This window comes from Parabacteroides hominis (assembly GCF_014287585.1).
GTDB lineage: Bacteria > Bacteroidota > Bacteroidia > Bacteroidales > Tannerellaceae > Parabacteroides > Parabacteroides hominis.
Genome location: NZ_JACOOJ010000017.1, coordinates 1 through 57,671, shown reverse-complemented (window position 1 = coordinate 57,671; position 57,671 = coordinate 1). Strand labels below are relative to the sequence as shown.

At 44.6% G+C, this 57,671-nt stretch carries 41 protein-coding genes and 3 tRNA genes (1 of these 44 running past the window's edge); 24 read left to right on the top strand and 20 right to left on the bottom strand.

Annotated features, from left to right (window positions below):
* The 6 genes from H8S65_RS10830 to H8S65_RS10805 all read right to left on the bottom strand — a co-directional run.
* Window positions 1-1,239: the start of a SusC/RagA family TonB-linked outer membrane protein gene (locus H8S65_RS10830; RefSeq protein WP_186929995.1), read on the bottom strand. It extends 1,962 nt beyond the left edge of the window; 1,239 of the gene's 3,201 nt are visible here — the first part of the coding sequence; the start codon lies at window positions 1,237-1,239; its stop codon lies beyond the left edge, outside the window.
* Between the two features lie 278 nt (window positions 1,240-1,517).
* Window positions 1,518-4,289 (bottom strand): glycoside hydrolase family 2 protein, encoded by a 2,772-nt coding sequence (locus tag H8S65_RS10825; protein WP_255489171.1) that lies wholly within the window; start codon window positions 4,287-4,289, stop codon window positions 1,518-1,520.
* 631 nt (window positions 4,290-4,920) lie between these two features.
* Entirely contained in the window at window positions 4,921-6,393 is a 1,473-nt protein-coding gene (locus H8S65_RS10820; RefSeq protein WP_186929994.1) for a RagB/SusD family nutrient uptake outer membrane protein, read from the bottom strand.
* A 20-nt stretch (window positions 6,394-6,413) separates the two neighbouring features.
* Window positions 6,414-9,779: a TonB-dependent receptor gene (locus H8S65_RS10815; protein WP_186929993.1), complete on the bottom strand. Its 3,366-nt coding sequence runs from the start codon at window positions 9,777-9,779 to the stop codon at window positions 6,414-6,416.
* Window positions 9,780-9,894: 115 nt separating this feature from the next.
* Complete coding sequence (locus H8S65_RS10810; RefSeq protein ID WP_186929992.1) at window positions 9,895-11,106, bottom strand: FecR family protein; 1,212 nt, start codon at window positions 11,104-11,106, stop codon at window positions 9,895-9,897.
* A 77-nt stretch (window positions 11,107-11,183) separates the two neighbouring features.
* Window positions 11,184-11,768, bottom strand: a complete 585-nt coding sequence (locus H8S65_RS10805) for an RNA polymerase sigma factor (RefSeq protein WP_186929991.1) — start codon at window positions 11,766-11,768, stop codon at window positions 11,184-11,186.
* Window positions 11,769-12,198: 430 nt separating this feature from the next.
* Between H8S65_RS10805 and H8S65_RS10800 the strand changes: the two genes are divergently transcribed.
* The 6 genes from H8S65_RS10800 to H8S65_RS10775 all read left to right on the top strand — a co-directional run bounded on the left by H8S65_RS10800 (window position 12,199) and on the right by H8S65_RS10775 (window position 23,265).
* Window positions 12,199-13,146 carry a FecR family protein gene (locus tag H8S65_RS10800; RefSeq protein ID WP_186929990.1) on the top strand — a complete coding sequence of 316 codons (948 nt, stop codon included), beginning with the start codon at window positions 12,199-12,201 and terminating at the stop codon, window positions 13,144-13,146.
* Window positions 13,147-13,405: 259 nt separating this feature from the next.
* The gene (locus H8S65_RS10795) at window positions 13,406-16,696 is read left to right on the top strand and encodes a TonB-dependent receptor (RefSeq protein ID WP_186929989.1); all 3,291 of its coding nucleotides are present in this window, start codon (window positions 13,406-13,408) and stop codon (window positions 16,694-16,696) included.
* A 13-nt stretch (window positions 16,697-16,709) separates the two neighbouring features.
* Window positions 16,710-18,260 carry a RagB/SusD family nutrient uptake outer membrane protein gene (locus H8S65_RS10790; RefSeq protein WP_186929988.1) on the top strand — a complete coding sequence of 517 codons (1,551 nt, stop codon included), beginning with the start codon at window positions 16,710-16,712 and terminating at the stop codon, window positions 18,258-18,260.
* A 262-nt stretch (window positions 18,261-18,522) separates the two neighbouring features.
* On the top strand, window positions 18,523-21,177 hold the full coding sequence (locus tag H8S65_RS10785; protein WP_436277879.1) for a glycoside hydrolase family 2 protein: 2,655 nt from the start codon (window positions 18,523-18,525) through the stop codon (window positions 21,175-21,177).
* A gap of 95 nt (window positions 21,178-21,272) precedes the next feature.
* Window positions 21,273-22,466, top strand: coding sequence for a DUF4934 domain-containing protein (locus H8S65_RS10780; protein WP_186929986.1), 1,194 nt, complete (start codon window positions 21,273-21,275; stop codon window positions 22,464-22,466).
* Window positions 22,467-22,473: 7 nt separating this feature from the next.
* Window positions 22,474-23,265: a glycoside hydrolase family 16 protein gene (locus H8S65_RS10775; RefSeq protein ID WP_186929985.1), complete on the top strand. Its 792-nt coding sequence runs from the start codon at window positions 22,474-22,476 to the stop codon at window positions 23,263-23,265.
* A 10-nt stretch (window positions 23,266-23,275) separates the two neighbouring features.
* On the opposite strand, the gene H8S65_RS10770 is transcribed toward H8S65_RS10775, so the two are convergent.
* Entirely contained in the window at window positions 23,276-23,611 is a 336-nt protein-coding gene (locus H8S65_RS10770; RefSeq protein ID WP_366497731.1) for a HepT-like ribonuclease domain-containing protein, read from the bottom strand.
* A 208-nt stretch (window positions 23,612-23,819) separates the two neighbouring features.
* Here H8S65_RS10770 and H8S65_RS10765 point away from each other — a divergent pair, with 208 nt between their 5' ends.
* The 5 genes from H8S65_RS10765 to rnhB are packed head-to-tail and all read left to right on the top strand — an operon-like array spanning window position 23,820 to window position 26,692.
* Entirely contained in the window at window positions 23,820-25,034 is a 1,215-nt protein-coding gene (locus tag H8S65_RS10765; RefSeq protein WP_186929984.1) for an aminotransferase class V-fold PLP-dependent enzyme, read from the top strand.
* 23 nt (window positions 25,035-25,057) lie between these two features.
* Window positions 25,058-25,462: a VanZ family protein gene (locus H8S65_RS10760; protein WP_186929983.1), complete on the top strand. Its 405-nt coding sequence runs from the start codon at window positions 25,058-25,060 to the stop codon at window positions 25,460-25,462.
* Window positions 25,463-25,515: 53 nt separating this feature from the next.
* Entirely contained in the window at window positions 25,516-25,773 is a 258-nt protein-coding gene (locus H8S65_RS10755) for a hypothetical protein (RefSeq protein ID WP_186929982.1), read from the top strand.
* Window positions 25,773-26,090: a type II toxin-antitoxin system RelE/ParE family toxin gene (locus tag H8S65_RS10750; RefSeq protein WP_186929981.1), complete on the top strand. Its 318-nt coding sequence runs from the start codon at window positions 25,773-25,775 to the stop codon at window positions 26,088-26,090. Before H8S65_RS10755 ends, H8S65_RS10750 begins: the two co-directional genes overlap by 1 nt.
* A 2-nt stretch (window positions 26,091-26,092) precedes the next feature.
* Window positions 26,093-26,692: a ribonuclease HII gene (gene rnhB / locus H8S65_RS10745; protein WP_186929980.1), complete on the top strand. Its 600-nt coding sequence runs from the start codon at window positions 26,093-26,095 to the stop codon at window positions 26,690-26,692.
* A 13-nt stretch (window positions 26,693-26,705) separates the two neighbouring features.
* Here the strand turns inward: rnhB and H8S65_RS10740 are convergent, their stop codons facing one another.
* From H8S65_RS10740 to H8S65_RS10695, 10 genes are all read right to left on the bottom strand, one after another.
* Window positions 26,706-27,869: a DUF4934 domain-containing protein gene (locus H8S65_RS10740; RefSeq protein ID WP_186929979.1), complete on the bottom strand. Its 1,164-nt coding sequence runs from the start codon at window positions 27,867-27,869 to the stop codon at window positions 26,706-26,708.
* 162 nt (window positions 27,870-28,031) lie between these two features.
* On the bottom strand, window positions 28,032-29,195 hold the full coding sequence (locus tag H8S65_RS10735) for a DUF4934 domain-containing protein (protein WP_186929978.1): 1,164 nt from the start codon (window positions 29,193-29,195) through the stop codon (window positions 28,032-28,034).
* Window positions 29,196-29,707: 512 nt separating this feature from the next.
* Window positions 29,708-30,133 (bottom strand): SufE family protein, encoded by a 426-nt coding sequence (locus H8S65_RS10730; protein WP_186929977.1) that lies wholly within the window; start codon window positions 30,131-30,133, stop codon window positions 29,708-29,710.
* Between the two features lie 13 nt (window positions 30,134-30,146).
* Complete coding sequence (locus tag H8S65_RS10725) at window positions 30,147-31,145, bottom strand: M28 family peptidase (RefSeq protein ID WP_186929976.1); 999 nt, start codon at window positions 31,143-31,145, stop codon at window positions 30,147-30,149.
* Window positions 31,146-31,155: 10 nt separating this feature from the next.
* Window positions 31,156-32,934: a gamma-glutamyl-gamma-aminobutyrate hydrolase family protein gene (locus H8S65_RS10720; RefSeq protein WP_186929975.1), complete on the bottom strand. Its 1,779-nt coding sequence runs from the start codon at window positions 32,932-32,934 to the stop codon at window positions 31,156-31,158.
* A 35-nt stretch (window positions 32,935-32,969) separates the two neighbouring features.
* Window positions 32,970-34,925: a DNA topoisomerase (ATP-hydrolyzing) subunit B gene (gyrB, locus tag H8S65_RS10715; RefSeq protein ID WP_186929974.1), complete on the bottom strand. Its 1,956-nt coding sequence runs from the start codon at window positions 34,923-34,925 to the stop codon at window positions 32,970-32,972.
* A gap of 162 nt (window positions 34,926-35,087) precedes the next feature.
* Window positions 35,088-35,159: transfer RNA gene (locus H8S65_RS10710), tRNA-Glu, on the bottom strand.
* A 60-nt stretch (window positions 35,160-35,219) separates the two neighbouring features.
* Window positions 35,220-35,477, bottom strand: a complete 258-nt coding sequence (gene rpsT, locus H8S65_RS10705; RefSeq protein WP_005637528.1) for a 30S ribosomal protein S20 — start codon at window positions 35,475-35,477, stop codon at window positions 35,220-35,222.
* A 43-nt stretch (window positions 35,478-35,520) separates the two neighbouring features.
* Window positions 35,521-35,592, bottom strand: a tRNA-Glu gene (locus tag H8S65_RS10700).
* Between the two features lie 132 nt (window positions 35,593-35,724).
* Window positions 35,725-36,120, bottom strand: a complete 396-nt coding sequence (locus tag H8S65_RS10695; RefSeq protein ID WP_186929973.1) for a DUF2721 domain-containing protein — start codon at window positions 36,118-36,120, stop codon at window positions 35,725-35,727.
* A gap of 94 nt (window positions 36,121-36,214) precedes the next feature.
* Between H8S65_RS10695 and recO the strand changes: the two genes are divergently transcribed.
* On the top strand, window positions 36,215-36,940 hold the full coding sequence (gene recO, locus H8S65_RS10690; RefSeq protein WP_186929972.1) for a DNA repair protein RecO: 726 nt from the start codon (window positions 36,215-36,217) through the stop codon (window positions 36,938-36,940).
* 71 nt (window positions 36,941-37,011) lie between these two features.
* Window positions 37,012-37,083 (top strand) — tRNA-Arg (locus H8S65_RS10685).
* Between the two features lie 36 nt (window positions 37,084-37,119).
* Here H8S65_RS10685 and H8S65_RS10680 read toward each other — a convergent pair.
* A complete protein-coding gene (locus tag H8S65_RS10680) occupies window positions 37,120-37,530 on the bottom strand; it encodes a hypothetical protein (RefSeq protein ID WP_186929971.1) in 411 nt (136 codons plus the stop codon).
* 94 nt (window positions 37,531-37,624) lie between these two features.
* On the bottom strand, window positions 37,625-38,371 hold the full coding sequence (locus H8S65_RS10675; RefSeq protein WP_186929970.1) for an IclR family transcriptional regulator: 747 nt from the start codon (window positions 38,369-38,371) through the stop codon (window positions 37,625-37,627).
* A 503-nt stretch (window positions 38,372-38,874) separates the two neighbouring features.
* On the opposite strand from H8S65_RS10675, the gene H8S65_RS10670 reads away from it, so the two are divergent.
* The 10 genes from H8S65_RS10670 (at window position 38,875) to H8S65_RS10625 (ending at window position 54,578) form a co-directional block, all read left to right on the top strand.
* On the top strand, window positions 38,875-41,865 hold the full coding sequence (locus tag H8S65_RS10670) for a SusC/RagA family TonB-linked outer membrane protein (protein ID WP_186929969.1): 2,991 nt from the start codon (window positions 38,875-38,877) through the stop codon (window positions 41,863-41,865).
* Between the two features lie 24 nt (window positions 41,866-41,889).
* A complete protein-coding gene (locus H8S65_RS10665; protein ID WP_186929968.1) occupies window positions 41,890-43,347 on the top strand; it encodes a RagB/SusD family nutrient uptake outer membrane protein in 1,458 nt (485 codons plus the stop codon).
* 54 nt (window positions 43,348-43,401) lie between these two features.
* The gene (locus H8S65_RS10660; protein WP_186929967.1) at window positions 43,402-44,631 is read left to right on the top strand and encodes an MFS transporter; all 1,230 of its coding nucleotides are present in this window, start codon (window positions 43,402-43,404) and stop codon (window positions 44,629-44,631) included.
* 25 nt (window positions 44,632-44,656) lie between these two features.
* The gene (locus H8S65_RS10655) at window positions 44,657-45,958 is read left to right on the top strand and encodes an endo-1,4-beta-xylanase (protein WP_186929966.1); all 1,302 of its coding nucleotides are present in this window, start codon (window positions 44,657-44,659) and stop codon (window positions 45,956-45,958) included.
* An 18-nt stretch (window positions 45,959-45,976) separates the two neighbouring features.
* Window positions 45,977-47,527 carry an endo-1,4-beta-xylanase gene (locus H8S65_RS10650; RefSeq protein ID WP_186929965.1) on the top strand — a complete coding sequence of 517 codons (1,551 nt, stop codon included), beginning with the start codon at window positions 45,977-45,979 and terminating at the stop codon, window positions 47,525-47,527.
* 10 nt (window positions 47,528-47,537) lie between these two features.
* Window positions 47,538-48,728: an enolase C-terminal domain-like protein gene (locus H8S65_RS10645; RefSeq protein WP_186929964.1), complete on the top strand. Its 1,191-nt coding sequence runs from the start codon at window positions 47,538-47,540 to the stop codon at window positions 48,726-48,728.
* Window positions 48,729-48,740: 12 nt separating this feature from the next.
* Window positions 48,741-49,514 carry an SDR family NAD(P)-dependent oxidoreductase gene (locus H8S65_RS10640; protein ID WP_186929963.1) on the top strand — a complete coding sequence of 258 codons (774 nt, stop codon included), beginning with the start codon at window positions 48,741-48,743 and terminating at the stop codon, window positions 49,512-49,514.
* A gap of 21 nt (window positions 49,515-49,535) precedes the next feature.
* A complete protein-coding gene (locus H8S65_RS10635; protein WP_186929962.1) occupies window positions 49,536-50,279 on the top strand; it encodes an RraA family protein in 744 nt (247 codons plus the stop codon).
* Window positions 50,280-50,289: 10 nt separating this feature from the next.
* On the top strand, window positions 50,290-51,723 hold the full coding sequence (locus tag H8S65_RS10630; RefSeq protein WP_222616276.1) for a cellulase family glycosylhydrolase: 1,434 nt from the start codon (window positions 50,290-50,292) through the stop codon (window positions 51,721-51,723).
* Between the two features lie 92 nt (window positions 51,724-51,815).
* Window positions 51,816-54,578 (top strand): glycoside hydrolase family 2 protein, encoded by a 2,763-nt coding sequence (locus H8S65_RS10625; RefSeq protein ID WP_222616275.1) that lies wholly within the window; start codon window positions 51,816-51,818, stop codon window positions 54,576-54,578.
* Window positions 54,579-54,701: 123 nt separating this feature from the next.
* Here the strand turns inward: H8S65_RS10625 and H8S65_RS10620 are convergent, their stop codons facing one another.
* Window positions 54,702-55,661, bottom strand: coding sequence for a FimB/Mfa2 family fimbrial subunit (locus H8S65_RS10620; protein ID WP_186929960.1), 960 nt, complete (start codon window positions 55,659-55,661; stop codon window positions 54,702-54,704).
* Window positions 55,662-55,804: 143 nt separating this feature from the next.
* On the opposite strand from H8S65_RS10620, the gene H8S65_RS10615 reads away from it, so the two are divergent.
* Window positions 55,805-56,794: a sugar phosphate isomerase/epimerase family protein gene (locus H8S65_RS10615; protein WP_186929959.1), complete on the top strand. Its 990-nt coding sequence runs from the start codon at window positions 55,805-55,807 to the stop codon at window positions 56,792-56,794.
* Window positions 56,795-57,671: the final 877 nt, after the last annotated feature.

The following is a 57,671-nucleotide window of genomic DNA, read 5'->3' as shown; positions in this document are numbered from 1 at the left end:
ATAGGTCGGAGCCAGGTTGATACCCATCTTCAGCCAACTGTTCAGCTCGCTGTCGATTTTGGCTCTTGCCGAGAACCGTTCGTAGTCGCTGTTGATAACGACACCCTGCTGGTTGAAATAGCCGGCGGAAAACATGTATTTGGTCTTTTCGTCGCCACCCGTTACTGTCAACTGATAGTTTTGTACCGGTGAAGTGCGGAAAATCTCATCCTGCCAATCCGTTCCGGCTCCTAAAGAGGCGATATAGGCGGCATCGTCGTAGATCGCCGGATAACGATAACGGTTTCCGGACGGACGCATACTCAGCGGATCGCTGGCGGATGCTCCCGGAACTTTGCTGATGTAGTTGTTATTGAAGGCTTCCCGGCTGAATTCGACAAATTCCTGTGCGTTCATCAGGTCCATCTTCTTTGTTACGTTCTGGAAACCTGCATAGATATCCAAGCTCACGCTGACCTTGCCGGTCTTTCCCGACTTGGTTGTGACCAATACGACGCCGTTGGCTGCACGCGAACCGTAGATGGCGGCTGCCGAAGCATCTTTCAATACTTCGATGGATTCGATATCGTTCGGGTTGATCGCATTCAGGTTTTGTTCACCCAGCGGATATCCGTCGACCACATACAACGGGGCGCTGGATGCCGTGATAGAGCCGGACCCGCGCACGCGGATTGTGGCCGCCTGTCCCGGTTGACCTCCGACCTGCTGTACCTGTACACCGGCCAGTTTTCCGGCCATCGCTTCTGTCGGGTGCGACACTTTGAGGTCTTTCATCGAGCCGCTGTTCAACTGCGCAACGGCGCCTGTCAAGTCTTTTTTCTTCATGACACCGTAGCCGACTACTATTACTTCGTCCAGTGCTTCGGAATCTTCCTGGAGAGTAATGTTAAAAGTGGTCTGATTTCCTACGCGTATTTCCTGTGGAGTAAATCCGATGTAGGAGATAACGAGGGTAGCGTTTGCGGGCACATTCTCAAGCGTGAATTTACCGTCCATGTCCGTAATGTTCCCGTTTGTCGTTCCTTTTACGATAATGTTGGCCCCGGCTATAGGACCGAGTGCGTCTTGTACGACTCCTGTGATGGTCTTTCCGTTTTGTTGCAAACGTGCAGGAGCTGCCGAGTCCGATTTTCCCCGCAGGCTCGTTGCAGGATCCGTGATGTAGTTCTCACTTGCCAGAAGACTGATGCTGGGCAAAAGAGAAAGCAGGCAAATTTTTGCCATTTTGTTATTTTTCATGTTCACGTGGTGATTTAAGTTACTACTCAATAAGTTAACTAAATGAATATTGAGAATAGCCGTAGTTATTCTCTTCATACAAAGATTTTTTTACTTCAGGGTCCCATTGGATAACTGATTTAAGTTTATATTTATAAAACACAATTTATTTACGTTCTCTGATCTCATTGAAGATTCTGCAAATATAGATAAAGTTATCATTCAACAAAAAAAATTAACAGTTATTCCGGGGTATCCCAGATATAACTGTTAATCTCTTTTAATTGTATTTGCTTCTGTCAGAAGCGGAAATATAATTTTCCGCTGATATTATTTTCCGGTCCGTTCCCTCTTGCCCGATGCGGTTGAGATTGGGGACCGAAGTCTTCCGCTTTTCCGAATTTGGTTCCGGTTGCCGGGATCGCATTCATGAAAGAGATGTTTCCTTCCGGATAGTCGACAATCGTATGGTTGCGTTTCGGATCGTATTGTTCTTGTACGGCCGGGGTAAAGAGGTGCAAGGTGACATCTTCTTTCCCGCTGTAGACTTCGAATGGAGTAGGACAATCGAGCTTCATCCCGTAGAACAAAGAATAGTATCCTTTAAATTCCGGATAGTCCCAGCTTTCACCGGTGATAGTGTTGTTATACTTCTTTTCCCAGATATCCAGCGAACCGCCTTTCATGCGGTTGTTATATACGCGATATGGCCCGTTGGCGAGCAAAGTGGCTCCGGCAATCTCCTTTTCAGGGAAATCGAACGTGATACCAGCCATCTTGACCATGTCCTGGGGGCGGTAATTGTAATCCAGTTCTACGATGCCGGAAGGAAGCATGGTCCAGGTGAATGTATAGACTGTGTTTTTCCCGTTCCGGGACGTATAGGTGGCAATCAGTTGAGGTTTTTCTCCTGTTTGCTCATATTCGACTGATTTACAAATAAGCTCCTGGTCGGATATCAGCACCGGCCCGTTGTTCAACGGGATTGCCTTGCCACCGGAAGTGACTGACCGGAGCAGGCCGTTTTGTTTGTCGAACGATACCTCCGTTCCGGCGGCTGAAAAACTCCAGCTATCGGTGTTTTCTTTTACTGCCGGTGCGCTGCCTTCCTGTGGCAGCAGGCGGTTGGCAAGACGGCCGGGTGTGCCGATCTCGTAGCTCCAGGCAAATAACTCCTGATTGTAACGGTCTTTTACCGTAACATATAGAAAGTCGTAGTCCTGCCATCCGGCGGGAAGTTCGAGCTGCAAATATCCTCTTTCTCCTGGGCGGATATCAGGGGCTTCGATCTTGCCGGAAACAGCTTGTATGGCCTTTTCCGGAAGCGAGTTGATTTTAGCCAGCCGGTATGTGTAACCACAAGCGTTTGCATTTGTGAACGCGTATCTGTTTTCTATTTCTAAACGACCGTCCCATCCCGGTGTGATATAGCGTTCCGGCAGGTGGATAGGCGACCATATCTCTTTGATTGTAAAGAAGCTGCCTTCTTTTTCGCGGTATGGTCCTACGATACCGTCGGCTCCATGATCTTTGTCTGTATCGTAGAATCCGTTTTTATCTTCACGGACAACTGCCTGGTCCGCAAAGTCCCAAAGGAACATTCCGGCGGAGAGCGGATTGGAGAGCATCAGGTTCCAGTAGTCGTCGAGTCCTGCCCCGTGTCCTCCGTCGTACAATCCGTGCAGGATTTCCGTCGGCATAAAGATATCCCTTCCGTGGAACATATTGCCGATGCCGGAATTATATTTGATGTAATGTACCGTATTGATATTACCCGATAACGCCCAGGGGTGCAGGACAGCCCGTTTTTGCGGATCGTATTGCGGAAACAGCGGGTCGAGGTCGAAATTGAAACCTCCCTCATTCCCGTTTGCCCAGAAAATGATAGACGGACGGTTGAGATCCCGTTTCAGCATTTCGCCTACTAATATTGTGCCTACTTCCGTATCGTAGGGAGGATATTGCCAGGCGCATAATTCATCTATCACGTACATTCCCAGCGAATCGCATACTTCGAGGAAATGTTTGTCAGGCGGGTAGTGCGACATACGGACTGCATTCATATTCATCTCTTTCATCAGCTTTACATCGTTGATGCTAAGTTGCTTGTTGGTCGTCCGTCCGGTTGTTGGCCAGTGCGAATGGCGGTTTACACCTTTGAAACGCATTTTCTCTCCGTTGATATAAACGCCGTCTTTGGGCTTTACTTCAATGGTGCGGAAACCGATCCGGTCTGTTATAGTATGCAGTATTTTGCCTTTCTGACGCAGGGTGATGACGGCCGTATATAGCTGAGGATCTTCTGCCGACCAGGGTTTGACAGCATTGATTTTCCCGGAAAGGGATATTTTGTCCGTCTTTTCGTTTACGGCAGATGAACTGATTTTTCCTATCGTCTGTTCTGCTGCATCTTTAATCTCTATCTCTGCTTCTATGCCCGGAAGTTTTTTGTCAATAAAGATATCAGCATTCAGCTCGCCGTGTTGGCGTGCGTCGATAGCTGTATATTCGATGAAGTTGTTGGGGACGGCTTCCAGATAAACCGGACGGAAAATACCTCCGAACACCCAAAAATCGCATTGCCGTTCCGCTTCGTTGATACTGGCGTTGGACGACATTTTATTCACTTTGACTTCCAGTAGATTGCTTTTGTTGGCATGAACCAATTTGGTTATTTCCCGTTTGAAACGGTAGAAAGCTCCCTGATGAATGGGACCAGCCGGTTTCCCGTTGATTTTGACCTCCGTATCGGTCATGGAACCTTCGAAAACGATAAAGATACGTTTCCCTTTCCATGCCGCCGGCACTTCGAATGTCGTTTTATACAATCCGGATTCGTCGGCTTTCGGCTTGTCGTGTCCGTAATTGAAGGTTCCATATCCTTCCATTTCCCAGCAGGAAGGTACTTTGATCTTATTCCATTCCCCGCTTTTCCTGCCGCCGGTACAGAAAAAATCCCATTCGACCGCATCGTCGGAACCTTGTCCCGACAAGTATTTTACATCAGTGGTCTGCCCGCTTGCGAACAGGCTACCCAATAAGAATAAAAAAGAATAAAAACATTTCATCATATAGTAAGAATTAAAAGGTTTTCTTGATAAATAAGGATTGTAAATGCTGATTTATCTGTTACTTTTGGCTTGATCCAAAAGTAACCAAAGGATCAAGGCTTAACCGTCCGGTCTACTCCGGGCAAAGACTCCGCTGTCGCCTGCGAAACTCGCTTCGCTTGGGACAGCGCAGGCTCCGGACGCTTCGTCTTCGCCCTTCGCTTGACGCCCGTCCGCTTAGACCTTTCTCTTGGGATGGCCGATACCGCCTGTTTCTTTGCGATCCCGCATCAAGTGCGGGAACAGGCTTGTCCCCGTGCTTGACACGGGGCCGCAGAAGAACCGGCGGTATCGGCAATCCTCAAAGCCCCATCAGTCTCTCTTTTGCCGTCTGCTGAAGCAGACGGTTTAAAAGATATGGAGGCAAAGCCTCTTCCTCTGTGGGCTTTAGCCCCTTTCATCTATTATATTAAAAGGGGTTAAAACCCACAGAGGAACCGGCAAAGCCGGGACAATCATCTATCCGTCTGCTGAAGCAGACGGCAAAAGAGAACCAGCGGCATGAGGAAAGCCTTGTCTTAGGGTTGCCCGACAGGACATAGCCCTAAGACATTGTCGCTATAAACACTCCGGTAAATCATCATTTATCGAATTACCACAGCGGATGCTGTTTCAGATTCGGATTCTTGTCCGTTTCGTCTTGAGGCAAAGGTAATGAATAATATTTATCATCCACTGTTCTGCCCAAACGTTCTGCCATGCAATGCTGCCGTTTCATGTCGAACAAAGAGTGTCCTTCGGCTGCAAACTCCCAAACGCGTTCCTGTATGATTGCTTTGCGTAAATCGGCCTGTGAGATGGAAGCCGGGATCGGATCGAGCCCGGCCCTTGCCCGTACCCGGTTGATACCTGCCAGTGCATCACCTACCCGGTTCATCTCGCAATAGGCTTCGGACTGCATCATCAGGACATCTGCATAGCGCACAATCTTCCAGTTGCAACCGTAGTCGCCGGCCTTCGTAGACTGATTATCGTTCGGGTCCAGATATTTAGCGAAATGGCAAAGCGGGAAAGACGGTTCCATTACGTTGTCCGGATCGTAAACATACTGTTTTCCGGTATTCATATCGGTAAACTCTGTTACAAAAGTTGTCGATAAACGTTTGTCGCCGACTTCGTACGTTTTGTAGAATTCAGGAGTGGAAATGAAAGAAGACCATCCGTCCGTTTTCTTGATATTGTAACCGCGCATACCTGACAAAGCCGGAATGTCCTGGCCGTTGATATTGGTCTGATATTCCACGTCGAAAATATACTCTTTGCCATGTTCGTTGGTAACATCGAAAATACGTCTGAAGTTATCTTCCAGCCCGTAACCGAAAGCTCCTTCGTTATTGATGATTTCAGTCGCTTTGGATGCCGCTTTTTCCCAGAAGCCGGCTTTGTTCCAAGGCCAACCGGCTTGTGTCAGATAAACTTTTGTCAGCATGGCCATTGCAGCCCCTTTTGTAGCACGTCCGGCATCCGAATCTCCCCACTTAATAGGCAATACGGATTCAGCATATTGCAGATCTTCTTCTATCAACGTCCAGGCAGCATCGTCCGTACCCTGATTGGATGGGGTCTCTTCATTCAGATTATCTGTTTCCCGTATTACGACAACATGGTCGTAGAAACGTATCAGCGTGAAATAGTAGAGTGCGCGAAGGAACTTCGTCTGTCCAATGATCTGTTTCTTCGTATCTTCAGACTTGAACGTGATCTTGTCGATGTTCAGCAACAAGTTATTCGCACGGCGGATAGTGGAATAGGATATCTGCCAGATATTCTTGCAGAAGTCCGTTGTCGGCGTCCAGGTCAGATTATCCATCTCCACACGTGAAGGAGCGCTGGCATTGGCATAAGCCGCTTCGCCCGGAAAATCGGCTCCCATCCAGATATAACGCCTGAAACCCTTGTCGTCGTTGAATGTATTGTAAACAGCTGTCAGCGCAGCATTTGCATCAGCTTCCGTTTTATAGAAGTTGTCGGGTGTGATAAACTCGTACGCTTCTTCATCCAGGAAATCACAAGAGGAAGAGGACACCAGTAATGCTAATCCGATTATATATTTATATAGTTTCATATTCTGTTCGTTTTAAATGATTAAAAACCAATGTTTACACCAAAAATGAAAGAGCGGGCAGTCGGATAGGCGTTATAATCCACACCCATCTGGAGATTGCTTTGTCCCTGGCTGTTCACTTCCGGGTTGAAACCGGAGTATCCGGTGATCGTCAACAGGTTCTGTGCCGTAGCGTAAATGCGTAGTGACCTGAGGAATGAAACTTTCGGGAATGTGTAGCCTAACGTCACGTTTTGTACGCGCAGGAAAGAACCGTCTTCGATCAGGAAGTCGGACTGTAACATATTCTGGTTCACCAGCACGTGTGCACGCGGGTATTTGCCGTTCGGATTGTTGGCCGTCCAGCGGTCCATCACTTCTGCACGTTGGTTACCCCAAGTACTGACGATATTCGTCTCGGCACGTAATACATTATATATATCATTACCGACAGAACCATTGATATAAATAGACAAGTCGAAATTCTTATAAGAGAAATTATTGGTCCAGCCGAAGATGAAATCCGGGTTCGGGTCGCCTACGATCTGGCGGTCTTCTCCGAAACTGATCTTGCCGTCTCCATTCTTGTCAACAAAACTCATATCCCCTATCTTGTCGAAGTTGGAGTCTGCAACACGTGCAGCGTCTTGCCATTCCTTTTCCGTACGCATCACGCCGTTTGTTTTCAGCAAATTCCATACGCCGACAGGTAAGCCCGGTTCGAGCCAGCTGCCGTTTACTTTCAGGTGTCCGGAGATCGTACCCTGCTGGGTCGGGATGTAACCCGGAATTTCCAGTACCTTGTTCTTGTTGGTAGACCAGTTGATCATGGTGTTCCATTTGAACTGTCCGGTCAGCACATCGGCAGAGACACTGAGTTCAAGCCCTTTATTCTCCAAGCTACCGATGTTTTTCAATACCGTGCCGAAACCGGTTGTCAGCGGAACGGAGATGTTCCACAACAAGTCGGTCGTCTTCTTGTAATAATAGTCGGCTGTGAAGTTGATGCGGTTGTTGAGCACGCCGAAGTCAAGTCCGATGTCTGTGATAGCTGTCGTTTCCCATTTCAGATCCGGGTTCGGCATATTGCCTGCACCGATACCTACACTGGTCACGCCCCCGATCGGATATACATACGTGTTCATCTTTTCCTGTGACGAATAGCTTGAGATATTCTGGTTACCGGTTACACCCCAGCTGCCTCTGATCTTCAGGTTGCTGATCCAGTCGATATCTTTCATGAACTTTTCCTGGTTGATGCGCCAAGCGGCGGCAAATGAAGGGAAGAACGCCCATTTGTTGTTCGTCCCGAACTTGGAACTACCGTCGGCACGTCCCGTTACGGTGAAAAGATATTTGTCCATCAAGACATAGTTGATACGTCCGAAACCGGATAACAAAGTGCTTTTGCTTCTTCCTGTATTCGGTTTGTCCCATTGTGCGCCGGCATCCAGATTGTTATATCCGTATACGTCGCTGATGAAGTCGCGGGCCGTCATGGAACTGGTCTTGTTTTCTTCGTACAGCAGGGAAGAACCGACCATTACGTTCAGCGAGTGCACACCGAACTTCTTGATGTAAGTCAGGATATTTTCGTTTGAGTAAGAACTGCTGCGGCGGTTCTGTTGCTGTGCGATACCGTTCGCATTGTAGCCGGTGTTCGTCTCTTTCGGTTCGTACACTTCGCGCAGGGCGCTCGACATATCGGCTCCGCCGCTTACTTTCAGCGTCAAACCGTCGATGATATGGAACGTCAGGTCGGCAGAAGCCAGTACGCGGTCGATTGTACCTTTATCCTGAAGATATTCGACATACGGTACGGGGTTCGGAACGGCAGATGATCCGGACAGATAATTCATGCGGACAAAGTCGCCTGTCTCAGGATGACGAACCGGAACTGTTGGCGGTAATACCAAAGCAGCATTGATAACGGACGTATTGCCGCCACCGTCGCCGTTCTCACGTCCGATATTGGCAAATACGCGGCTGATCGTAAAGCTGGTAGACAAATCTACGATTTTGGATATCTTGGTGTCGATGTTATTACGCAAAGACACACGGTTGAAATCCTGGTTCTTTACAACACCGTCCTGTGCGAAATAGCTGGCGACAACCGAGAACTTCGTGTTCTCGCTACCACCGTTTACCGAAACATTATGGCTATGGATTGGAGCTGAACGGAAAATCAGGTCCTGGTAGTTCGTCCCTTCTCCCAACTGGTCGACTGCCGGATATAGCGGGTTAGGCGATGCGCTCGGATAATAGATGGGGCGGCCGTCTGTCGTGGCGCCTTCGTTTGCCATTTCAGCCCATTCGGTAGCGTTCATCATATCTAATTTCTTGGCTACATGCTGGAAACCGGCATAACCGTCATAAGTGACCGTCGTCTTTCCCTGTTTTCCTCTCTTGGTCGTGATCAAGATAACGCCATTGGCGCCACGCGAACCGTAGATAGAAGTAGCAGAAGCGTCTTTCAGGATTTCCATGCTTTCGATGTCGCCAGGGTTCAAAGTCGCCAGCGGGTTTTGTCCGGCGCCGGAACCACCGGCCGAACCTCCAGCCGTAACCGGATAGCCGTCGATTACATACAAAGGCTGGTTACCCGAAGTCAGTGAGTTGCCGCCGCGGATACGGATATCGACAACACCGCCCGGAGAACCGGACGTTGCCATAACCTGTACGCCCGCCACCTTGCCTTGCAAGCCCTGGTCGAAAGATGAAATCGCTTGTTTCTGGATCACGTCCGACTTAACGGAACCGACGGAACCCGTCAGGTCGCTTTTTCTCATGACGCCATAACCTACGACAACTACTTCGTCCAATGCTTTCGTGTCTTCTGTCAGTCTGATAGTCAGTGACGATTTGTTTCCTACCGGCATATCCAGCGTGTTGAAGCCGATATAAGAAATCTGTAGCACTGCTTTCGGATTGACTGTGAGGGTGAACCGGCCGTTCATGTCGGTAATCGTACCGTTGGTCGTCCCTTTTTCTACGATATTGGCGCCAATGACCGGTTCGCCGGTAGCGTCTTTCACGACACCGGTAATGCTTTGCCCTTTTTGTTGCAGGCGGATCGGAGCGGCTTTTTCGTCTTTCGAGATGATGATCTGCCGGTCGGAGATGTAATAATGCGTGTCGGTTCCTTCAAATATCTGATCGAGAATCTTGCTTACCTGTTCTTTTTCTGCCTTGACGGATACTTTCCGGTTCAGGTCTACCGAGTTATCCAGGTAGAAGAAGATGTACTCACTCTCTTTCTCGATTTTATTAAATACTTCTTTCACCGTGAGGTTGTTCGATTCGATGGTGAAAAATGTTTCCTGCGAGTATGTCTCCGCTGCCAGGCAGAAACTCATACTCATCCATAAAAAAAGCAGGCAAATACTAAACCTTGTGTTATTTTTCATCTTGTTTGTAATGATTTAAGTTGGTAAAGATTTTTATACTTCTCATCTTTATACGGGAAGGAGTTGCGCTCTCTTCCTGTGCTGTTACGATTTAAGGACCCATGCTGTACTGTTTTTAATGTTTGACTTTTATTTCTACACTCTCATATTTGTTTTCTATTTGGATCGGGGCTGCCTTCATCAAGGCCTTCATCACTTCGTCCAGACTCTCTTTCAGGTCCAGTTTGCCGCTGCAAGTCAACTTGTCGGCCGGTCTTTCGCAATAGATGCGGACTCCGTAATAACGGGATAGTTTTTTCACGATATCTTTGAGCGGTTGCTGGTGGAACTGGTAATATCCGTCTTTCCAGGCCACGTAATCGTCGGTATCGACCGTGGTGATTTTCCCTTTATGTATTTCGCTGTCGTAAAAGAACATCTGGTTAGGAGCCAGGACGTTTTTGCATTTGTCGAGGTTTACTTCAACCTTTCCGCTGACCAGGACCACCCGCATATCCGCCTCGTTTTCATAGGCCGTGACGTTGAATTGCGTCCCCAACACCTTTATATCCATCTGATGCGTTTTGACGATGAAAGGTTTTTGTTCGTCCCGGCTGACGTGCAGGTATATTTCTCCTTCTACGAATATCTCCCTTTTCTCTTTTGCGAATTTAACCGGGTACACGATTTTCGAACCTGAGTTTACCCAAATCCGGGTCCCGTCGGCGAATGTGATGGACGAACGCCGGCCGACAGGTACGATCAACTGGTTAAATACCTGCTCCTGGTCCGGGTCGTCTTTCGGGCTGAGGTCGACCTGTTCCGAATTGACCTTGACCTTTCCTTCCTTTTTATATTCGAGTTGGGTTTCCTTTCCGTCGATGTTCAGTTTCTCGTTGTTGGAGAGGACCAGTTGCACTTTCTCGTTTGTACTGTCCGGCGCCGGATTGGCTTGGATGATTGCCAGATAGTCTGTTTCGGCTTCTTCCGGCCGCTGGGTCGCATACCAGCCGATTGCGGATAACAAGAGGAGGGAAGCAGCCGTGCTGATGGCGAGACGGATGAATTGCTTGCGCTTCGCCCTTTTCTCCGCCTCTTTATTTTTTAATTCGATGCGTTGCCATAACGCATGTTCATCCTTGTCAGACAAGGATGAACAATCTCTATCTATTTTAATGGTATGCAGGAAGAGACGGGCATTTTCGATCTCCCCGGACAATGCGGCATTCTTGGTCTGAAGGTCGCTCCAGAAAGCCCGGCTTTCTTCTGTCGGGTGCAACTCCGACTGTATGAAAAAGTCATCGTTCAGCAGTTGGTCTGCGGTGTATGTTATATAGTTTTTATCCATTTTCCGGTAAACATTCTATATAAAGGACAAGGCTGTTTCCTTTTTATACTCACCGGAAGTGAATTTTTTTATTTTTCTTACTGGGCGAAAATAGATAGGAGCAGGAGGAATACTTCCACCGGTCCGTATAAGTCGCGGATCTTCTTCAGGGAACGCTGGATCAGGTTTTGTGCGGACTGGTAATTCATGTCCATCATGATACAGATTTCATCGAAGCTAAGTTCCTGGATATAGCGGTAGTAGATGATCTCCTTTTGGCGCGGAGTCAGTACATTCAGGATTTCCCGTATCTTCCTTTGCTGGTTGGTGTACTGTTCGTCCGTGACATATTGTTCTTCGACCGTCAGTCCGAGGGTAAAGGAAACGGCTTCATGGTCGTAAGGCGTGTAGCGGTCTTCCTGGTAAAGCGCATTGATCAGGCTGTTCTTGAGGGAGACAAGCAGGTACACTTTTATATTTTTGGGTGTGACCAGTTGTTTCCTGTTTTTGTATAATCCGGTAAAAACATCCTGGATGCAATCTTTTATAAGCTCCGTATCGGGTGTAAAGCGATGCCCGTAACGGAACAGCATTTGTATGTAGACTTTGTATATCCAGCAGTAAGCCTCATTATCACCGGCTAAGAACCGGCTCCATTTTATTTTGCTTTCATTTTCCTGCATAACTTTGCTGTGTGAGCGCAAATATAAGGTTTTTAAAAATATTCCCGGTCATTCTTGGGAAGAGATATAGGTAATTAACAGGGCTTGATCTAAAACAAATCTACCGCGATCTATATATTAAATGGATTAGTACGTCATATATTTTGTAATTGCCGCCGCTGATTATGTAATTGCCGCCGCTAATTATATAATCGCCGCCGCTGATTTTATAATCACCGTCGGCGATTACAGAATAGATGGCGTACTAAGCTGAAATATAAGCCGTGTAAGAAAAGTTTTATTGCAGGTTTCCAAGATTGCGAATGACGGAAAGCATAGTTACTGGTCGGAATGGATATTTCTTGAAAAATGAAATTTTTTTTCATTTCCAACTGGGGATACAGGCTTGTGAACTGTTAGTATTATGTAAGCGTAAGTAAAAAAGACGAAAATGGACAGGGAAACGTTATATAAGTTCTTTGAAGGAACGGCCTCTTATGAAGAAGAAGCCCGGATCCGGCAATGGATGGAACATTCCCCGGAAAACAGGCGCGAATTCTTGAAAGAGAGAAAGATATTCGACTCGATGTTGCTTCTTGGCGATGAAAAAACGATTGAAGAAAAGAGGCGACGCAAGTCATGGAACCTAAATACTCTCGGAACTGAGTTAATCAAGATCGCGGCAGTTGTCGCTGTGACATTGGGACTTAGCTTCTTGTATCAGATTGTTTCGGATAAGGACGGAGCAGTGCCGATGCAGTCTATTTATGTCCCTACCGGACAACGGGTGAACATCACGTTGTCGGACGGGACGAATGTCTGGCTGAATGCCCGGACGAAGATCGTTTATCCGGCTGTGTTCGACAAGTCCGCACGCAAGGTTACGGTAGACGGGGAAGCCTATTTCGATGTTGCCAAAGATAAGAAAAGACCTTTTATCGTGGAAACGGGCAAATGCGATATGGAAGTGCTGGGAACAAAGTTCAATGTGGAAGGCTATTCCGATAAAGACGATTTCGAGGTTACGCTGATGGAAGGAAGCGTGCGGGTCGCCTCCCGTATCGGTCTGGGAGATACATTGACGTTGAAGCCGGACAGCAAGGCTTGCCTGCAAAAGGACGGTAGACTGGAAGTCGTGCCGGTCGACGATTACAACCCCTATCGTTGGAAAGAAGGGTTGATATGCTTCCGGAACGAATCGTTCCTCTCGATCATGAATGATCTGGAGAAATATTTCGGAGTCAGCATAGTTGTTGAGAATAAGAATGTATTGAAATATTATTTCACGGGAAAGTTCAGGCAAGCGGACGGTATCGACTATGCGTTGAGGGTCTTGCAAAGGGATATCCGCTTCAGGTATGAACGGGACGATGAAAATCAGATTATATATATCAGATAAACACAAGTGGTAGAAGGACAGAAATAGAAAACACAATAAATAGTATTAACCTTATAAAATAAAAGGAGACATGAAAACATACAGTCAATAACAGAAAAAATGCCGGCAAGCGCTGGGGGGCATTTACCGGCATTCCAATCAACACAATTTTTTAAATTCATTGTATCAACTTCAAATCAGTTACAAAGGTATGAAAAAAAACTTTTTGTCGGGAGGATATTATCCGAAAACCCCGTCAGGTATAAAAATCTTGAGAACTATGCGAATATCCACATTCCTTTTGGGAGCCTGCGTATTCTGCTCGTATGCTGAAAATTCACATTCGCAGAACGCCCGGGTTAGTATTAACAAAAACAATACTCAGTTGGAAAAGATTCTGAATGAGATTGAAAGTCAGACAGACTACTTGTTTATTTATAATAACCAGGTCAATGTCAGCCGGAAGGTTTCGGTAAAGGCGAAAACGAAACCTGTTTCGGAGGTATTGGATAACCTTTTCCGGAATGCAGGGATCGAATATGAAATGGAAGGAACTCACATTATCTTATCCTCAAAGGGCCAGGATGCGATCGCTTCCGCTCAACAGCAGGCACATACGTTAACCGGCCGGATCGTCGATAATAACGGCGAAGCGATCATTGGGGCGAATGTTGTAGTGAAAGGCACTACAAATGGTACGGTTACCGATATAGATGGTAATTTCTCTATCGAGGCTGATCCTAAATCGGTTTTGCATATTTCTTATATCGGTTACCTGTCAAAGGAGATCGTTGTCGGTAACCAGAAAACAATCAATGTCGTATTATTGGAAGATACGAAAACGCTGGACGAAGTTGTCGTGATCGGTTATGGCACGCAGAAAAAGGCGGACTTGACCGGGTCCGTAGCCAATGTCAGCACGGAAAAGCTGAATACACAGAGTAACACGACTATCGGGCAAGCCTTGCAAGGTAAGATCGCCGGTGTGGATATCGTTTCACAGGGTGGCGCTCCGGGAGGAAGTACACGTGTCATGGTCCGTGGTATCGGAACTTTGAATAACTCGTCTCCTTTGTATATCGTGGACGGTATGTATATGAGTGGAATCGACCACATCAACCCGAACGATATTGCCAGTATCGACGTGCTGAAAGACGCTTCTTCGGCAGCTATCTACGGTTCGCGTGCAGCCAATGGTGTCATCATCGTGACGACGAAGGAGGGAAGCAATACCGAGGGGAAACCTATTATCGACCTTTCGGCCAATGTCGGTGTCAGCTCGCCATCCAAATATCTGGATTTGCTGGATGCTGCCGGATGGGCGGAAGTGACGACCGTTTCCAGGCAGGCGGCTGGAATGAGCCCGCTCGAAATGGCAACGGATCTGGCTTCCAAGCCGGATAATGACTGGCAAAGCCTGATGTTTAACCCTGCTTTGATGCAGAACTATAACCTGTCGGTGAAAGGCGGCGGTAAATATTCTACCTATTATAATAGTGTGGGCTATACGAACCAAGACGGTGTGATGAAGGGTACGAACTACCAGCGTTACACGTTGCAGAGCAAGCAGGATTTCAAGAAAGGCATTTTCCAGGCCGGAACGAATATCGTACTGACTTACAACCAGGATAAGCCTTTGCTTTCGGAGATTCGTGGAGGATATGTAGGGCATACGATACAGGCGATCCCGACACTCGAACGCTATGACGCGAGCCGGACAGGTGGTTACGGAGCCTTGTATGGCGACGTCGTAAACCTCTATAACCCGTTAGGTATGGTGGACGATAATCTGATGAACCGTTATAGTGATAACGTGAAAATTTATGCCAATGCCTATGTTTCCGTCGAGTTTATGAAGGGTTTGAAATATAAATTGAACCTGACTCCAGACTTCCAGTTCTACCGTTACAACAGCTATTTAGGCTTGTACGATTACGGATTGAATAAGAATGATATCACGCAGGTGACGGAACAGCAGACCCGGACGCGTAACGTTCTGGTTGAAAACTTGTTGACTTTCGACCGTACTTTCGGCGATCATAAGATCTCCGTACTTGCCGGTTATACCTATCAGGATTCACGCTATCGCTACATGCAGGGATCAGGGCAGGGCATGCCTACCGGAATCAGGGAGATAGATGCAGCTGCACAGGGCTTGGCCGTCAGCGGCAATTCCAACCGTAGCGTGCTGACTTCTATCTTAGGCCGTGCGTTCTATTCTTACAAGAACCGGTATTTGTTGACGGCGACTATCCGTCGTGACGGCTCTTCCAAGTTCGGATCTAACAACCGGTATGGTAATTTCCCGTCGTTCTCTGCCGGATGGAATATCGCGGAGGAAGACTTTGTGAAGAATAACGTGTCCTGGCTGGATCAGTTGAAGCTGAGAGGCGGTTATGGTGTGTTAGGTAATCAGGAAATTGACAATTACCAATATGTATCAGTCGTGACAACCGGTATTAACTACCCGGATGGTAAGAGCGGATTGATACAAGGCGCTTTCCCGAAAACGTTTGCCAACCCGGATATCAAATGGGAAGAAACCGCAATGACGAATGTCGGTATCGACTTCATGGCTTTGCGTAACCGTTTGACATTGACAGCCGACTGGTATGTGAAGAATACGAAAGACATCTTGCTGAATGTGCCGATCCCTATCTCGTCCGGTGGTGCGAACGATCCGATCCAGAATGCAGGTAAGATCCGGAACCAGGGTTTTGAGTTTAATATCGGATGGAATGAATCGCTGAATAAAGACCTTTCTTATGGCGTAAGTTTCTTAGGGACCTATAACAAGAACGAAGTGATCGCCTTAGGAGATGGAATGCAACCGATTGAAAGCGGTACGATTCATGGCGGTACTTATACGACAAGGACTTTGGCCGGTTACCCGATCGGCGGTTTCTGGCTGATCCCGACCGACGGTTATTTCAACAGCGCGGAGGAGGTACAGGCTTACCAGAAAGACGGTGTCCTGATCCAGCCGAGTGCGCAACCGGGCGATATCCGTTTTAAGGATACGAACAATGACGGTACGATCAATGACGACGACCGTGTGTACAGCGGCAGTCCGTTCCCGAAATTCACCTATTCGATCAATGGTAATCTTACTTATAAGAATGTAGACTTCTCCATCGGATTCCAGGGAGTATCCGGCAATAAGATTTACAATGCGACGCGGTTGGAATTGACAGATGTAACCCGTGGTACGAATTACCTGGCGAGCACGTTGGATTATTGGACACCTGAAAACCGGAATGCATCCAGTCCCCGTCTGATCTGGACCGATCCGAACCGGAACGCCCGTTCCGAATCCGACCGTTATCTGGAAAACGGTTCTTATTTCCGTCTGAGAAACCTGCAAGTAGGTTATACGTTGCCTACAGCCTGGTTCCACGGCTTTGTCCAGAAAGCCCGCGTGTATGTCAATGCGGAAAACCTCTTTACGATTACCTCTTATTCGGGTTATACGCCGGACGTGAACTCTTCAAATGTATATTCCCGTGGTTTCGATGAATTTATATATCCTTCCAACCGTACATTTATGTTGGGTTTGAACGTAACATTTTAAATAAAGCAATTATATGAAACGAATATATCTATATTTTATATTTTGTGCAATGGCTGTTGCCGGCTTGTGCACATCATGTGACGCCCAGTTGGAACAAACAAATCCGAACAAGGCGACGGAAGATACTTTCTGGAAGAACGAAGCTGATTTCGAACTGGCTTTGACCTCTTGCTATACTCCTTTGAAGAACGCGCTGAACGGCGGATATTATGGAACCCGCGGAGTCATGATGCGTATTGCACGTGCCGACGAAGTGGAGTTCAGAAATGACATCAGTGATGTTTTCCAAGCCTGCTATTTCACCAATACGAATGGCAACACGCTGTCGCAGGGGATGTTCTACCAGTTCTATAATGCTTTGTACCGGACAAACTCGATCATGCAGAAGCTGGAAGAAAAAAAAGGAGATCTTTCCGAAGAGTTCATCAATAAAGTGAAGGGCGAATGCCTGTTTATCCGTGGATTTTATCTGTTCCAGTTGGGTAAGGAGTTTAAGGACGCGCCTTTGCGCCTGACCGCATCACAGTCTCCGTCCACTTTCCCGTTGGCCAAATCTTCACAGGCTGAAATCTGGGCACAAGCCGAACAGGATCTGATCACGGCGGCTTCTTTGCTGCCGGTGGCGAACGAGGTGATCGGCAAGCCGACCAAAGGCGCTGCTTATGCGGTTTTAGGCAAGATCTATGTGTATGAGGAAAATTTCGATAAAGCGATCGAAGTGTTGGAGCCTCTGACAAAATCTCCTTATGCTTATCGTCTGGTCGAAGATTTCTCCTGGAACTTTGACGATGTGCATGAGAACAATGCGGAAAGCATTTTCGAACTGTTGATGGAACCGGTCGGCGGAACCGATATCTGGGGTGACGGAGAAAATATCAATTCCACCCAGACAAACACCCGTCCGAAAGAATATGCAGCACCCGAAGCCAGTGGTTGGTATGAAGCGAATCCGACTCAGCAGATGATGAACATCTTCCTGAAAGAGAAGGACAAGGATGGTAATTTTGATTATCGTGCCCGTTCGTCGGTAGCCTGGGATTATGAAGGTTGCATGTATTACCTGTCGCCTTTCCGCGAAAAGTTTAAAGAAGAAAAATGGGATACGTATTGGATCTTGAAATATCAGAACTGGAATACGGCGGAATCTGAAGCCGATCCTCCTATGTCTGTTATCAACGAGCGTGCCATCCGTTATGCCGATGTTCTCCTGTTGCTTTCCGAGTCTTATCTGCGCGGTAGGCAGGATCTTCCTACGGCGATCAGCTACCTGAACCAGATCCGTGAACGTGCCAACCTGAATCCGTATAGCGGGGCTCAAACCTATGAAGCTGTTTTCGATGACTTGGAACACCAGCGTGCCATCGAGTTCTTCGTGGAAGGAGAACGTTTCTACGACTTGCGCCGTTGGGGATTGCTGGAAGATCGTATGAAGACTTGTAATGAAGCCCGTTACACACAATTGAAGACCGGTAAGGTCGGTGATACGAACCGTTATTACTATTATCCGATACCTGCAAAGGAAATATCCGCGAATCCGTTGTGCACACCGAACGAAGGTTGGTAATTAAAGGCTTTTTTTAATAGGTATTATCTTTATGGGCCGGCTGTAATGGTGTAAAAACGTATTATAGCCGGCCCTTTTCTTCGACGGTTTCACCGGAGATTTCGGGTTCGTTCCCGGAGTACGCCCGGTTCGAAATAGACCAAAGAGGTGTAAATAATGATTTATGGGTGAGCAAACAGACAAAGCTGTACCTTATGTCGTAGCCTCTCTTTTGCCGTCTGCTTCAGCAGACGGATAGATGATAAATTTTAAATTCATAATGATGAAGAAAATTATATTCAGTTTCGTGTTTATATGGCTTAGCCTCTCTTTGTGGGCGGCCCATCAGCCCGAATTTTCAACAGCGGGTTTCTTCCGGCTGGACAACAGCGGGCGTGAAGTGTTTTCGATGAATCCGGCTTGGCGCTTTTATAAAGGTGCTGCCGATGGTGCGGAAACGAAAGAGTTTAATGATAAAGACTGGACGGTCGTCTCTTTGCCGAACGGCATCGAGTATCTGCCGACCGAGGCGAGCGGTTGCATCAATTACCAGGGGGAAGTCTGGTACCGCAAGCATTTCACACCCGATGCCGCTCTGAAAGGGAAAAAACTTTTCCTGCATTTCGAGGCCATAATGGGTAAAAGCAAGGTGTTCGTGAACGGCAAACTGTTGACGGAACATTTCGGCGGTTACCTGCCTGTCGTGGTCGATGTGACGGATGCGCTGGACTGGAACGGCGACAATGTGATTGCCGTCTGGGCCGATAACAGCGACGATCCTTCCTATCCTCCCGGAAAGGCGCAGGATGTGTTGGACTATACCTATTTCGGCGGCATCTACCGGGATTGCTGGCTGGTCGCCCATAACCAAGTGTTCATCACCGATCCCAATTATGAAAACGAGGTAGCGGGAGGTGGCTTGTTTGTCGCTTTCGGTAAAGTGTCGGAAGCAGCAGCGGAAGTACAGTTGAAGTTGCAGGTGCGCAATGCCACGAAGAGGTCTTTTACCGGGGTGGTGGAATATACATTGCTTCAACCGGACGGCAAACAGGTTGCCTACCTGAATGACAAGATCCAGGTGAAAGCCGGCAAGGCGGCTACCTCGTCCGATAAACTGCTGGTGCAGCAACCGATGCTCTGGACACCTTCGACACCGACCTTATACAACCTGCTGGTGCGGGTGCTCGATAAAGATGGGAACGTGGTAGACGGTTACCGCCGCCGTGTCGGAATCCGCAGCATAGAGTTTAAGGGGAAAGATGGTTTCTATCTGAATGGCAAACCGTACGGGAAGCCGTTGATCGGAGCTAATCGCCATCAAGACTTTGCCGTTGTCGGGAATGCCGTAGCGAATAGTATTCACTGGCGGGATGCAAAAAAACTGAAGGACGCGGGGATGGAGATCATCCGTAACGCTCACTGTCCGCAGGATCCTGCCTTTATGGATGCTTGCGACGAGTTGGGCTTGTTCGTGATCGTCAATACGCCCGGCTGGCAGTTTTGGAACGATGCGCCTGAATTTGCGCAACGCGTGTATAGCGATATCCGCAATGTCGTGCGTCGCGACCGCAACCATCCTTGTGTTTGGCTGTGGGAACCGATTCTGAACGAGACCTGGTATCCGGCTGATTTCGCCAAGAACACCCGTGATATCGTGGATGCCGAATATCCTTATCCTTATTGCTACAGTGGAAGTGACAGCGAAGCACGCGGGCATGAGAATTTCCCGGTCTATTTTGCCCATCCTGCCAATATGCAGGATGCTTCTAAGGAGATCGATCCGTCGAAGACCTATTTCACCCGTGAGTGGGGCGACAATGTGGACGACTGGAGTTCCCACAATTCGCCGAGCCGTGTAGCCCGTAACTGGGGCGAACAGCCGATGCGTGTGCAGGCACAGCATTATGCAAGCCCTTCTTATCCGGTGACCAGCTACGATGTGCTTTACAAGCAGTCCCCGCAGCATGTCGGCGGTTGTCTCTGGCATTCGTTCGACCACCAGCGCGGCTACCATCCCGATCCGTTCTACGGTGGCTTGATGGACGTCTTCCGCCAGCCGAAATATTCCTATTATATGTTTATGGCGCAACGTCCGGCAGTGAAGGACGACCAGCTTGCCGGAAGCGGGCCGATGGTGTATATTGCGCATGAAATGACACCTTTCTCAGGTAAGGATGTGACGGTCTATTCCAATTGCGACGAGGTTCGCCTTACGTTCAACAAAGACGGAAAGACTTATACTTATAAGAAAGACAAGAACCGTCCGGGAATGCCTTCGCCGGTTATCACCTTCCCGGACGTCTATGATTTTATGGTCGACAAAGCTCTTTCAAGAGCTAAAAAACAGGACGATGTCTATCTGCTTGCCGAAGGTCTGATCGACGGTAAGGTTGTGGCTACGCATAAAGTCGTACCTGCCCGCCGCCCTGAAAAGATCCTGTTGTGGGTGGACAACGAGGGTACGGACCTGAAAGCCGATGGCTCCGATTTCGTGACGGTAGTGGCTGCCGTTGCGGATAAGAATGGGAACATCAAACGGCTGAATAACTACAACATCCGTTTCTCCATTGAGGGTGAAGGACGTTTGTTAGGTGGTTCCGGCGTGCTGGCAAATCCGGCTCCCGTAAAGTGGGGGACGGCGCCTGTCCTTGTCCAGTCTACCTTGAAACCGGGTAAGATACGGATCACAGCCAGTGTCCTGTTCGAAGGTTCGCAAATGCCGGTAAGCGGTGAACTGGAACTTGAATCGAAATCGTCTGCATTCCCTTTGGTCTATGATGCTGCGGATGCCGCCCGCATCCCGCTAAGCAATGTCTCCGCCGGACAAGCCGCCGCCTCCAAAACGGATGCCGAGCGGGAAGTGGAGCGTTTGCGCAAGGAGTTGAACTCCTTGAAACTGAAAGAGGTTGAAAGGCAGCAGTCGGAGTTTGGCGAATGAGGAGTAATGGTATAAATATGAATATCCGAAAAGCTCGGTTATATTTGTGAAACATAGCACGTAGAGGGCACATTCTTTTTTATCATGTCTTCTGCGTGCTGTGTATTGAAAAATTCTACCTTTGTGAAAAATCGATATATATGAAGCACCTTTTGATTATATGGATGACGGCATGCTTATGTGGCTGTGCCGGTAAGAGCATAAATAACGAAATTTTGCAAATTGATGTCAATGCGGAACATTCGCCTATCCGATTAAATTTGAAGGATATTGCAGATGTTACCTATATTAAATTGGCAAACAATACCAACTTTTTAGTTAGATCAAGAGTTTTGGCGTGCAGTGAAAATTATATGCTGACCAAAGGAGGTGAAACCGGTGAGATTCTGATGTTTGATAGAGAAGGGCAGCCGGTCCGTAAGTTTTCTCATTATGGGAATGGTCCTCACGAATATAATTATATTACCAATTTGCGTGTGGATGAAAAGAGAGGGGAGATCTATGTCCATGATATTTTTTCCCGGAAGATCGTTGTTTATGATCTGAATGGCGAATATATCAGGAAATTTCCTTCTGGAGATGCACGTTTCATTTACAATTTCGATGATGATGCTTTTCTCGTCTACAATACGGAAACAAACCGTGTAAACGCTGATCTAAAACCTTATTTCTCGATTCTGTCTAAGAATGACGGAAAAATCCTGATAAAAATAGATGTCCCGTTTTCGTCTGAAAAGAAATATGACTTGGCGGTTACTAAACAGGGGGATGGCGGTAGCTTTACTTATACAGCCATGCATCTTCCTGTTGTAAGGAATTCGGAGGGTTATGTATTGAACGAACTTTCGTCAGATACTATCTATCTGTATTCATACGATAAGGTATTGACTCCTATTATGTTGAGAACTCCTGCAATTAGCTCCATGAGTGTCCCTACTTTTTTGCAGTACGGAATCGAAACAAGTAAATATGTGTTCTTGACGCGGATTTCTGTGGATGAAAACAATGAACGGAATATGTTTCCTGAAACCAACTGGGTTTACAATAAAGAAAATGGAGATATAAATGAGTATGAGATAAGGAATGATGATTATCCGGATGCAAAAATAGTTTTGAATTCCCATCTTGTGAATTGTGATATGCAATCCGGTTATGGTGTATCCCGATTTAATGCCGGCGAATTAGTAGAAGCTTATCAGGAAGGGAAATTGTATGGAGAATTAAAACATTTGGCATCCTCTTTAGAAGACGAAGATAACGATGTCTTGATATTGTATAAATTCAAATAGCAGTGTAATGAAGCAAGGATTATTCGCATTAGGAATGTCGGTCGTTCTGTCGATCATGGCAGGTTGCCGGCCACAACAGGAGGATTGGAAATTGGTTTGGGAGGAGAACTTCGACCAGGAGGATCATTTCGATGAGGCTTCGTGGAGTAAGATACCGCGTGGAAGGTCGGACTGGAATAATTATATGTCGGACTTCGATTCCTGTTATGCCATGCGCGATGGCAATTTGGTTTTGCGGGGATTAGTCAATTACAGTTTGTCGGCCGACACCGCTCCGTTTATCACGGGGGGCGTCTATTCGAAGGGTAAGGTCGGCTTTTCCGACGGGCGCTTGGATATCCGTGCCAAGCTGTACGGTGCTGCCGGAGCATGGCCTGCTTTCTGGCTGTTGCCTGAAAATGAAGGTTGGCCTGATGGAGGGGAAATCGATATTATGGAACGCTTGAATAATGATTCTATCGCATACCAGACCGTTCATTCCGCCTATACCCACGTCTTGGGGATCAAAGATAATCCGAAACAGGGCAGCATCGGGCTGATCGATCGTGACGATTATAATACCTATAGTGTCGAAATGTATCGGGACAGCCTTGTTTTCTTTATCAACAATACCCGTACATTCGCCTATCCGCGTATTGAAACAGACAAAGAAGGACAGTTCCCGTTCACAGATAAAAAGTTCTATCTGCTGCTCGATATGCAGCTGGGCGGAAGCTGGGTAGGAGAAGTTGATCCCTCTGATCTGCCTGTCGAGATGGAGATCGACTGGGTGCGTTTCTATCAGAAGAAGAAGAAATGAAGGGGGGAGGTTATTCGGATAAATCGGACAACATGGAGATGATCGCCTTTTTTAGCGGTTGGAGTTCATTACTTAATATCCACCAAATAACATCAATATCAATTTCAAAATAATGATGGGCAACAATGTCTCGCAGACCTTTAATTCGCTTCCAGGGTATTTCGGGATGTGTTGTCAATAATTCATTGTTTGTGATTTTGTCCAACCCTTTAAGGCTTTCCCCTATAGCAATGAATTGCATACAAATGGCATCAAGCATGGCCATTCCGAATGGAGTTTTTAAAAAGTCATCGGCAGAGTGAAATGAACTGGCCCTCTCTTCTATTTTCAAGATGGCATTTTCTATTTGCAGCAGACTGTTTCTGGCTACAAGACCTTATCAATTCAATATATTCTGTTGTTGTCTTCATACCTAAGAGTATTCCCGTTTGAAACAAAAGTATAAATTTGATTAGTACAAACAAAACTTTTAGCTTATAATCTGTATGAATAGTATATTTTACTGTTAAACATACTATCTTTGACCTTTGTTATTAAGTTAAATAGAGACAGCCATGTTAGATGTACAATCCATTCGGAAAGATTTTCCTATTCTGGGCCAAAAGATATACGATAAGCCGCTTATTTACTTTGACAATGGGGCGACTACCCAGAAGCCGCGCTGTGTGGTGGAGAAGATAGACAGCGGTTACTTTAATGTGAATGCCAATATCCACCGTGGCGTTCATTTCCTGAGTCAGGCGGCTACCGAAGCGCATGAAGAAGCGCGCAAGACCGTGCAGCAATTCCTGAATGCCCGCTCGTCCAACGAGATTATTTTCACGCGCGGGACGACAGAGGCGATCAACCTGATCGCGTCCAGTTTTACCGACGAGTGTTTGTCGGCAGGCGATGAGGTGATCGTTTCGGTGATGGAGCACCACTCCAATATCGTTCCCTGGCAGATACAGGCTGCCCGCAAAGGGATCACGCTGAAAGTGATTCCGATGAATGAAAAGGGAGAATTGTGCATGGACACGTTCCGCAGTCTTTTTTCGGAACGGACGAAACTGGTTTCGGTTACGCATGTGTCGAATGTGCTCGGTACGATCAATCCGGTAAAGGAGATCGTCGAAGAGGCGCATAATCACGAGGTCCCGGTACTGATCGACGGGGCGCAGGCTGTTCCCCATCTGAGTGTGGATGTGCAGGATCTGGATGCCGAGTTCTATGTGTTCTCCGGCCATAAGGTTTACGGCCCTACCGGCATCGGTGTGCTGTATGGCAAGGAAGAGTGGCTGGACAAGTTGCCGCCGTATCAGGGAGGGGGGGAGATGATTGCTTCCGTTTCCTTCGAAAAGACTACTTTCAACGAACTGCCTTTTAAGTTTGAGGCAGGCACACCCGACTATATCGGCAGTACCGCACTTGCGGAAGCCTTACGGTATGTAGACCGTTTGGGAATGGATAATATTGCCGCTTACGAAGACGAACTGCTTTGTTACGCAACCGGCAAGCTGAGTGCTATTGACGGAATGCGCATTTTCGGTCAGGCGGCCCATAAGGGTGCGGTGCTCTCTTTCCTGGTGGGCAATATCCATCATTATGATATGGGGATGCTGCTGGATCGTCTGGGTATCGCTGTCCGCACCGGACATCATTGTGCCCAGCCGCTGATGCAGGATCTGGGTATCGAGGGTACGGTTCGTGCCTCCTTCTCGTTCTATAATACAAAAGAAGAAATAGACGTTTTTGCCGCCGGTATCGAACGGGTGCGGAAAATGTTCTGAATGTATCCGGAATAACCATTGCGATGTTATATTATCTGAAGAAATACCCGGTCTCGCTGACGATTATCGCAGTGGTGATCTATCTCTCATTCTTCAAACCGCCTACGCTGGAGGTGAGCAAGATTGTGGGAATAGACAAAGTTGCCCATATCTGTATGTACGCCGGCCTATCCGGTATGCTGTGGCTTGAGTTCCTGCGCAACCATCGCAAATACGACGAAGTATTGTGGCATGCCTGGATCGGAGCTGTTTTATGCCCGATCTTGATGAGTGGCGCAATCGAGCTTCTGCAACAATACTGTACCACATACCGGGGTGGCGATTGGTTCGATTTCCTTGCAAACATTTGCGGTGTCATCCTTGCAACCCTCTTCTCTTATTTCATCCTTCGTCCCTGGATGATGAAAAGAAAGACTGAGATTCATTAGCTTATGTTCCGTAAGAGTGTTACTTTTGTACTGTATCAAAATTCAGATGTCTTATGACTGCATTAGAATTACAAGAACGTAAAAACCGGGTGTTGGATATTTTGCAAGCTTTCAACAGCGAGGAAGCTATATCTTATATGGAAGCTCTTGCCCGTAAATTAATTAAGATAGAAAAGCAGGAACTTAAACGTCCGAATTGTTTCACCTTGGAAGAGGTAAAAGAGATGTTGAAGGAGACAAACCGGGATAAAGAAAATGGAATTTACGTTTCCGAACAGGAAATGCGTGATTTTTTTCAATCTTTTCGTTAATGGAAATCCGATCGAGCAGGCTTTTCAAGCAGCAAGTGGCTGACTTGATCTATTATTTAAAAGTGACTTTTGGTAAACGAATTGCTTTTCGTGTTAAAAATGAGATTGAGAAAAAAGTATTCCTTTTGAAATTATTTCCTAATATGGGGGCTGTGGAGTTGCTTTTGGAAGAAGAGCCTTTAGTTTACCGTTATCTCGTTATTAAGCATAATAAGATACTTTATACGATCGAAGAAAATTATATATTTGTCCATCTGTTATGGGACTGTAGACAAGATCCTTATCTTTTGATGGATTTGATAAAAAAAGTTGATTGATAATGTTACTACCCTACTTAGAAGCAAATCGTGTAGAAGCCGGATGTGATGAGGCCGGCCGTGGATGTCTGGCCGGTTCGGTTTATGCCGCAGCTGTAATCCTTCCTCCCGATTTTTATAATGAAGATTTGAATGACAGCAAGCAGTTAAGCGAGAAAAAGCGGTATGCGCTCCGTCCGGTTATCGAGCGGGAAGCGATTGCCTGGGCTGTCGGTATTGTCACTGCTGAAGAAATCGATAAGATCAATATCCTGAAAGCCTCTTTCCTTGCCATGCACCGGGCTATCGAGCAGCTAAAGGTAAAACCGGATCATCTGCTGATCGACGGCAATCGTTTCACTCCTTATCCCGATATCAAACATACGACAGTCGTAAAAGGGGATGGCAAATATCTGAGTATCGCCGCCGCTTCCATCCTGGCAAAAACCTATCGTGACGATTATATGGACAGTCTCGACCAGGAATATCCGGCCTATCATTGGAAAGAAAACAAAGGCTATCCCACAAAAGCCCATCGCATGGCCATCCGGGAATGCGGGATAACCCCCTATCATCGCAAAACATTTACTTTACTGCCGGAACAGTTGGAATTGCAGTTCTGAACAGGGCGAAATGTTATTTCTTGTATTTTATCAACATAAGCACCGGATTCGAATCTTCCTCTAATCCGGCGGCGATTTCTTTCAATTTGCCTTTCAGTTTTCCTTTTTGGTATGCTTCAACAAGTTCGTATGCCTCTAATTTTTGCACAAGTGCGATTTCATCGTTTCCAAATGTGACTTCCGATACCATCATGCTAAAAGGTTGTTCGGTGGGGAAGTCGGCATTGTGTACCACATATTCAAATAGGGCATTTTCTTGTTTATCATACATCAGATCGGTTCGTTTATGTCCGGTGTTGGCTACCCAATCCCATTCGGCCTTTACGGTTTGCATGAAATAATAACGATCGGTTATGACTGCCGGATACAGGAATATGCGGGGATTCATTGAACTTATGGGAGGAGTACGGGCAATAAGAGGAGTCAAACTGTAATCAGTCCGGAGCTTATATATCGTATCGGAAGGATCGTACATAAGCATCCAGCTATCGACGCGATGAGGAACCAATGTACGGTTACGGATTGGCATTACATAGCTGCTGTCTGCCGAAAAGACCAATGATGAAATTTTCTTATCATAAGGGATTGAAATCTCCTTTGTTATATTTCCGTCCTGTTTGGATACGACCACTAATGGTTTTTCATCGTCATTGATACCGTTGATACGGCAAATGAGATTGTCCCGGTCGAAGTTATATATATCCATACCATACCAGCCTTGCTTATGATCGAAACTCCGTTTGAAATTACCGGACAGGTCATACACCATTATCTTTCTTCTCCAGTGGTCATTGACGAAGATTTCATTGTTGTCTTCATCTAAAGTGATCCCCAAAAGGAATTGATATTCTTCATTGCCTTGACCTAAGCGGTTGATCTTTTTCACACCTTTACCGCTTCTGTCGAAGATAAAGATGTCTCCGTCGGTATTACGATTTCTGTTTCTGACTACTATGACTTTCTTTCCGACGGCATGCAGCCACCCCATTGTAATAAATTCGCTACTTGTTTCCAACGGAATGTATTCGACATCCATAAAGTCCTGAAGAACCAGTTCTTTTTTCGGGTAATTGGCGGTGACATCGACAGTGATAAGATCATCTGTCGGCGGCTTGCTCTCTCCGCATCCTGCCATCACGAGCAGAAGCATGATTAAAATGAAATATACGTTTTTCATACATATAGATTTAAGATGTTTATAAGACTTTAGATAGGAAGACCGTTTTTATTTTATTGAATAACAATCTACTATTTGTACACAAATCTATTTAAATTAAGTAGAAGCGAGGCATTTCTCTGGTTAAACGTTGTTAATAGACGAAAGATTGCGGGCTTGGAGTTACTTTTTCCTGTATTTTACCAACATGATTACGGCATTCGATTCTTCGTCCAGTCCGGCGGCGATTTCTTTCAGCCTGCCTTTTAGTTGCCCTTTCTCATGGGCTTCGATAAGGCTTGCGGCTTCTAAAGACTGGCAGGTAGCGATTTCATGATTGACAATGCCATTAAAACTTAATCCCAACGATACTTGTTGCTTGTTCGAGTAATCGGCATTGTAAAGGGTATATTCGAATAAAGCCTTTTCTTGCTTGTCGTAAACTAAATCCGTACTTGGAAATCCTTTGAACGTTTTGAAGTCCACCTCTTTCTTCATGGTTCGCATAAAATAATAACGGTCGGCCATGACGGTTGGGAAAAGGAATACTTTCGTTTCCATTGCATGTATGGAAGGAGTTCTTACGACAGAGGGGCTTATGCTGCCATCCGCCGAATAACGGTATATGGTATCGGAAGACGTGTTCACAAGCAACCAATCCGTATGATCCGGATAGGTCTGGTGAAACTCCGGCGACACAATGAATTCATCCTTTGTTACAATAGGTGTTTCCAGTTCTTTGAAAGGTGTGCGGATTTCACGGGCGACGCTGCCGTCTTGCTTGGAAATAAGTATATGACATGCCTTATCGTTCTCTTGAAGTGCCGGATAATTTTTATAAGTGATCAAGTGGTCCCGGTCATAATCGAACAGGTCGTTGTAGTAGCTGGTGTCCGTATATTTGAAACTTCTCTTAAAGTTTCCCGACAGGTCGTACACCAGTATTTTCCGGGTTGCATAGTCTGCGACAAACATTTCCTTTTTATCTTCATCCAAAGTAATGTAGTAGGGATATGAATATTCTTCGCCGCCCTGTCCCTTACGGTTGATTTTCCTTATGCCTTTACCTGTCTTCCTGTCAAAGACAAGAATATCCCCGTCGTTGCCTTGATTTGTAATTAGCAGGATTTCTTTGCCGATAGCTTTTACTACGCCTTTGGTGATAAATTCGTCGGTGGTTTCCAATGGGACATATTCCACATCCATAATATCCTGAAGGATCAACTCTTTTTCGGGATAGTTGGCGCTTACGTCTACCGTGATGATTTCTGTTGCTTGTTTGTTACCTTCTCCGCAGGCAGCCATCATAAGCAGGAGGATTGCTAAAAATGTATTTGTTTTTTTCATGGTATGATCATTATTTTGAATTTCTGTTTATTCTTGCATGTTTGCAAATCTACTAAAGATTCGTAAGCGCATTAGGAATCTTCCAGTTAAATGTTATTAATGGGAAGAAGGTCGTTTTTATAATTTGGGGTTCACGCTGTATAAGTCATACGGTATCAGTGTGTTATTGTGAACCCTGTGAATGCTGGGCTTCTTTTCCGGGTAAGCTGTTCAAAAAGAAGCCAGCATTCACAGGGTTCACAGTAAGTCGCTGGTGTTTATTGCGTTACAAGAGGTGTGAACCCTGTTTGTCTTTTTTAAAAGTGGGTGAGGGGCGGTATTTATCGGCTCCTTTCCTATAAAATATAGCCTTAGGGCTAAAAATTATAGCCTATATCCTATTGGTGAAAAGGGTATAGGCTGTCTCTCGAAAGGTGCTTACTTTTTTCGAAAGCGGTGCTTACCTTTTTGGAAAGCGATGCCTGCCTTTTTGGAAAGAGGCAGGCATCGCTTTTTAAACATATATGATTCGATTATCCTTGTTCCTTGGTGCGGAATGCCAGTGCGTACATGCGCATCTGCTTGACCATAGCCACCAGGCCATTCGAGCGGGTAGGGCTGAGGTGCTCTTTCAGGCCGATCTTTTCAATGAAGTAAAGGTCGGCATCGAGTATTTCCTGCGGAGTATGGCCGGAGATGATGTTGATCAGCAAAGAGACGATGCCCTTTACGATTACCGCGTCGCTCTCGCCTTTGAACAGGATCTTGCCATCCACATAATCCGCCTGTAGCCAGACACGGCTCTGGCAACCTTCGATCAGGTTGCTTTCTGTTTTATACTTTTCCTCCAAAGGGGGAAGCGAGTTACCCAAGTCTATCAGTAACGCATACTTGTCCATCCAGTCGTCGAAATCTGCAAACTCTTCGATGACGTTGTCCTGAAGTTCATTAATTGTCATTGTTTCCTATCTTTTATCTGTTATATACAACTTCGAGTACTGTCTGGCCGACGGCTTTCAGTACGTTTTTGTCAATATTGCTCATGTTGTCGTTCTGCGTATGCCAATGGTCGCGGAAACCTTTGTTCGAGTTCGGGTCATAGTTGATAATGTCCAGACAGGGGATGCCGGTTTCTTCGATGACTGCTTCATGATCGTCTGTCACACCTCCGCCGTTCGCATTGATAAAATATTTGCCATATCCTAAGTTGCGGGCCGCTTCCCATACCTCGTCCACGTAGCGGGCGGCATACTTCATGGAGATATATTCTTTATAGAAGACTGCATCTTTGGCTCCGACCATGTCGAGCAGGATGCCGAACTCGGCCTTGTAGCCCGGTTTATGCGGGTTCTTTCCCCAGAAGCGGCTACCGAGACACCAGGTATTGCTGCTGTCGCCATATTTCTCTTTTGCGAATTCGGGCACTCCGTAATCTTCAGCATCGAAGAAGATGATGTCCACCCCTACGTCGGGAGCTTTCATCCCCATCTGGCGGGCGATCTCCAGCAGGGCGCCTACGCCGCTTGCCCCGTCATCGGCGCCATCCAGCGGTTTCTTGTGATTGGCAGGGTCGGGATCATGGTCCGAATAAGGGCGTGTGTCCCAATGAGCGAAAAGCAAGATGCGTTTATCTTTATCGGGGTTGAAGGAACCGATGATGTTACGCGATTCCAACGGGGTCCCGTCGTATGCCTTGAGTGTCGCTTCCTGTTCATAGACTTGTGCCCCGAAGCGTTTCAGCTCGGATGCCAGATAATCTCCGCAAGCCTTGTGGGCCGGCGTGTTCGGGATGCGGTAACCGAATGAAACTTGTTTGTCGATATAAGCATAGGCGCTATCCGCATCGAAAGATGGAGCGGCTGTAGCCGGGGCTTTCTTTACTTCCGTGACGGTAGCCGTTGTTTCGCCGGCTCCTTTCTGGCCGCATGAAAACAAGGCCATAGATAATAATAATAAAATCAGTTTAGTCATATCTTGTCGTTTATAGGGAATTATCAGGGGCGGATTGCGCTTTGTTCATTACGCGTAACAGGTTGCCTCCCCATATTTTAGCTATATCATTTTCCGTATATCCTTCTTTTAAAAGGCGCATCGTGATGTTTATCAATTCGTTGCTTGCCCGGCAGCCGATCAGTTCGCCGTCACCGTCAAAGTCGGAACCGATCCCGACATGGTTGATCCCGATCAGGTCTACGATATGGTTGATATGGCGGATCGCATCGCTCAAAGATGCTTTTTCTTCATCCTCGTTGATAAAACCTTTATACAGGCATATCTGTGCTACCCCGCCTTGCCCGGCGAGCGCTTTCAGTTGCTCGTCCGTCAGGTTGCGCGGATGGTTGCAAAGGGCACGGGCGGAAGAGTGGGAGGCAATGATCGGATAGGCGCTTGTTTCAAGTGCGTCGTAGAACGTGCTTTCTGCCGCATGCGAGATATCGACCAGTACACCTGCCTCATTCATTTTTCGGACGACTTCTTTACCGAAGGGGCTGAGGCCGTTCCATTCCGCGTCGCCTCTTGCCGAGTCGCATATATCGTTGCTCCCGTTGTGGCAGAGGGTAATATAAGAAACTCCCATTTTCCGGAAACGGGCGATATTCTCGATATCCTTGCCTATCGCATATCCGTTTTCCACACCTAACATGATCGCTTTCTTTCCGGCAGCTTTCAGCACGTGGACTTCCTGCGGCGTGTAGGCGATGCACATACGCGAGCGGTTCAGTTCCATCTGCCGGTGTATTTCCTGCAAGCGGTTCATGGCGAAGTCGGTTGCTTTCAATAAAGAAACCTCGTCTCTCGGTCCCTGCGGGATGTAGGCAACCATGATGGCTGCATCTATCAGCCCTTCTTCCATAAAAGGAAGATTGACCTTCCCGCCCTCTTTCAGCCCGATGTTAAATTCACCCGGAAAGATCATCGGGGTGTCGGTATGGGAGTCGAGCGTCACGTTGCGGTGATGGATGCGTTTAGCCTCTTTGAACAGGCGGGACGCTTCGACGTGATGCTTGAAAAGTTTCGACATCTGTTCATCGTCGTTAGCAGCCATCGCTTCGGGATGCCATTGGACGCTGAATATTTCTTTTTCCGGATGTTCCATCGCTTCGTTGATCCCGTCGGGCGCTGTTGCCGTAGCGATAAATTCGGGAGCCGGCTCTTTGATTGCCTGATGATGGAAGGAGTTGACCAAAAGTTCTTTTTCACCGTCCAGCATGGTGCGGAGCTTCGAGGGCCCTTCGTCCAGCGTGACGGAATGGGAAGCCTGTTCGCGGGGAAGCGTCTGGCTGTGTTTCAGTAGCTTTTGATTGTGCTGGGTATGGATATCCTGATATACGCCGCCGCCGAATGCGACGTTCAGTATCTGGTGGCCGCGGCATATCCCCATGACGGGCAACTGGCGGTTGGTCGCTAAGCGGAGCAATATCAGATCATATTCATCCCGGTAGGTATCCACATCCTGCAGGGCGGGAATCGGTTCTTCCTGCATGTAAAGCGGGTTGATGTCGCCACCGCCGCTCATGACCAGTCCGTCCAACCCGTTCACGATCGCCGTCAACGCCTCGATATCCGTGATGACCGGAATCAAGACCGGAGCGCCGCCGGCTTTCAACACTGCCTGCACGTAGGTCTCTGCTATACAGGAAAGTCCGTCTTTCCGATTGGCGGATATTCCTATGCGGGGAGGTTGAAGACTTTCTTTTTTCGGAATGTAATGATCAACTTCCCTGTAGAGGGCCTCTAAATTCGGACGACGGACTTTCATAATTGAAAATTATAAATTGAAAATTGAAAATTAACTTACGCGTCGATATTTGCGTATGTAGCATTTTCCTCGATGAACTCGCGGCGCGGGCCAACGTCTTCACCCATCAGCATGGAGAATACCTGGTCTGCTTCGGCGGCACTGTCGATCGTGATCTGTTTCAGCGTACGGTTATCCGGGTTCATGGTCGTATCCCACAACTGGTGGTCGTTCATTTCTCCCAAACCTTTGTATCGCTGTGTGTGAATCTGGTTTTCGTTACCGCCACCGAACTTGTCGATGAATGCCTGGCGTTGTTGGTCGGTCCAGCAATATTCTTCCACTTTACCTTTCTTGCACAGGTAGAGGGGAGGAGTGGCCAGATAGACATATCCGTTTTCGATCAGCGCGCGCATGCGACGGAAGAAGAAGGTAAGGATCAAGGTGGCAATGTGGCTTCCGTCCACATCGGCATCGGTCATGATAATCACCTTGTGATAGCGCAGCTTGCTCAGGTTCAGCTCTTTCGGATCTTCTTCCGTGCCGATGGTCACACCCATTGCGCGGAAGATGTTCTGGATTTCTTCGCTTTCGAAGATCTTATGATCCATTGCCTTCTCCACATTCAGGATCTTACCGCGGAGCGGCAGGATTGCTTGGAAGTTACGGTCGCGTCCCTGCTTGGCCGTACCGCCTGCAGAGTCCCCTTCGACAAGGAACAGTTCGCAAAGTGCGGCATCTTTAGAGGAGCAGTCGGCCAGCTTGCCGGGAAGCCCGCCGCCTGTCATCGGCGATTTGCGCTGTACCAGTTCGCGAGCCTTACGGGCTGCCTGGCGTGCCTGGGCTGCCAGGATCACTTTGTCGACGATTGTCTTGGCTTCCTTCGGATGTTCTTCTAAGTAGTAGCCTAATGCTTCGCCAATGGCCTGGTCTACGGCACCGGTCACCTCGTTGTTTCCTAACTTCGTCTTGGTCTGTCCTTCGAACTGCGGTTCCGCCACCTTGATGGAGATAACCGCTGTCAGGCCTTCGCGGAAGTCATCACCGGAAATTTCCACCTTTGCTTTTTCCAGCAGCTTGGAGTCGTCTGCATATTTTTTCAGCGTACGAGTCAAACCCCGGCGGAAACCGGCCAGGTGCGTACCCCCTTCTATGGTGTTGATATCGTTTACATACGAAAATACGCTTTCGTTGAATGATGTGTTGTAAGTCATGGCGACTTCAACCGGAATGCCCTGCTTTTCGGTTACGATATGGATCACGTCGGGAATCAACTGTTCTTTGGAGCGGTCGATATAACGGACAAATTCTTTCAAACCTTCCTCGGAATGGAATATTTCAGACTTGAAGTTGCCGTCTTCCTTTACGACACGTTTGTCCGTCAGGCTAAGTGTGATACCGGCATTCAGGAACGCCAACTCGCGCAAGCGTGTAGCCAGGATCTCATACTTGTACTCGGTTACGGAGAAAATACTTGCGTCCGGTTTGAACAGGATAGTTGTACCGGTCACGTCTGTCTCGCCGATCACTTCGATGGAATGAAGCGGCTTGCCGCAGGAGAATTCCTGCATGTGGATCTTCCCGTCGCGGCGGACTTCTGCTCTCAGGTAAGTGGAAAGGGCGTTCACGCAAGATACACCCACGCCGTGCAAACCTCCTGAAACCTTGTAAGAGCCTTTATCGAATTTACCTCCCGCGTGGAGCACGGTCAAGACGACTTCAAGCGCTGACACGCCTTCTTTCTCATGAATATCTACCGGAATACCACGGCCATCATCCGTAACAGAGATGGAGTTATCTTCGTTTATCACTACGTCAACTTGGGTACAAAATCCGGCCAGTGCCTCGTCAATAGAGTTGTCAACAACTTCGTATACTAAATGGTGGAGACCTTTCTCGCTGGTATCGCCAATATACATGGACGGTCTTTTACGCACTGCCTCTAACCCTTCAAGTACCTGAATACTATCCGCAGAGTACTCTGTGGAAGTATTCTTAATTTCTTCACTCATGAGTCTTTATCGTTTAAAATCTATAATTATCTGTCTGTGTAAAAAAGCTAACAAATATAGTGAAAATAATTAACTTAGAAGGTATAGAGAGTGTGAAAATAGTCAAATGGAGGAGTATAATAAAAAAAGAGACAAAGTCAAACTTTGTCTCTTTTAAAAAGGTAGCCCGTGGGGGAATCGAACCCCCCTTTCAAGAATGAAAATCTTGCGTCCTAACCGATAGACGAACGGGCCGTCAGGTTTAAAAAAGCCGGGCTAACCAGTCCGGCTTTATACTATATAAAGTATAATACCTTATTTTGCAAGTGCGTTAACGTGCTTTGCCAATTTGGATTTCAAGTTGCCAGCCTTATTCTTGTGAATAATGTGCTTTTTAGCAAGCTTGTCCAACATAGAGCACACCTTCGGGAACAGAACCTGAGCTTCGTTCTTGTCTTCAGTAGCGCGCAAAACTCTCATTGCATTTCTTGCAGTCTTAGCATAATATCTGTTATGCAGACGTTTTGCGTTGGTCTGTCTGATTCTCTTAATTGATGACTTGTGATTTGCCATTTCTTAGCTATTCTCTTTATTTATTCTTTAATCCTGTTTATTGTAGCCCGTGGGGGAATCGAACCCCCCTTTCAAGAATGAAAATCTTGCGTCCTAACCGATAGACGAACGGGCCATCATGTCAAAGCTCTTGCTTTCAGCTCTCTGGGATTGTTGATTTCCCGATTGCGAGTGCAAAGATAGATGTTCTCTTTAAACTGACAAAATATTTGAAAGAAAAATCTTTCACATCTGTCGCATTTAACATCTATTTGGAACTCATATCCTGTAGGTGTATCTCTAATGCGTTGACGGAAATGTTTATTTCCCAGATACATACGCATAACGAAGCAGCCAGCAGGAGCAACCCTATACCGAATATCCAGGCGGCTATGATTTGCCAGGAAATGTAGATGAAAAACATCGAAACCACGCAAAAGAGCAGGCTGAGCAACCCTAATATCTGCATGGAACGTGTCAGGTATAACCGCCTCCTGAGGTTGGCTATCTGGGCGACGTCTTTCGGATCGTGTGTCTGTTGATGTTTCTCTTTCAATGTCCGTACGAGGCTTGCATACGAGATGAACCGGTTTGTATAGGCCAACAAGATAAGCGATACTGCCGAAAACAGCAGTGACGGGGTTGTAAGCGTGAGTTCTTGCATGTTTATATGTTCTTTATAATTTAGTAGTTTGTTATATCATAAAACAAGACGGAAAAGGAAAATGTTGTAACTTTGCTTTCCAAAATTCAGTGATATGTTGTGTAAAACGCGCGGGATTGTCCTGCATTCCATTCCATATAATGATAAGTACTCTATTATATATATGTACACGGAGGCTTTCGGACGTGCTTCTTATCTGGTTGCCCGTACCCGCGGAAAGAGATCTTCTGTCTCGAAGGCGTTGTTTATGCCTCTTTCGGTCGTGGAGATGGAGGTGGAGCATCTGAATAAGCGGGATTTGCATCGTATCCGTGAAACGAAACTCTGTTATCCGCTGACGGAAGTGTTTTGTAATCCGGTAAAAAATGTACTTGCGCTTTTCCTTTCCGAAGTCCTTTTCCGTGTGGTGAAGGAGACGGAGCCGGACCCGCGCCTTTTCGAGTATTTGTCCGAGTCGATACAGTTGTTGGAGCTTTCGGATAAGGGAGTCGCGAATTTTCATTTGGTATTTCTGCTGCGGCTCTTGTATTATCTGGGGATATACCCGAATGTCGATTCGTATGTGGCAGGCTCCTGTTTCGATATGTTGAACGGTGTGTTTGTCGATCGTATACCGATGCACCGCCATTATCTGAACCGGCAGGAGAGTGCGGTCTTTGCCCGGTTGTTGAAGATCAGCTTCGAGAATATGTCGTTATATTCTTTTTCCCGTCAAGATCGTGTGAGTGTCATAAGCCGTATTCTCGAATATTACCGGTTGCATTTACCGGATTTTCCCGAAATAAAGTCCTTGTCTGTCATGCAAAGTCTGTTCGATTAGCATATTGCCCCTTTAAATACTTGCCAGTTTGCAGAAAAGGTTATACTTTTGCCCCACTTATTACAAAAAACGGCTCTGTAGTTCAACGGATAGAATAGAAGTTTCCTAAACTTTAGATCCGAGTTCGATTCTCGGCGGAGCTACAACAAAAAGGCAATCTGCAACGATTGCCTTTTTTGTTACCAGTAAAATGGTTCGAATGTAACCCGGTCTCCATTGAGGAGGCACTTTAAATATCCGTTGCTTATTCGAACGTCCTCGTAATAATCAGTCCTGTTTGCATATTCGACATAAAAAGAATCGAAATAATCGTTTTCCCAGTCCCAGTAAAAACTTGTTTTCAGATTGTCGGTCATACCGTTGGGGTAATAGATAATTGTAAAATCCTCTCCCGTGTGATCATTATAGAAGTCAAGCCGTTGCTCGCATTTGTCCCCGTTGCTATTGAAATAAAAATCAACCCAAGTATTATTGCATAATGCATCGGTCGCCCAACCGTAATCATCATAGTACGGATCATCCTCGCAACTGTTGAACAAACAGAGTGCGGACAGCAGAAATAATAAACCGAGTATATTCTTCTTAATCATAATTCCAAACTTTACTATTCGATGACAAAGATATGAATTAAAAGGATATCTATAAGAGAATCGGTTGAAGATATAAACATCAAATCGTATCGTGTTATTTGGTTATCACATTGATCTTTTCATTGATAATGTCAGTAGTCTTTTTCAACTGCTTTATGATGTTATTCTTTTCCGATTTGCCGAAACGTATGTCCGGCAGATAGATTCCAAGACTTGCGATAACTTTCCCTTTTTTCAGGATAGGAGTGGCTAAACCTACTACATGGTTTTTATTCCATGACAGTTCGACATTATTAGTCCGTATATCGTTTAGCAATTGGATCAGTTCGGACTTTGTTTTGACTTCCGGCCATTCTTCCTCTGTCGGCAATCCGACTTTGTCGATAAAATCGTTTAATTCCTTAGGCGAATAATGCGCCAGGATCATTCTGCCTGTCGTGGCTCTGTATACGGAAGATTCGTTGGTTGTACGAACCTGGATTTCATGTGTGCATTGAGATTCGTTTAGCAAAATTCTTTTGTCGCCTTTTATCACAGATAGTATTACTGTCTCATTGATGCTGTCACGTAGATTATCCATTGCGATTTTTGATGCATTGACGAGTTCCGTATTATAAGAATTGTCGCGCGTGAGCTGATAAACCATGTATCCTAACTTGTATCCTTTCTTTATGCCGGATTGTTCTACATAGTTGCGATATACAAGCGTTTTTAGAATATTGGCACAGGTTCCCGCATTCAATTCTACTGCAGTAGCGATTTCGGATAATCCGAACTCTTTGTCTGGCTCTTGTGCTAATATTTCGAGAATATTCAAGGCTCTATTTATAACTTGTATCATACTTCTTTCGTTTTTTGTTTCTTGTAATCTGATTATATAACTGACAATTAGTAAGCTTATTTGCAAAACTACAAAAAATATAGCATTAAAATAGATTTATGAAAGTCTTTATTGTGAGCATTCGACCGGATTCGTCCTATTTTAATTTATAATGAATCAGATTTCTATTTTGCTCATCTGTTTCTTTCCTTATTTTCATTCCGGATAACTTTCTATTGTCTTCGCTTTCATGGTGAAAAGTTGCCTTCCCAGCTATATGTTTCCTCTTCTATTTTCTTTGTGTTATTTTTATATTGTAAAATATGATTTTGTTTTAATTGAATTGTGATATCGCGAATATATTTAGCTTTTTACTTTAAATAGCAGTGTATTTGTATGTTTAAGAGCATAAATGCTTATTTTTCTACAAAAACATTTTGTGTTTTATATAGTTGTATTTAATATTGCATTGTAAAATTTAGTTTTACAATAATAAATATCAAGTTAAACTTAATTCATGTCTTATGAAAAATCGGCAGAGTTTTTTGTTATGGATGTTGCTATTCTTTGGCAGTGTCTCGGTTTTTGCTCAGCATGCTGTAAAAGGGAGAATTACAGATGCTAAAACGAGAGAACCTTTAGTTGGTGTGAATGTTGTTTTGAAAGGTTCATCTGAATCTGGTACTATTTCGGATTTGAATGGAAATTACTCTTTGTCTGTTCCCGAATCTTCTTCTTTGATTTTTTCTTATATCGGTTATGTTACCCAAGAAATTTCAGTAAAAGGCCAATCTGTCCTCAATGTTGCTTTGTCGGAAGACATGGAAGCTTTGGAGGAAGTAGTGGTAATCGGCTATGGTACAATGCGAAAGCGAGACTTGACAGGATCATTGACTCAGGTAAAAGCGGAGGATATGCAAGCCATAACGGTTCCAAATCCGATTCAGGCCTTGCAGGGACGTGTTCCAGGTGTTGTGATTACCACAAATACGGGATCGCCCGAAGGAAATTTTACGATTCGTGTCCGTGGAACTAATTCGATTAGAGGTGGTAACGATCCTTTATATGTTGTAGATGGGATGCCTGTAAATCCTTCTTCCATTAATAGCCAGGATATCGAATCGGTCGAAGTATTGAAAGATGCTTCTGCTACGGCTATTTATGGTTCTCGTGGTGCAAATGGAGTTATATTGATTACAACTAAAAAAGGGAAAACAGGGGCTACCTCTGTCACGTATGACGGCAGTTATGGCATTCAGTCTTTGATAAAGAAGATGGATATGATGGATGCTACTGAATGGGCACAGATTGTAAATGAGCAGCAATTAAATGATGTCGGGAAAGAGTATTTTACCGCTGAGCAGGTTGCCGCTTTCGGGAAAGGTGTAGATTGGCAGGATTTGGTGTATAAGGATGCGCCGATCCAGAATCATAACTTGACGATTAGCGGAGGTAATGAAAAAACTCAGATCTTGGTCAGTGGTTCCATGATGTTGCGCGACGGTATTATCAAGCCAAGCAGTTATAATAAGTATAACTTAAGAGGAAATATTAATCATAAAATAAATGATAAATTCGATGTGGCTCTGATCATGGCGTATGCCCGAACTACTAAAGATCAGCAAAACAGTAGTGGCGGTAATCGAGGAAGTTCTGTTATTGGAGCTGCCATTTCCGCTCCTCCGTCTGTCTCTCCTTACAATGAAGACGGAAGCTATAACAATATCATGTTGTCTTATCCCTTTATGTCGAATGCCTTATATAATCCTCTGAATGTTATAAACGAACAGCGTTCAAAGGTGAAAGCGAACTTGATAAATACGAATGCAGCATTAACTTATAAACCCATAAAGGGTTTATCGTTGAAAGCTTCTATCGGCGTTGAAAACCTGGATTATCGAACCGATTCATATACGACATCCAAATATTTGTATGGTTCGAATAGCGCATCTGTCAGCCAAAATACGGAAACCACGATTATTAATGAAAATATTGCCAATTATAATATAACGATTGCTGAAGACCACCGCTTGGATTTTACGGGTGGTTTTACTTACCAGCAATATGAAGGACGCTCCATGAGCGTTAGTGGAAGCGGTTTCATTAGTGATGTGCCTGAAAGTGATCAATTGGGGGCTGCTTCTGCATTTGGAACACCGGGGACAAGTTATTCAAAATGGGTATTGATGTCTTATTTGGCTCGTGCCAACTATTCTTACAAAGGCAAATATATTGCCACAGTCAGTTTTCGTGCGGACGGTTCTTCCCGGTATAGCGAAGGTAACAAGTGGGGATATTTTCCTTCTGCAGCACTCGCATGGCGTATTTCGGATGAAGGTTTTCTGAAAGATGTTGAACAATTGTCAGATTTGAAAGTGCGTGTTGGTTATGGTGAAACCGGTTCTACAGCTATTAACTCTTATGCAACACTGAATATGTTGAGCCAGGGAAAAGCTCCAGTGAATGGTGGCGTTTCGACTTATTATGCCGCCAGTACGACATTACCTTCTGATCTGAAATGGGAGACGACTGCTCAGTGGAATGTCGGCGTTGATTTGAGTTTGTTCAATTCCAGGCTGCGCGTTACTGCCGATTATTATCAAAAGATGACAAGAGATTTGCTGAACTCGGTAGCTTTGCCGGCTTCTACCGGTTATGATACAACGATCAAGAATATTGGCAAAATGAGTAATAAGGGTATAGAGCTTTTGGTAGAAGGTGAAGTTTTCCAAACAAAAGATTTTTCGTGGACTTTGTCTGCCAATTTTGCACTTAACCGTAATAAGGTTGTGAAATTGTACGGAGGCAAAGATGTTTATGGTAGCCGTGTAGGATTGTCTTACATTGAAGATTTTATAAATCTGGTTCGTGAAGGTGAGCCTTTAGGCGTTTTTTATACCTATAAGGAAGACGGGTATGATGAAGATGGTAATTTGAAATATGTAGACCGTGATGGAAATGGTGTCTTGAATAATGATGATAAATTTATCACAGGTGATCCGAATCCCGACTTTACATATGGCCTTAATTCTGATATCCGTTTTAAAGATTTTGAATTTTCTTTCTTCTTCCAGGGGAGTCAGGGTAATGACGTCTTTAATGTTGCCGAGACCGCAAACTTGGATCAGGGTATGGGACTGAACCTGAAAAGAGATGTACTATATAGTCATTGGAGCTCTAATAATACTGAGGCTCAGAATATGGCGGCTAAATATCCTAAAGTTACGCGTAAATTGAATATGAACTATTCCGACCGATATGTCGAGAATGGTTCGTACTTGCGGTTGAAAAATATCTCGTTAGGGTATAATTTGCCCGTATCGAAATGGGCTGTAGGTAGTTGGTTGAAAGGCGTAAAGGTTTATGTAAGTGCCCAGAATATCCTGACTATTACAAGTTATTCGGGACGTGATCCGGAAGTTAGTTCATGGGGCGGCGGTGTAAACTCCGGTCTGGACTATCTGACCTATCCGAATGTAAAAAGTGTAACGTTTGGCGCAAAAGTCCAATTTTAGTTAAATCCTTAAAAAGAGTATGTTATGAAGAGAATATTATTTTTACTGGTTGTTGTAGCCATCTTTTTTACTTCCTGCTCCGATTGGTTGGAAGAACATCCTAAAGCAGTGGCAGCAGAAACATTTTATAATACGGAAGAGGAGGCTGATGCGGCTGTGCTTGCTCCTTTAGCAAAATTCAGAAGCGGATTTGCGATGAGCTATCCGGGACTGTTGGAATGCTTTGCCGATTATGCTTATGGACGTGGCAGTTGGGAGGCAAATAGTGATTATGAAGGTCTGAATACGCAGAACCAGACTCGTGCAAACATGGTTTGGGCCAGCCTTTATAAAGCAATCCGAGATTGTAATATTGCTATTTCCCGTTTGCCGGAAGCTTCTGGTTTGTCTGAAACATCGAAAGCCGCTTATTTAGGCGAATTGCGTTTTATCCGCGCCTTAAGTTATTTTTATTTGGTACGTTCTTTCGGAAGCTGCCCTTTGCGTACTGAAGAAAATATGGCGGACTATAATTTAGGAAAAAGTAGCGTAGATGATATTTATGCCTATATCGTAAATGATTTATTGTATGCTACTGAAAATGGACCTGATAAGGCCCGTTTAGTGGGAACGCCCTGTAAGAATAGTGCCCGGAGTCTCTTGGCTCAGGTATATCTGCAATTAGAAAAATATCAGGAGGCAGCCACGTTTGCGAAGCAGGTTATCGATAGTAATGCCTATTCTCTGGTTCCAGTTTCTTCTTCCCGTGATTTTGAAAAAATATTTGGAGCGGGAGTCGTTAATACGACGGAGGAAATATTTTATCTGAAGCAAGACAATACGACGAAGAATGGTTGGGAGTTTGTTATGTTCTGTGCACATCCATCTGCTTTGATAAATGGAAAACCGATGTGTGGTGCTGGTGGCTGGTACGGACTTTATACAACAACAGAAAACCAGATGATAGCAGAATGGGATGTAAAAGACTTGCGGAAAGATTATAATTTGTTGCTTCATGATTTTGGTTTAGGAGATAATACCTATTTGATGGCGAAGTTTTACGATCCGGATGCTTTGAGTGGCAGTGGATCAGGTAATTCAAATCCGTTAATCCGCTTCCCGGATGTCTTGTTTATTTATGCTGAAGCCATAACAAAGGCAACAGGCACTCCTACAATCGATGCTATGGAAATGCTGAATCGTATCCACCGCCGCGCGTATGGCTATGATCCTAATAGTCCTTCCGAGGTCGATTTTAAGCTGGCGGATTATGGATCGGTCGATAAATTCATGGATCTGTTAATAAAAGAACAAGCTTATGAGTGCATGAATGAAATGAAGCGTTGGTTCTTCTTATGCAGATTGGGGATTGCAAAAGACCGGATTAAGAAAATCAAAGGTATAGATGTGGCGGAGAAACATATGCTTTTCCCGATTCCGACAACAGAATTCGATTATAACGAGGCCCTTGATCCGTCGAAAGATCAAAATCCGGGGTATTAAATTAAAAATATGAAGGTGTGGTTTAAGTCACACCTTCGATAAACTATTCGTAAAATGAAACGACTACGTATTACCTATAAGTGGGAGTTGATTATTATGTTATGGGTTGCCTATTTCCTGAACCAAGGTGACCGGCAGATTTTTAATGTGGTGATCCCTTTGATAAAGGAGGATCTGCATTTGACGGATATACAATTGGGGCTTGTTGCTTCTGTATTTACGGTTGTATATGGCTGTTTGGTCCCGTTCGGCGGATATATGGGGGATTTTCTGAAGAGAAAATGGATTATTCTTATCAGTATCCTGATTTTCAGTATCGGGACATTATGCACCGGATTTAGTGGCGGGCTGATCTCTCTAATTATATTACGCGGTGTTACAACAGGAGGAGGTGAAGCTTTCTATTATCCAGCCGCAACATCATTGATTAGCCAGTATCATCATAAAACCCGTGCAATGGCAATGTCCATACACCAGACTTCTTTATATGTCGGAATTGTTGCCAGTGGGTTTATTGCTGCTTACATCGGAGAACATTTCGGATGGCGTATGTCTTTCTTTACGTTTGGAGCAGGAGGTTTGCTGTTGTGTGTCTATTTGTTTTTCCGAATGGCAGATACTCCTCAAGAGAATAAAGAAGAAAGACGGCATTCTATTGGATATGTCATCAAAGAGATATTTAAGAAAAAGACAGTCTGGATGCTTTGTCTGGCTTTTGGAGGAATGTGTTTTGTGAATATCGGTTATGTGACTTGGATGTCTACGTTCTATCATGAAAAGTTCCATTTGTCTCTTTCGACGGCCGGGTTTACCTCTATGTTTTTTCATTTTGCAGCCGCATTGTTGGGTGTTTTAATAGGTGGAAAATTTTCAGATAAATATGCGCAAAAGCGTAAAACAGTCCGTCTGGAAACGGAACTGGTCGGATTGTTGTTCGGTGCTCCGTTTATATTCTTCATGGGATATACCTCGAATTTATATGTAAGTTATGCAATGTTGGCTCTGTTCGGCTTTTTCAGGGGAATTTATGATTCAAATCTGTATGCCGCCTTGTTTGATGTGATAGCTCCGGATTTAAGAGCATCTTCGGTAGGGATTATGACCGCTTTTGCCTTTATCGTCGGGGCGTTGGCTCCCTTGATATTGGGATATCTGAAGACTGATTATGGCTTGTCTTTTGGCATATCGTTTCTGGCAATATTCTATTTATTAGGAGCTTTAGCCGTTTTTGTGGCGATCAGATTCTTTTTATTGAAAGAGTTTTATGAAGAGACAGATAATTAGTAAAGTGTCTATAAAATTGTAAAATATGAAAAATGTAATATTATTGATAGGATTGTTTTTCTCTGCTTTTTGCTTACAGGCACAAGATCATAAGGATGTCATGAGCGAGGCTTATTGGGAGATCTGGAATCCGGATGTCCAGGCAAGCATAGATAAGAATATAGAGCAATACCGGAAAGGGGATGCCGTATTGAAAATTCCTTCCGGAACAACTGTCAAAATCGAGCAGTTGAGCCATTCGTTTATTTTTGGTGGTAATATCTTTTTGTTCGGTCAGCTTGAGACTACGCAACAAAATAAACAGTATGAAAATACTTTTGGTGCTTTGTTTAATTCTGCTACATTGCCTTTTTATTGGAAAACGTTGGAACCTGAGCAAGGAAAGCCACGTTATACGGCGGGATCTTCTTATATTTTCCGTCGTCCACCCGTCGATCCCATCCTTGAGTTTTGCGAATCGAACAAGATAATGGCAAAAGGCCATGCTATTATTTATGGTATGCGCCGTTGGGGACATCCGGATTGGATGCCGTCAGATCGTAAAGAGATGGAATTTTATTTTGAAAAGCATATTCAGGAATTGGCGTTGCGCTATAAGGACAGAATCCGGATGTGGGACGTAGTCAATGAACCGGTTGATCAGGCAAATCGCGGAATAATGCCGGATGATTATACTTATAAGTCGTATAAGTGGGCTATGAAATATTTCCCGGAATCTGTCATTTTTAATATTAATGATATTGATTTTAAAAGTGGTATTCCTTATACAAGGCGGTATGTAGAGATTGCTCGAAATATGATAGACAGGGGTATCCGTATAGATAATGTCGGAGCTCAAATGCATATTTTTAATCCGGTCGAGGCTCAGAAAATAGCTGAGGGGGATAATATCCTGACACCGGCTAAACTCACGGAAGTAGTTGATTGCCTGAATGAAGTAGGGCGTCCTGTCCATGTGAGCGAAGTAACGGTTTGTGCCCCCGATTCTACGAGGACAGGAAGTGCGATCCAGGCTGTCATAACTGAAAATTTATATCGTTTCTGGTTCAGTTGCCCCAATATTACAGGTATTACCTGGTGGAATGTCGTGGATGGAGGTGGTGCTCCGGGTGAACCGTCTTATTCAGGACTTTATGACAAAGAAGTGAATAAGAAGCCCGTCTATGAGACATTGGACAGGTTGATAAACCGGGAATGGAAAACTTCACTGACCGCTACGTCGAACGCACAGGGTGTGGTTCGTTTCAGAGGCTTTAAGGGGCATTACCGTGCAACTTGGACAAGTAAGAATGGTAAGATAGAAATTCAAGAATTTGACATTAAATAATTAAAATCATAGTTGTATATGAAAAGAATAACATTAATAATCAGTTTAGTTCTATGTTGTTTTAACCTGTTTGCACAGAAAGGTTTTCCCAAAAGTGCAAAAGAAGACAAAGACAAAATCATGAGTGAAGCCTATTGGAATATCTGGAATCCGAAGGTACAGGCTAAAATCGATAAGGACATCGAGCAGAATAGAAAAGCAAATGCTATTGTTAATTTACAGAATGTTGCGGCTGGATCAGAAGTGAAGATCGAGCAAGTTTCGCATGATTTTGTATTTGGCGCCCATATATTTAACTATAATCAATTAGGTACTCCTGCATGTAACCAAAAATATAGAGATGTGTTCGGGACGTTATTTAATCGTGCGACTGTCGCATTTTATTGGAAAACGCTGGAAATGCAACCGAACCGCCCCCGTTTTCGTGAAGAATACTGGGATACGGAAGAATATTGGAATCGCCAGACGGATCCGAAGCATCAGCCACACTGGCGTCGTCCTTCTCCCGACCAGATTATAGATTTCTGTCTCAGCAAGGGGATTCCGGTACACGGCCATCCGCTGATCTGGGGAAACCGTAAGTGGCATAATCCTAACTGGATTATAGGTCAAATGATGACGCCTGATGAGAAAAAAGAAATGGATAAACTAATTCTGGAGTATGGCAATCTGGATAATTACCTGGATAGCGAGAAATACACGGATGAATACAAGAATATGACTGTAGCCCAACTGGAAGCGAAATTTCCTAATTTGACGAAGAAGTTGAAGGAGTTGTTTGAAAAGCGAATTGTGGAGATAGCTAAATATTATGGGGACCGCGTCAGCAGTTGGGATGTTGTCAATGAGAGTGCACAAGATTTTGCCAAAGGGGCAATGGTTCCGGGTTCCGGGCTTTGTAAAAGTAATTATGGGGTAATGCCAGGTGATTATACATTTGAAGCTTTCAAAACTGCCAATCAGGTATTCTCGGATAATGTCCTTTTGAATATCAATGATTATTGGACTGGTCCGGAATATCCGGAACAGGTAAAAGACTTGATGAAAAGAGGGGTGAAGATAAATGTCGCCGGTTCTCAAATGCATTTGTTTAATCCTCAGCAATGCCTGGATATTGCCGCAGGAAAAGAAATACAAACCCCAGACCAGATCTGGACTATCATGAACCGGATTTCGGAAACCGGATTGCCGATTCATTTAAGCGAAATAACGATTACATCTCCGGGTAATGATGACCGAGGACAGAAAATACAGGCTGTTATTGCACAAAACTTGTATCGCCTATGGTTCAGTGTTAAAAACATGATGGGAATCACGTGGTGGAATGTGGTAGACGATTGCGGTGCACCGGGAGAACCGTCCGTTTCCGGGTTGTTCACCAGAAACATGGATCCCAAACAGTCATTTTATGCACTTGATAATTTGATCAATCATGAATGGAAAACTAATATGGTCGTAAAAGCCAGTAAAAACGGAGATGTAAAATTCCGGGGATTTAAAGGTCAATATCAAATTACTTATACGGATAAATCAGGAAAGGATCAAGTTATAGAGTATCACTTAAAATAAGTATAAAGAAATGAAAATCGTAGACATGAAAGTCCGTTGCGTTGCAATTCCTATGAATTGCATGCTGCGGCATAACACGGGAGTACATCCGGGTTATTTATTGAGGACAATCTTGGAACTTATTACGGACGAAGGGATTGTCGGATTAGGTGAAGTAGGCGGAGGAGATTCAAGAGCGGCTCTTCTCAAACTGAAACCACGTATCATCGGGATGAATCCGATGGATCTGGAGGCTATCAAGATGAAAGTTCTGAGAAGTATCTATTACATTTCCAATTCCCGTTTGTATGGTGCAATAGAGATTGCCTGTTTGGATATTATGGGAAAGGCATTTAATGTTCCGATGCACCAGCTTCTTGGCGGCAAATTACGCGATTCGATTCCAATGATCGCTTATTTGTTTTGGCGCTATGACCGTCCGGGTGGCGGACATGATACCTGTGCGGAGGATATGGCCGATTTTTGTGTACAATTGAACGATGAGTTGGGTGTCACGGCAATGAAGTTGAAAGCCGGTGTCATGGATCCGATGGAAGAAGTGAAAGTACTGCAATTATGCCGGCAAAAGTTAGGAGATGACTTTGGTTTGCGAATTGATCCTAATGGGGTATGGAGTGTTGCGACAGCCGTAAAAGCCGGTCATAGGATGGAAGAGTTAGAACTGCAATATTTTGAAGATCCTTCTTGGGGCATAGAAGGCATGATGGCTGTACGGGAACAGGTTCGTATTCCTTTGGCGACTAATATGTACCCGAATAAATTTGATGATTTGGGTCCTTCTGTCCATATGAGATCGATAGACATCATATTGACGGATTTACATTACTGGGAAGGCCCGCGTGGAGTAAAAGACCTGACTGCGGTTTGCCGTACGTTTAATTTGGGTGTAGCTATGCATTCCGGAGCTGAGTTTGGCGTCGAATTGGCGGCTATGTTACATACTGCATCTACCATCCCTCAAATGACTATGCCGGGAGATGCTCATTATCATTATTTGGAAGATGATATTATCCAGGGTGGAAAACTACAATATGTCAATGGGGCTATAAAAGTTCCGGAAGGACCGGGATTGGGAGTTGTTTTGGATGAGGAAAAAATGGAGAAATATGAGCGTTATTATGAAAAAATGGGAGATTATTACGCTCGTTTTCATCAAGATCCGTATAATCCGAACTGGTATCCGATAGTAGGTGGAATTTAATAAAGAAACGTTATGGGAGTGAAGCATTTGTTTGATATAACAGGAAAAACCGCATTGATTACAGGAGCCGGCCAAGGAATTGGCCGCTCCATCGCTTTAGCTTTGGCTGAACATGGGGCGAATGTTGTGATCAATTACCGGAGTAATCGCCAGTTGGCGGAAGCAACTTTACAGGATGTGCTGAAGATGGGAGGAAAAGCGTGGCTATGGGAATACGACTTATTATCAGACACGCTGACTTCTGACTTTCAACAGTTGCAGCAAAAACTGGGAATTGGAGTCGATATTTTAGTTTTGAATGCTTCTATTCAGATTCGTAGAAAATGGGAAGAAGTGACTCTATCTGAGTTTAATGCTCAGATGAATGTGAATGTAAGGGCTTCGCTGGAGTTGATGCAATGTTGTGTGCCTCATATGGAATCTAAAGGTTGGGGAAGAATTGTCACGTTAGGTTCCGTCCAGCAGAACAGGCCGAGTAAGCAAATGATTGTTTATGCCGCTTCAAAAGCTGCTCAATTGAATATGGTGAAAAATCTCGCCTGGCAATTGGGTAATAAAGGAATAACGATTAACAATCTGGCTCCCGGAGTGATCGGAACGGTTCGCAATGAGGAAGTTTTGTCGAATGAAGTTTTCAAAACAAAAATAGAGAAAAATATTCCATTGGGGTATATCGGAGAACCGAATGATTTGGCCTCTATGGCGTTGCTTTTGTGTAGCGATGCCGGACGCTATATTTCCGGTGCGGATATATGGGTAGATGGTGGAATGAGTTTACCGGAGTGATTAATTAAAAATAAAAGAGTTATGAGCGTAGATCAGTATAAGAAAGAAATCGGGATGATGAATCTGGAAAAATTGATTCAGGACCGTGAAGGAATATCTTCGAAAAAGTTTCCCATACCGGATAAAGAGTTATTATTTAGATATGAGCAGTTGTATACAGGTGCCGTAAACGACGTAATGCGTGAATTTTGCCTTTTGGAGCAGGCTTTGCCCGGTAGGATTAAACCTTTACGCGAATATCATTCTGTTGCCGGTTTTGCGTTTACTGTCAAAAGTGCACCGAACGTAAAGATAAAGGGTGAGATGGAATATCGAACTCAGATGTTGGATGAGATGCAGGAAGATCATTTTGTTGTCTGGGATACAAGCCGGGATGACAAAGCTACTTTGTGGGGAGGTGTAATGACGGCGACTGCTAAAGGGAAAAAACTGAAAGCCGCTTGTATAGATGGGGGAATACGGGATACACATCAGATTTTGAGTGCTGATTTTCCTGTGTTTTACGAATACCGGATATCAAATGGTAGTTTGGGGCGTTGTTTGATTACTCACTATCAAATTCCGATTAAAATCGGAGATGTAACGATTAAGCCGGGTGATATAATACTTGGGGATATTGACGGAGTTTTGGTAGTACCAAGAGAAATAGCCTATGAAGTGCTTTTACGTTCGGAAGAGATACGTGAAAATGAGAAGAAGATTTTCTCTTGGGTACAAAACGGAGACAGTGTCCAGGAAATTACAGCAAAAGGTGGTTACTTTTAAGAATCAGTCTATGATACGGAATATATTATATATGATGATTCTATGCTCTTTTTTCTCTTGTGGAAAAGAGCGTGATCAAAACTTTATAAGGGTGAGTCAGGTGAATCCTCGTTATTTGGAATATTCGGACGGTACACCTTTTATTCCTGTAGGTCCTAATATTTGTTGGGAACGTTTTGAAACGGATGAAACAAAAGTTTTACAGCTTTATGAACAGCGTTTTCGCAATCTTTCGGAAAATGGAGGAAATTACACACGTATTTGGTTGAGTGCGCCATTTTTTGAGGTTGAACATAAGAAAGCCGGAGAGTTTGATGAAAATAGAGTAAAGCGAATTGACAAACTGTTGGAGTTGGCGACGAAATATGGGATCAAGATCAAATTTTGTTTGGAAAATTTCAGGAAACTAACAGGATATTCAGCCCCGTTTTCTTCGTCAGTGGCTTTTGATAAACCAATCTATTCTTGTGATAACCGGGGGCCATTGAGCGATATGGATGATTTTTTCAAAACACAGCAGGGGAAAAATTTATATATAGACAGGGTTGCCTTTTTAGCCACCAGATATGCGGACAATCCGGCTATTATGGGTTGGGAATTGTGGAATGAAATCAATTCTGTAAGTTTTTCCGAGGGAATAGCAGGGGAGCTGGAATGGACAAGAGAGATGCTGCCTGTCGTTAAATCTTATTTTCCGCATCATTTGGTTATGCAAAGCCTGGGGAGTTTTGATAATGAAAAATATCAGGAGTGGTATACCGATTTTTCTTCTCTTTCGGATAATGAGATAGCCCAGGTTCATCGCTATTTGGATCCGGGAGCCGCCTGGGATATTTGTCAGGCTCCTATGGATTCTTTGGCAAGTCAGGCGGTCGTTTTATTGCGTAGTATGGTTGTTGATAAACCTGTTATACTCTCGGAAGTGGGTGCGGTCGAGGCACATCATTCCGGACCATCCAAGTTATATGAATCGGATACATTAGGCATTCTGCTACATGATTTGATTTTTGCCCCTTTTTTTTCGGGAGCTGCTGCTCCCGGACAAAGTTGGCACTGGCAGTATTATATAGAAAAAAATAATTTATGGTGGCATTTCGGACGTTTTAGTCATGCTACAGAAAATATAAATCCGGTAACAGAGCAGTATCAGCCTGTGTTTTTTATGCATGATCAGGTTCGCTTTTATTGTTTGAAAGGTAATACGCATACTTTAGTTTGGTGCCGGGATGCCTTAAGCAATTGGCATACTGAATTGATCGGAAATCTATTGCCGGATAGCAGGACGGTGAAACTGCCGCTACAATTTTTAAGTAATAAAGTCTCGGATGTAGAACAATATGATCCTTGGAGTGATGTGAGAAAAGTTACCCATGTGGTGGACGATACTCTGGAGATCACTTTCAAACGTTCGGTAGTATTGCGTTTTAATAATGAAAATCATTGATTTTATATGGAATCTATGTCTAATAACTAAATGAAAAAAGTATGGTAAGAAAGAGCGTTTTTAAGTATAGATGTCTTTTAATATGGTGCTGTTTGTGTTGCGTTTCGATTGTGAAAGCGCAGGTAAGAGATTTGGAGTCTCCATATTATATTTATCCGAGGCTGGCAGAGCAGCATATCGATTTATCCCAGGATTGGGAATTGAGTTCGGAAGAATCTCCTGTTGAAAACTTGGCAAAACTTAGGGAGAATGCCTGGTTTACGGTGGCATATCCGACTTCTGTCCAAATGGCTAATTACAGAGCGGGCATATTGGGTGATCCCTATAAACATTTGAATGCCAGGGAACATGAGAAGTTGGAACAGAAAGTTTGGTATTATAAAAAACATTTTGCAATTCCTCAAAAACGGAATGGTTACTCTTGTTTACTGAATTTTGATGGTATTGACTATTTTGCAAAAGTCTGGTTAAATGGCATAGAATTAGGCAAGCATCGGGGTATATTCGGCGGTCCGATCATTGATGTAAGTGAAAACTTAAATTATGGAGGGGATAATGAACTGATCGTAGAAGTTATGTCCGCCAATTATGGGAAAACGTCTTTTAACCCGAATCGACCGGGAAACATTGTTAAGGGGTGGTTTCTGATGGGGGGAAGTGCGATGGAACCTTTTTTCAATTTGGGCTTATGGCGAAATGTCCGTATGGAATTTATCCCCGAATATCATATGGAGCGTCCTTTCCTTTTTACTGAAAAGATAGAAAATAATCAGGCTACAATAGGTTTTAGTGTTGAACTGTTTGCCGGGAAAAACACATTGGACTATCAGTTGCATCCCTGGAATAATTGTCAGATATCGAATTATGGAAAGCCCTCAAGTGCCCCACAGAATAAACGGGTAAAAGATAAGTTGACAGTGATGTTCGACTTGATAGATAAGGGGCAGGTCGTATTCTCAAAAGAATTTTCACCTGAGGTGATAGAAGGAAGATGCTGGATGGAAGAACGTTTTGTTATCGATAATCCTAAATTGTGGTATCCGAATGGTTTGGGTAGCCCGGATTACTATCAGGCAAAAATGACATTAAAAGTAAATGATCGGTTGACCGACTGCATTCAGTTTGATTTTGGAATCCGGACAATAGAACAGGTTCGGAGTGCCGGCATTCGGACAAGTGACAGGTGGCAAGACTGGCAGTTTGTCGTAAACGGGAAAAAGTTTTTTGTGAAAGGTGTCAACTGGATGCCTGTTGATGCCCTCTACGATTTGACGGCAGATAAGTATGATTGGGCTGTGAAAATGGCACGGAATATGGGAATTCAGATGTTTCGGATTTGGGGAAGCGGACTGTTGGAGAGTGATGCTTTTTATGATGCATGTAATAAATATGGTATAATGGTTTGGCAGGATTTTAATATTGCCAATTTTGACACGCCCGAATGGCCGCAAGATGTTTGGGAAGCGCAGGTTTGCCAAAATATTTTCCGGTTGAGAAATCAACCCTCTTTGGCTGTTTGGTGCGGAGGAAATGAATTTAATCCGTATTCTTATGGAAATGCAGCTTCTATGGGTATTTTGGAGCGTAACTTGGCTATTTTTGATCCGACAAGGTGTTTTCTGCGTACTTCTCCGGATGCCGGTTCCATGCATTCTTATCCGGATTTTGATCCCGCATGGTATAAAGGTTTTGAGTTGATACCCTATGTGGCTGAGACTGGCGTACATTGTATAACAGACCCTGCAAATATAAAACAAGTGGTTTCTCCGGGTGAGTTGGTAGATTTGGGAGGAATGTATGATAAGGATTTCGTATTGGAGCATCCTGAATTTGTAGAACATTTTGCTGAATATAATCCTTCCCGTGTACCCCGTATGCTGAGTCGTGCTTCCCATATTGACAATATGTCTAAACCGGCATTGGAAACAATTGCTGAAGCGACTCAGATTGGTGCTGGTGAATTTTATCAGATTATGTCGGAAGGTATTCAAAGTAATTATCCGGTTACAACCGGGCTGATGCCTTGGGTATATAAGCGTCCCTGGCCGGTAGTTGCTGCAATTAATTTGGTCGATGGCATGGGACAGCCTTCGGCAACTTATTATTTCCTAAAAAGGACATACGAACCGACTCATGTTTTGTTGGATATCAAGCGTCTGCTGTGGGCACCCGGAGAAGCTTTCCCGATTTCCGTAAACGTTTTAAATGGGGCGGATCGACCTGGTTTTAAAGGAGTGGTGCAGGTGAAAATATTGGATGACTCTTTTAAAGAAGTATGGCAGGTTTCGGAAAAAATTAATGTTCCGGAAGGCACATCGGTTTTAAAAGAAGAGATGGGGATATATTCTATCCCTCAGACATATAAAGAAAAATACTTTTTTGCCGTTGTATCTTTGACTGATGAGCATGGAAAAGTGATTTCTCATGCTGAATATTGGCCGCGCACCATCAAATTAATGGAAGATGAAGCCTATTATCAAAAGTTTGTCTCTGAGCCTGTCGATTGGCCGACTTTGGCCAATGGTCCCTGGTTAAAGCCGACTGTGGCTAAACATAAAACAACTGTTGAGCTGAAGGATGTAAAGTTGATGAAAATGAAAGAGAATAAAGGACAGCTGCATATAGTCGTGACAAACAGAGGAAAGCTACCCTCTTTTATGACTCATTTGGATATAGAAGGTGTTCCCCGTTCTTTTTATGCGAATGATAATTACTTCTGGTTGGCCCCTGGTGAAACAAAAAGTATCGAGATAGATTTTGAGTTGAGGGGAGGACAAGTGGCAAGTTCGATGAAGCTGGTTCTTAAACCCTGGAATGCTAAAATGAAGAGCCGGACAGTGAAACTGATCGATTAATTTTGAGGAAAAATAGAAAGCCCGCGCTTTCACAAGTACGGGCTTTCCGAAAAACATTAACTAAAAATGTAATCAAAAAACCGTGAAATTTAAATAAATCATGAATAACAAAAAATAAATATTTTACTCGTAATCAGGCAATTCAACATCGGGTGTCACTTCCCATTTCCCATTGTTGTAGATGCTGATTTGAAATGTGTCGTCGGATTCGGAACGGCTGTAGAGACGGCCTTTGTAACGGATGATTTTGTTCTTTTCCGGAATGATATTGTTGATTTGCCGTTCACGGATCGGTTCGTCGTTTTTGGCGATGGCCGAAAGACGGACGGCTATCTTATTGTCGGTGGCAGGGATGAAAGTATAGAAAGAATGTATTTTGTTTACTTCTCCGATCTCATCATCCTTGAATGTATAGGAGAGGATCTGCTTGTCCGGAGTTTTTATCCCCTGGCCGGTGGAGATGTCCAGCTGATTGGATATTCCGTCGATCTCCATATCGAACTGTTTCAGTATGTCGGAAACCGAATCGGTCGCCATAAACTCGACACGGCTGACGATACGCTGAAGAGAGATGTCTCTGTTGACGACATCAGCAACCCCGATGTTCAGGGAGAGCATTTCATAGAATGTATCTGAAATGCTATCGAAAGAGAAGGTCGAACCGGATAGTGCAGCGTTTTTTGAGTTGTGGGCTAAAAAGTAGAATTTGTAATCGCCTTGCGGCAAACTGTCGTAAATGCAACTGAAATCCGCATCCAAATCAGTAGGATTGTAAGTGAACTGCTTGTGCTTGATAAAAGCGGGAATTTCTTCGTCTTTGAATACCACGTATTCGATGGTGGAACATAATTCGTTCAACTCGGCGTCTTCATCTCCGGCTTTTGAAACCGATGGTTCGGGAATCGCATTATCCGGCATGCTGCGTGTCGAAGGAAAAGACATGATCTCTTTTTCCATCTGAATGCTGAATTGAACGGGGAAAAACTCTGTTTGCGGATTAATGATCTCTTCGAGTGAAGGATTGTTGCTGCAACCTGTCAGATAGAGCATACAACCAAGTACAAAATACGCTTTCTTTCTCATAGCTAAGTTTTTTTGTTGTTTATAATGCCCCAAAGGAAAGATAAATATTCAGAAATAAAAAATATTTATGGATAAATTTAAAAAGAAATTTTATATTTGTCGGATAGACACAATGTATTAACCTTAAAAAAAGAACGAAAAACATGGCACGTCCTGTAACATTATGTACGATGCAGTGGGGAGACTTACCACTGGAAGTTGTTTGTGAAAAAGCAAAATCATTTGGTTTTGACGGTGTTGAATTGGGTTTACCTTCTCATTTGGATGTCCGGCAGACAGATCCGGAATATTATCGGAATATCAAGGCAACGCTCGATAAGTACGATTTGAAACTGTTTTGTATTTCGAATCATCTGATCGGCCAGGCGATATGTGATAATATCGATCAGCGGCATAAATCCGTGTTGCCTGACTATATCTGGGGCGATGGCGATCCCGAAGGAGTACATCAGCGGGCAGCCGAAAATATGATCCAGGCAGCCCATGCCGCGAAAATGTTGGGGATCGATACCGTAGCCGGTTTTACGGGAAGTTCGATCTGGCAATGGCTCTATTCTTTCCCTCCTGTTACCGATGAAATGGTAAATGAAGGGTATGCCGATTTTGCCCGTCGTTTTATCCCGATTTTGGACGAATACCGGAAATTAGGTATTCGTTTTGCCCTCGAAGTGCATCCGACCGAGATCGCATTCGATACTTATTCCACTCGTAAAGCTCTTGAAGCGATCGATTATCATCCGGCTTTCGGCTTTAACTACGATCCGAGCCATTTGGGATATCAGGGTGTTGACTATGTAGATTTTATCAACCAGTTCCCGGACCGTATTTTCCATGTCCATATGAAAGATGTGTATTGGAGCGATACCCCGAAACAGATCGGCGTGTTCGGCGGTCATTCTACTTTTGGCGATGCCCGCCGTTTCTGGAATTTCCGTAGTCTCGGACGCGGCAAAATCCAATTTGAAGAAATCATCCGCGCCTTGAACGATGCCGGCTATCAAGGCCCTCTTTCTGTAGAGTGGGAAGATAGCGGCATGGATCGTGAACACGGGGCACGCGAATCCTGCGCTTTTGTGAAGCAGGTAGATTTCCAGCCGTCGACACATGCTTTCGATGCTTGTTTTGAAAGATAAGGGGGAATGTTGAATAATGTTTGACCGTTATATCGGGTAGCGATAGCTTCTTGATATAACGGTTTTTTTAGTGATTTATCAGTGATGCAACTGTCCGGGGTCGCATATAATCCCAATAAGCAATTTGTCTAAATGTTAGATTTGCCATCTTCAGATTCGTCTGCATGCGTCCATTCGCCGGAATGATTGCAAATAGGGCAAGGAAACTGGGTTTGTAATTGTCATTTTGCCGTCAGAATCCCTTGAAAGTCTATTTTTATCACCGGAAAGAACGAAATGAAGTATGATGCCAAATCAGAGTGTCAGCCGAAAGATCGGATTTTTGTCAAAAAGTCAATTGTAAAAGGTTTTCCTCCTGGAACTTATGAGTTGTTAAAATCGTTTTCAAAGGTCTTTTGGAAGTCTTTTACATACCCCTTTTTCTTTTGTTCCGGTTCGTCCGGCAAAATCATCCAAATGATTTTCCGGATTCATCCGAATGGTTTGTCTGAAACATCCGAATGCTTTTGGAAAACCATTCGGATCATTTGAAAAATCATTTAGATGATTTGAAGAAAAAGCCCTAAAGATAAGTAGTCTTTAGGCTAAAAAGTATAATAGCAGGTATATGCATGTAAGCAAAAATCTTTAAAACGAATCAAATTGATGGTAATTGGTCTGCTTTTACAACAAATCGGGTGATCTTTTTTTTATGCCTGTTAGTCAAAATCGAAACTCATGCCCGTGAAAATCAATTTTCATACCCATGAAACAGAAATGGGTCTTGTTCACATTTGCTGTATGGCTGCTTTTAGTGTATTTGATTAATAAAAGAGCACAGCTTAAAAAATAAAAGTCTATATTATAAGTGCAAACAAAAAATATGGACAAAATCATT

What these genes read in the sequence shown, in the direction of transcription:
- H8S65_RS10655 (WP_186929966.1), top strand. Translation starts at nt 44,657, where the DNA reads ATGAAAAATGTAATATTATTGATAGGATTGTTTTTCTCTGCTTTTTGC.
- H8S65_RS10795 (WP_186929989.1), top strand. Translation starts at nt 13,406, where the DNA reads ATGCGAATATCCACATTCCTTTTGGGAGCCTGCGTATTCTGCTCGTAT.
- H8S65_RS10785 (WP_436277879.1), top strand. Translation starts at nt 18,523, where the DNA reads ATGAAGAAAATTATATTCAGTTTCGTGTTTATATGGCTTAGCCTCTCT.
- H8S65_RS10660 (WP_186929967.1), top strand. Translation starts at nt 43,402, where the DNA reads ATGAAACGACTACGTATTACCTATAAGTGGGAGTTGATTATTATGTTA.
- H8S65_RS10800 (WP_186929990.1), top strand. Translation starts at nt 12,199, where the DNA reads ATGGACAGGGAAACGTTATATAAGTTCTTTGAAGGAACGGCCTCTTAT.
- H8S65_RS10670 (WP_186929969.1), top strand. Translation starts at nt 38,875, where the DNA reads ATGAAAAATCGGCAGAGTTTTTTGTTATGGATGTTGCTATTCTTTGGC.
- H8S65_RS10750 (WP_186929981.1), top strand. Translation starts at nt 25,773, where the DNA reads ATGGAAATCCGATCGAGCAGGCTTTTCAAGCAGCAAGTGGCTGACTTG.
- H8S65_RS10640 (WP_186929963.1), top strand. Translation starts at nt 48,741, where the DNA reads ATGGGAGTGAAGCATTTGTTTGATATAACAGGAAAAACCGCATTGATT.
- H8S65_RS10765 (WP_186929984.1), top strand. Translation starts at nt 23,820, where the DNA reads ATGTTAGATGTACAATCCATTCGGAAAGATTTTCCTATTCTGGGCCAA.
- H8S65_RS10820 (WP_186929994.1), bottom strand. Translation starts at nt 6,393, where the DNA reads ATGAAACTATATAAATATATAATCGGATTAGCATTACTGGTGTCCTCT.
- H8S65_RS10755 (WP_186929982.1), top strand. Translation starts at nt 25,516, where the DNA reads ATGACTGCATTAGAATTACAAGAACGTAAAAACCGGGTGTTGGATATT.
- H8S65_RS10740 (WP_186929979.1), bottom strand. Translation starts at nt 27,869, where the DNA reads ATGAAAAACGTATATTTCATTTTAATCATGCTTCTGCTCGTGATGGCA.
- H8S65_RS10810 (WP_186929992.1), bottom strand. Translation starts at nt 11,106, where the DNA reads ATGGATAAAAACTATATAACATACACCGCAGACCAACTGCTGAACGAT.
- H8S65_RS10615 (WP_186929959.1), top strand. Translation starts at nt 55,805, where the DNA reads ATGGCACGTCCTGTAACATTATGTACGATGCAGTGGGGAGACTTACCA.
- H8S65_RS10630 (WP_222616276.1), top strand. Translation starts at nt 50,290, where the DNA reads ATGATACGGAATATATTATATATGATGATTCTATGCTCTTTTTTCTCT.
- H8S65_RS10680 (WP_186929971.1), bottom strand. Translation starts at nt 37,530, where the DNA reads ATGATTAAGAAGAATATACTCGGTTTATTATTTCTGCTGTCCGCACTC.
- H8S65_RS10760 (WP_186929983.1), top strand. Translation starts at nt 25,058, where the DNA reads ATGTTATATTATCTGAAGAAATACCCGGTCTCGCTGACGATTATCGCA.
- H8S65_RS10650 (WP_186929965.1), top strand. Translation starts at nt 45,977, where the DNA reads ATGAAAAGAATAACATTAATAATCAGTTTAGTTCTATGTTGTTTTAAC.
- H8S65_RS10665 (WP_186929968.1), top strand. Translation starts at nt 41,890, where the DNA reads ATGAAGAGAATATTATTTTTACTGGTTGTTGTAGCCATCTTTTTTACT.
- H8S65_RS10635 (WP_186929962.1), top strand. Translation starts at nt 49,536, where the DNA reads ATGAGCGTAGATCAGTATAAGAAAGAAATCGGGATGATGAATCTGGAA.
- H8S65_RS10805 (WP_186929991.1), bottom strand. Translation starts at nt 11,768, where the DNA reads ATGCAGGAAAATGAAAGCAAAATAAAATGGAGCCGGTTCTTAGCCGGT.
- H8S65_RS10645 (WP_186929964.1), top strand. Translation starts at nt 47,538, where the DNA reads ATGAAAATCGTAGACATGAAAGTCCGTTGCGTTGCAATTCCTATGAAT.
- H8S65_RS10695 (WP_186929973.1), bottom strand. Translation starts at nt 36,120, where the DNA reads ATGCAAGAACTCACGCTTACAACCCCGTCACTGCTGTTTTCGGCAGTA.
- H8S65_RS10815 (WP_186929993.1), bottom strand. Translation starts at nt 9,779, where the DNA reads ATGAAAAATAACACAAGGTTTAGTATTTGCCTGCTTTTTTTATGGATG.
- H8S65_RS10725 (WP_186929976.1), bottom strand. Translation starts at nt 31,145, where the DNA reads ATGACTAAACTGATTTTATTATTATTATCTATGGCCTTGTTTTCATGC.
- H8S65_RS10620 (WP_186929960.1), bottom strand. Translation starts at nt 55,661, where the DNA reads ATGAGAAAGAAAGCGTATTTTGTACTTGGTTGTATGCTCTATCTGACA.
- H8S65_RS10730 (WP_186929977.1), bottom strand. Translation starts at nt 30,133, where the DNA reads ATGACAATTAATGAACTTCAGGACAACGTCATCGAAGAGTTTGCAGAT.
- H8S65_RS10825 (WP_255489171.1), bottom strand. Translation starts at nt 4,289, where the DNA reads ATGATGAAATGTTTTTATTCTTTTTTATTCTTATTGGGTAGCCTGTTC.
- recO (WP_186929972.1), top strand. Translation starts at nt 36,215, where the DNA reads ATGTTGTGTAAAACGCGCGGGATTGTCCTGCATTCCATTCCATATAAT.
- H8S65_RS10675 (WP_186929970.1), bottom strand. Translation starts at nt 38,371, where the DNA reads ATGATACAAGTTATAAATAGAGCCTTGAATATTCTCGAAATATTAGCA.
- gyrB (WP_186929974.1), bottom strand. Translation starts at nt 34,925, where the DNA reads ATGAGTGAAGAAATTAAGAATACTTCCACAGAGTACTCTGCGGATAGT.
- rpsT (WP_005637528.1), bottom strand. Translation starts at nt 35,477, where the DNA reads ATGGCAAATCACAAGTCATCAATTAAGAGAATCAGACAGACCAACGCA.
- rnhB (WP_186929980.1), top strand. Translation starts at nt 26,093, where the DNA reads ATGTTACTACCCTACTTAGAAGCAAATCGTGTAGAAGCCGGATGTGAT.
- H8S65_RS10735 (WP_186929978.1), bottom strand. Translation starts at nt 29,195, where the DNA reads ATGAAAAAAACAAATACATTTTTAGCAATCCTCCTGCTTATGATGGCT.
- H8S65_RS10790 (WP_186929988.1), top strand. Translation starts at nt 16,710, where the DNA reads ATGAAACGAATATATCTATATTTTATATTTTGTGCAATGGCTGTTGCC.
- H8S65_RS10720 (WP_186929975.1), bottom strand. Translation starts at nt 32,934, where the DNA reads ATGAAAGTCCGTCGTCCGAATTTAGAGGCCCTCTACAGGGAAGTTGAT.
- H8S65_RS10775 (WP_186929985.1), top strand. Translation starts at nt 22,474, where the DNA reads ATGAAGCAAGGATTATTCGCATTAGGAATGTCGGTCGTTCTGTCGATC.